Annotated in this window: 46 protein-coding genes and 4 tRNA genes; 40 read left to right on the top strand and 10 right to left on the bottom strand. The window is 71.6% G+C overall.

Going from position 1 to position 57,671, the window contains the following annotated elements; translation table 11 throughout:
- Positions 1-412: 412 nt before the first annotated feature.
- From AC6EXY_RS13740 to AC6EXY_RS13720, 5 genes are all read left to right on the top strand, one after another.
- Entirely contained in the window at positions 413-2,140 is a 1,728-nt protein-coding gene (locus AC6EXY_RS13740; RefSeq protein WP_499818616.1) for a serine/threonine-protein kinase, read from the top strand.
- Positions 2,141-2,196: 56 nt separating this feature from the next.
- Entirely contained in the window at positions 2,197-2,499 is a 303-nt protein-coding gene (locus tag AC6EXY_RS13735; RefSeq protein ID WP_101832400.1) for a hypothetical protein, read from the top strand.
- A gap of 88 nt (positions 2,500-2,587) precedes the next feature.
- Complete coding sequence (gene mqnC / locus AC6EXY_RS13730; RefSeq protein WP_101832399.1) at positions 2,588-3,781, top strand: cyclic dehypoxanthinyl futalosine synthase; 1,194 nt, start codon at positions 2,588-2,590, stop codon at positions 3,779-3,781.
- A complete protein-coding gene (add, locus tag AC6EXY_RS13725; RefSeq protein WP_101832398.1) occupies positions 3,782-4,819 on the top strand; it encodes an adenosine deaminase in 1,038 nt (345 codons plus the stop codon).
- Positions 4,816-5,544, top strand: coding sequence for a demethylmenaquinone methyltransferase (locus tag AC6EXY_RS13720; protein WP_499818617.1), 729 nt, complete (start codon positions 4,816-4,818; stop codon positions 5,542-5,544). Before add ends, AC6EXY_RS13720 begins: the two co-directional genes overlap by 4 nt.
- A 31-nt stretch (positions 5,545-5,575) precedes the next feature.
- On the opposite strand, the gene AC6EXY_RS13715 is transcribed toward AC6EXY_RS13720, so the two are convergent.
- Entirely contained in the window at positions 5,576-6,292 is a 717-nt protein-coding gene (locus AC6EXY_RS13715; protein ID WP_101834558.1) for a dienelactone hydrolase family protein, read from the bottom strand.
- Between the two features lie 514 nt (positions 6,293-6,806).
- On the opposite strand from AC6EXY_RS13715, the gene AC6EXY_RS13710 reads away from it, so the two are divergent.
- The 16 genes from AC6EXY_RS13710 (at position 6,807) to AC6EXY_RS13635 (ending at position 25,818) form a co-directional block, all read left to right on the top strand.
- Positions 6,807-8,111, top strand: coding sequence for a geranylgeranyl reductase family protein (locus AC6EXY_RS13710; RefSeq protein WP_207770533.1), 1,305 nt, complete (start codon positions 6,807-6,809; stop codon positions 8,109-8,111).
- A 194-nt stretch (positions 8,112-8,305) separates the two neighbouring features.
- On the top strand, positions 8,306-8,668 hold the full coding sequence (locus tag AC6EXY_RS13705) for an NADH-quinone oxidoreductase subunit A (protein WP_101834559.1): 363 nt from the start codon (positions 8,306-8,308) through the stop codon (positions 8,666-8,668).
- Complete coding sequence (locus tag AC6EXY_RS13700; RefSeq protein WP_101834561.1) at positions 8,659-9,543, top strand: NuoB/complex I 20 kDa subunit family protein; 885 nt, start codon at positions 8,659-8,661, stop codon at positions 9,541-9,543. The genes AC6EXY_RS13705 and AC6EXY_RS13700 overlap by 10 nt, the downstream gene beginning before the upstream one ends.
- Positions 9,540-10,259, top strand: a complete 720-nt coding sequence (locus tag AC6EXY_RS13695; RefSeq protein WP_101834563.1) for an NADH-quinone oxidoreductase subunit C — start codon at positions 9,540-9,542, stop codon at positions 10,257-10,259. Before AC6EXY_RS13700 ends, AC6EXY_RS13695 begins: the two co-directional genes overlap by 4 nt.
- Positions 10,259-11,605 (top strand): NADH-quinone oxidoreductase subunit D, encoded by a 1,347-nt coding sequence (locus tag AC6EXY_RS13690; protein WP_101834565.1) that lies wholly within the window; start codon positions 10,259-10,261, stop codon positions 11,603-11,605. The genes AC6EXY_RS13695 and AC6EXY_RS13690 overlap by 1 nt, the downstream gene beginning before the upstream one ends.
- Positions 11,605-12,318, top strand: a complete 714-nt coding sequence (gene nuoE / locus AC6EXY_RS13685) for an NADH-quinone oxidoreductase subunit NuoE (protein ID WP_101834567.1) — start codon at positions 11,605-11,607, stop codon at positions 12,316-12,318. The genes AC6EXY_RS13690 and nuoE overlap by 1 nt, the downstream gene beginning before the upstream one ends.
- Before the next feature lie 2 nt (positions 12,319-12,320).
- On the top strand, positions 12,321-13,640 hold the full coding sequence (gene nuoF, locus AC6EXY_RS13680; RefSeq protein WP_101834569.1) for an NADH-quinone oxidoreductase subunit NuoF: 1,320 nt from the start codon (positions 12,321-12,323) through the stop codon (positions 13,638-13,640).
- A gap of 5 nt (positions 13,641-13,645) precedes the next feature.
- Positions 13,646-16,144: an NADH-quinone oxidoreductase subunit G gene (locus AC6EXY_RS13675; RefSeq protein WP_101834571.1), complete on the top strand. Its 2,499-nt coding sequence runs from the start codon at positions 13,646-13,648 to the stop codon at positions 16,142-16,144.
- The gene (gene nuoH, locus AC6EXY_RS13670; protein WP_101834573.1) at positions 16,141-17,439 is read left to right on the top strand and encodes an NADH-quinone oxidoreductase subunit NuoH; all 1,299 of its coding nucleotides are present in this window, start codon (positions 16,141-16,143) and stop codon (positions 17,437-17,439) included. The genes AC6EXY_RS13675 and nuoH overlap by 4 nt, the downstream gene beginning before the upstream one ends.
- Positions 17,440-17,442: 3 nt before the next feature.
- Complete coding sequence (nuoI, locus tag AC6EXY_RS13665) at positions 17,443-18,069, top strand: NADH-quinone oxidoreductase subunit NuoI (protein ID WP_499818618.1); 627 nt, start codon at positions 17,443-17,445, stop codon at positions 18,067-18,069.
- Positions 18,066-19,094, top strand: coding sequence for an NADH-quinone oxidoreductase subunit J (locus AC6EXY_RS13660; protein WP_101834577.1), 1,029 nt, complete (start codon positions 18,066-18,068; stop codon positions 19,092-19,094). Before nuoI ends, AC6EXY_RS13660 begins: the two co-directional genes overlap by 4 nt.
- Positions 19,091-19,390 (top strand): NADH-quinone oxidoreductase subunit NuoK, encoded by a 300-nt coding sequence (gene nuoK, locus AC6EXY_RS13655; protein ID WP_101834579.1) that lies wholly within the window; start codon positions 19,091-19,093, stop codon positions 19,388-19,390. The genes AC6EXY_RS13660 and nuoK overlap by 4 nt, the downstream gene beginning before the upstream one ends.
- Positions 19,391-19,478: 88 nt before the next feature.
- Entirely contained in the window at positions 19,479-21,446 is a 1,968-nt protein-coding gene (gene nuoL / locus AC6EXY_RS13650) for an NADH-quinone oxidoreductase subunit L (protein WP_101834580.1), read from the top strand.
- A gap of 1 nt (position 21,447) precedes the next feature.
- The gene (locus tag AC6EXY_RS13645) at positions 21,448-23,223 is read left to right on the top strand and encodes an NADH-quinone oxidoreductase subunit M (RefSeq protein ID WP_499818619.1); all 1,776 of its coding nucleotides are present in this window, start codon (positions 21,448-21,450) and stop codon (positions 23,221-23,223) included.
- A gap of 2 nt (positions 23,224-23,225) precedes the next feature.
- Positions 23,226-24,794 carry an NADH-quinone oxidoreductase subunit NuoN gene (nuoN, locus tag AC6EXY_RS13640; RefSeq protein WP_423748158.1) on the top strand — a complete coding sequence of 523 codons (1,569 nt, stop codon included), beginning with the start codon at positions 23,226-23,228 and terminating at the stop codon, positions 24,792-24,794.
- A 7-nt stretch (positions 24,795-24,801) separates the two neighbouring features.
- The gene (locus AC6EXY_RS13635) at positions 24,802-25,818 is read left to right on the top strand and encodes a polyprenyl synthetase family protein (protein ID WP_101834586.1); all 1,017 of its coding nucleotides are present in this window, start codon (positions 24,802-24,804) and stop codon (positions 25,816-25,818) included.
- Between the two features lie 228 nt (positions 25,819-26,046).
- Here AC6EXY_RS13635 and AC6EXY_RS13630 read toward each other — a convergent pair whose 3' ends face one another.
- The 3 genes from AC6EXY_RS13630 to AC6EXY_RS13620 all read right to left on the bottom strand — a co-directional run bounded on the left by AC6EXY_RS13630 (position 26,047) and on the right by AC6EXY_RS13620 (position 31,701).
- Positions 26,047-28,239: a hypothetical protein gene (locus AC6EXY_RS13630; RefSeq protein WP_499818620.1), complete on the bottom strand. Its 2,193-nt coding sequence runs from the start codon at positions 28,237-28,239 to the stop codon at positions 26,047-26,049.
- A gap of 520 nt (positions 28,240-28,759) precedes the next feature.
- Complete coding sequence (locus AC6EXY_RS13625) at positions 28,760-29,821, bottom strand: 2-oxoacid:ferredoxin oxidoreductase subunit beta (RefSeq protein ID WP_101834590.1); 1,062 nt, start codon at positions 29,819-29,821, stop codon at positions 28,760-28,762.
- Positions 29,818-31,701, bottom strand: coding sequence for a 2-oxoacid:acceptor oxidoreductase subunit alpha (locus tag AC6EXY_RS13620; RefSeq protein WP_101834592.1), 1,884 nt, complete (start codon positions 31,699-31,701; stop codon positions 29,818-29,820). Before AC6EXY_RS13620 ends, AC6EXY_RS13625 begins: the two co-directional genes overlap by 4 nt.
- A 632-nt stretch (positions 31,702-32,333) precedes the next feature.
- Here AC6EXY_RS13620 and AC6EXY_RS13615 point away from each other — a divergent pair.
- Together AC6EXY_RS13615 and htpX are read left to right on the top strand one after the other, a co-directional pair.
- Positions 32,334-33,329 (top strand): Rossmann-like and DUF2520 domain-containing protein, encoded by a 996-nt coding sequence (locus AC6EXY_RS13615; protein WP_423748159.1) that lies wholly within the window; start codon positions 32,334-32,336, stop codon positions 33,327-33,329.
- A 148-nt stretch (positions 33,330-33,477) separates the two neighbouring features.
- On the top strand, positions 33,478-34,350 hold the full coding sequence (htpX, locus tag AC6EXY_RS13610) for a zinc metalloprotease HtpX (protein WP_101834596.1): 873 nt from the start codon (positions 33,478-33,480) through the stop codon (positions 34,348-34,350).
- A 291-nt stretch (positions 34,351-34,641) separates the two neighbouring features.
- On the opposite strand, the gene AC6EXY_RS13605 is transcribed toward htpX, so the two are convergent.
- A complete protein-coding gene (locus AC6EXY_RS13605; protein WP_101834598.1) occupies positions 34,642-35,130 on the bottom strand; it encodes a YajQ family cyclic di-GMP-binding protein in 489 nt (162 codons plus the stop codon).
- A 186-nt stretch (positions 35,131-35,316) separates the two neighbouring features.
- Between AC6EXY_RS13605 and AC6EXY_RS13600 the strand changes: the two genes are divergently transcribed.
- A tRNA-Tyr gene (locus tag AC6EXY_RS13600) sits at positions 35,317-35,401 on the top strand.
- A 105-nt stretch (positions 35,402-35,506) separates the two neighbouring features.
- On the opposite strand, the gene pyrE is transcribed toward AC6EXY_RS13600, so the two are convergent.
- A complete protein-coding gene (gene pyrE / locus AC6EXY_RS13595; protein WP_423748157.1) occupies positions 35,507-36,049 on the bottom strand; it encodes an orotate phosphoribosyltransferase in 543 nt (180 codons plus the stop codon).
- Positions 36,050-36,094: 45 nt separating this feature from the next.
- Between pyrE and AC6EXY_RS13590 the strand changes: the two genes are divergently transcribed.
- On the top strand, positions 36,095-36,634 hold the full coding sequence (locus tag AC6EXY_RS13590; RefSeq protein WP_499817609.1) for a gamma-glutamylcyclotransferase family protein: 540 nt from the start codon (positions 36,095-36,097) through the stop codon (positions 36,632-36,634).
- A 44-nt stretch (positions 36,635-36,678) separates the two neighbouring features.
- On the opposite strand, the gene AC6EXY_RS13585 is transcribed toward AC6EXY_RS13590, so the two are convergent.
- Positions 36,679-37,371, bottom strand: coding sequence for a DUF7144 family membrane protein (locus tag AC6EXY_RS13585; protein WP_243408002.1), 693 nt, complete (start codon positions 37,369-37,371; stop codon positions 36,679-36,681).
- Between the two features lie 223 nt (positions 37,372-37,594).
- Positions 37,595-38,980 (bottom strand): GH25 family lysozyme, encoded by a 1,386-nt coding sequence (locus AC6EXY_RS13580; protein ID WP_243408003.1) that lies wholly within the window; start codon positions 38,978-38,980, stop codon positions 37,595-37,597.
- 386 nt (positions 38,981-39,366) lie between these two features.
- Between AC6EXY_RS13580 and AC6EXY_RS13575 the strand changes: the two genes are divergently transcribed.
- The 5 genes from AC6EXY_RS13575 (at position 39,367) to AC6EXY_RS13555 (ending at position 41,060) form a co-directional block, all read left to right on the top strand.
- A tRNA-Thr gene (locus tag AC6EXY_RS13575) sits at positions 39,367-39,439 on the top strand.
- A gap of 100 nt (positions 39,440-39,539) precedes the next feature.
- Positions 39,540-39,613 (top strand) — tRNA-Met (locus AC6EXY_RS13570).
- Between the two features lie 98 nt (positions 39,614-39,711).
- On the top strand, positions 39,712-39,876 hold the full coding sequence (rpmG, locus tag AC6EXY_RS13565) for a 50S ribosomal protein L33 (protein WP_101830860.1): 165 nt from the start codon (positions 39,712-39,714) through the stop codon (positions 39,874-39,876).
- 286 nt (positions 39,877-40,162) lie between these two features.
- Positions 40,163-40,621 (top strand): MaoC family dehydratase N-terminal domain-containing protein, encoded by a 459-nt coding sequence (locus tag AC6EXY_RS13560; protein WP_101830861.1) that lies wholly within the window; start codon positions 40,163-40,165, stop codon positions 40,619-40,621.
- 10 nt (positions 40,622-40,631) lie between these two features.
- Positions 40,632-41,060: a MaoC family dehydratase gene (locus tag AC6EXY_RS13555; protein WP_101830859.1), complete on the top strand. Its 429-nt coding sequence runs from the start codon at positions 40,632-40,634 to the stop codon at positions 41,058-41,060.
- 79 nt (positions 41,061-41,139) lie between these two features.
- Here the strand turns inward: AC6EXY_RS13555 and AC6EXY_RS13550 are convergent, their stop codons facing one another.
- On the bottom strand, positions 41,140-42,339 hold the full coding sequence (locus tag AC6EXY_RS13550) for a pyridoxal phosphate-dependent aminotransferase (protein ID WP_499817610.1): 1,200 nt from the start codon (positions 42,337-42,339) through the stop codon (positions 41,140-41,142).
- A gap of 400 nt (positions 42,340-42,739) precedes the next feature.
- Here AC6EXY_RS13550 and AC6EXY_RS13545 point away from each other — a divergent pair.
- From AC6EXY_RS13545 to AC6EXY_RS13500, 10 genes are all read left to right on the top strand, one after another.
- Positions 42,740-42,812, top strand: a tRNA-Trp gene (locus AC6EXY_RS13545).
- A gap of 48 nt (positions 42,813-42,860) precedes the next feature.
- Entirely contained in the window at positions 42,861-43,109 is a 249-nt protein-coding gene (secE, locus tag AC6EXY_RS13540; RefSeq protein WP_101830857.1) for a preprotein translocase subunit SecE, read from the top strand.
- Positions 43,110-43,288: 179 nt separating this feature from the next.
- A complete protein-coding gene (nusG, locus tag AC6EXY_RS13535; protein ID WP_101830856.1) occupies positions 43,289-44,164 on the top strand; it encodes a transcription termination/antitermination protein NusG in 876 nt (291 codons plus the stop codon).
- Positions 44,165-44,199: 35 nt separating this feature from the next.
- The gene (gene rplK, locus AC6EXY_RS13530; RefSeq protein ID WP_101830855.1) at positions 44,200-44,634 is read left to right on the top strand and encodes a 50S ribosomal protein L11; all 435 of its coding nucleotides are present in this window, start codon (positions 44,200-44,202) and stop codon (positions 44,632-44,634) included.
- A gap of 185 nt (positions 44,635-44,819) precedes the next feature.
- Entirely contained in the window at positions 44,820-45,539 is a 720-nt protein-coding gene (gene rplA, locus AC6EXY_RS13525; protein WP_101830854.1) for a 50S ribosomal protein L1, read from the top strand.
- A gap of 408 nt (positions 45,540-45,947) precedes the next feature.
- Complete coding sequence (rplJ, locus tag AC6EXY_RS13520) at positions 45,948-46,547, top strand: 50S ribosomal protein L10 (RefSeq protein WP_101830853.1); 600 nt, start codon at positions 45,948-45,950, stop codon at positions 46,545-46,547.
- 112 nt (positions 46,548-46,659) lie between these two features.
- Entirely contained in the window at positions 46,660-47,052 is a 393-nt protein-coding gene (gene rplL, locus AC6EXY_RS13515; RefSeq protein WP_101830852.1) for a 50S ribosomal protein L7/L12, read from the top strand.
- Positions 47,053-47,929: 877 nt separating this feature from the next.
- Complete coding sequence (rpoB, locus tag AC6EXY_RS13510) at positions 47,930-51,355, top strand: DNA-directed RNA polymerase subunit beta (RefSeq protein WP_101830851.1); 3,426 nt, start codon at positions 47,930-47,932, stop codon at positions 51,353-51,355.
- Positions 51,356-51,448: 93 nt separating this feature from the next.
- Positions 51,449-55,339 carry a DNA-directed RNA polymerase subunit beta' gene (locus AC6EXY_RS13505; RefSeq protein WP_101830850.1) on the top strand — a complete coding sequence of 1,297 codons (3,891 nt, stop codon included), beginning with the start codon at positions 51,449-51,451 and terminating at the stop codon, positions 55,337-55,339.
- A gap of 302 nt (positions 55,340-55,641) precedes the next feature.
- Positions 55,642-56,556, top strand: coding sequence for an RluA family pseudouridine synthase (locus AC6EXY_RS13500; protein WP_499817611.1), 915 nt, complete (start codon positions 55,642-55,644; stop codon positions 56,554-56,556).
- Positions 56,557-56,933: 377 nt separating this feature from the next.
- Here the strand turns inward: AC6EXY_RS13500 and mug are convergent, their stop codons facing one another.
- Positions 56,934-57,542: a G/U mismatch-specific DNA glycosylase gene (gene mug / locus AC6EXY_RS13495; protein ID WP_101832666.1), complete on the bottom strand. Its 609-nt coding sequence runs from the start codon at positions 57,540-57,542 to the stop codon at positions 56,934-56,936.
- Positions 57,543-57,671: the final 129 nt, after the last annotated feature.

Raw genomic sequence — 57,671 nt, 5'->3', positions numbered from 1 at the left:
GGCGCTCCTGTTCGGGGCGCGACGGCCGTCCTGCCGGACGTCCATCCTGCCGGACGTCCATCCTGCCGGAGATGTCACGCGGGCATGTGGGTCACGCGGGCATCGTCACCCGGGCCATGTGGTCGCGGCGGCGGTCCGGCCACGCACCGCCACGGGATGGGGACGCCGCGCAACGCCGCTGTGGTCAGCCGGTTGTGGTCAGAAGGCGGACAGGGGACCGTGCGTCGGGTGCGGTGGGGGTTAGCGTGGTGGGCCGGGCGTCCCGGTGGTCCCGGCTGGTTGGTCCGGCCGGCCCGTGGCGTGATGATGGGTTCGTCCCCTCGCGTGGGGGAGGTGCGGTCGAGGCCGTCCGGCGGTGCCCCGAGCGGCTGCGTGCGGCTGTGGGGACTGGACGGACACAGGTAGGAGACCAGTGGCGGATCGATCGACGGGCCGGAGGCGGATCGGTGGCGGACCCCGGGGAGAGGCGCTGCACCCCGAGGATCCGACGGTCATCGGCGACTACCGGGTCGTGAGCCGGCTCGGATCCGGCGGCATGGGCACCGTGTACCTTGCCCGCGACGGCCGCGGCGCACCTGTCGCGATCAAGGTGATCCGTTCGGATCTGGCCGCGGATCCCGAGTTCCGCGACCGGTTCCGGGACGAGGTCGCCGCCGCCCGCCGCGTCGCCCCGTTCTGTACCGCCCAGGTTCTCGACGCCGACCCCGAGGCCCGCCGCCCGTACCTCGTCACCGAGTACATCGACGGCGTGCGGCTCGACGACGTCGTCGCCGAGTCCGGCCCGCTGCCGCTGTCGACGCTGCAGGGCGTGGCGATCGGGGTCGCGAGCGCGCTGACCGCCATCCACCGGGCCGGGATCGTGCACCGCGACCTCAAGCCCAGCAACGTCATTCTGTCCTTCTCCGGCCCCAGAGTGATCGACTTCGGGATCGCCCGCGCGCTCGACGCGGCGCAGGGTCGAACCCAGACCGGCCTCGTCCTCGGCTCGGTCGGCTGGATGGCGCCCGAGCAGATGGAGGGCGCCCCGCTCGGCCCCGCCGTCGACGTGTTCGCCTGGGGACTGCTCATCGCCTACGCCGCCCTCGGCGGCCATCCCTACGGGGAGGGCACCTACACGGAGATGTCGGAGAAGATCCTCAACGGTCGGCCCGACCTGCGCGGCATACCCGCGGATCTCGAAGGCATGGTGAGCGCCGCGCTCGCCCGTGACCCACGCGCCCGTCCGACGACCGAGCGGCTGCTGATGAGCCTGCTCGGCGAGCAGGCGCCGTCCGGTGGTGACACCCGGGTCGCGGCGACGGAACTGCTGCACGGCACCTGGCCGCGGGGCCGCAGCGCGGCGGCCGAGGCCGCCGAACTGGCCGGGGCTGCTGGGCTGGCCGGCGCTGCCGGGGCGATGGCACGGGGTGCGGGGCACCGCGGTGGATACGCGGCTGCCGGGCCGGACCCGACCCGGGTGGCCGGCTCCGGGCAGCAGCGCAACTGGTGGGACGAGCCGGACGACCTGCCGCCGCCTGCCGGACCCCCCGTACCGGCGCCCGACCTTGCCGGCCTGGGCGCGGGCGGGCGCGGGGTGCGTCCCGGGCCGGGCGGTGGTTTCGGCGGCGGAGCCGGTGACGCCGGCGTACCGGGACGGCGTCGACGGCGGGGCGGCTTCGTCCAGTACGGCGACGAACCGCCGCCCCCGCCGCGCCCAGGCGCTGGCGCCCGCCCACCCGCGGCGGACCGCCGCCAGGCACCGTCCCCGTATCCGGCTGATCGCCACCGGCCGGCCCAGCCCTACCAGCCGGCCCAGCCCTACCAGCCCGCTCGGCGGGAGCCGCCGGCGCCGCGTCTCGTCGCCGAGCGGCCGGCCCGCCGCGAGCGGGAGGCCGACCCGTACGACGAGCCGGCGCCGCGCCCGCGCCGTCGGCGGCGGATGCGGCTGCGGATCCCGTTCAAGAAGACGATCCTGTTCGTCCTGCTCGTCCTGTTGCTGCTCTCGGCCGCCGACCAGATCGCCTCGATGGTCGACCAGCAGCGGACCCGGCTCTGGGACAAGGTCGCGACCTCCGTCAGGCAGGGCTTTGACGACCGTCTGGACCATGCGTGGGACGAGGTGAAGAAGACCTTCTCCGGCGGCTCCGACAACGGCAACTAGTGCGCCCCGCGTGATGCGGAGGCGTAAACCCCGCTCCGGGTAGGTACACCGAACCCATGGCGAGCTTCAGCACCAGGATCAATGAGTTCCTGCACAGCCCGAAGACGCGGGAGATGGTCGACAAGGCCAAGGCCGCGGCCAACAAGCCGGAGAACCGGCAGAAGATCAAGCAGATGCAGGAGAAGATCACCAGCCGGGCCCGCGGTCACGGCCAGCACCCGGGCGGTGCCCCGCCCGCCGGGCGGGACCAGGCCGAGCGTCCTGGCGGCTTCGGGGCAGGCGGGTCGGTGAGCGGGTATGACGCGGACGTCGACCCGGGCGCCGGCGCGGCCGACCCCACGGCGCGTCCCGACCGCTGATCGGGGCGGTCGGCTGCGACGTGAGCCGGCGACGTGAGCGGCGTCCTGACCCGGCCCAGGGGTGGGGTGCAGGTCGTACGATCGCGGGGTGAGCGATGTGGATGCCGACGGCGAAATTCCGGTGGGTCGGGGCGACGAGATCCGGTCGGTCCTCGACCGGGCCGCCGCGGGCGGGCGCATCTCGGCGCAGGAGGCCCTGCTCCTCTACACCCGCGCGCCGCTGCACGCGCTCGGCGCCGCGGCGGACACGGTGCGGCGCAGCCGTTATCCCGACGGCATCGCCACCTACATCATCGACCGTAACATCAACTACACGAACGTCTGCGTGACCGCCTGCCGGTTCTGCGCGTTCTACCGGGCCCCGAAGCACGCGGAGGGCTGGGTCCGCGAGGTCGAGGACATCGTCGTCAAGTGCGGCGAGGCGGTCGACCTCGGCGCCACCCAGATCATGCTGCAGGGCGGTCATCACCCGGACTTCGGTATCGAGTGGTACGAGGGTGTGTTCACCGCGATCAAGGCGGCGTATCCGCAGCTCGCGTTGCACTCCCTCGGCGCGAGCGAGGTCGTGCACATCTCCCGTACCTCGGGGATCGAGATCGCCGAGGTCATCACCCGCCTGCGCGAGGCGGGGCTGGACAGTTTCGCCGGCGCCGGCGCCGAGATCCTCACCGAGCGCCCGCGGCATGCCATCGCCCCGCTGAAGGAGCCGGGCCACGTGTGGCTGTCGGTGATGGAGACCGCGCATACGCTGGGCCTGGAGTCCACCGCGACCTTCATGATGGGCACCGGCGAGACGAACGCCGAGCGCATCGAGCACCTGCGGATGATCCGCGACGTGCAGGACCGCACCGGTGGCTTCCGCTCGTTCATTCCGTGGACCTACCAGCCGGAGAACAACCACCTCGGCGGGCGCACCCAGGCGACCACCCTGGAGTACCTGCGTCTTGTCGCCGTCGCCCGGCTCTTCTTCGACAACATCGCCCACCTGCAGGGTTCCTGGCTGACGACCGGCAAGGAGGTCGGCCAGCTCACCCTGCACATGGGCGCGGACGATCTCGGTTCGGTGATGCTGGAGGAGAACGTCGTCTCCTCCGCCGGTGCCCGCCATCGCACCAACCGGTCCGAGCTGATCTCCCTGATCCGCACGGCCGGGCGGATCCCGGCCCAGCGCGACACGCTGTACCGCCATCTGGTCGTCCACCGCGACCCGGCGCTCGACCCGGTCGACGACCGCGTCGCCTCCCACTTCTCCTCCACGGCCCTGCCGCTGGTCGCGAGCTGAATGAGCGAGCCTGCCGCGTCGCACCCGACAGGGCCGAAGATCGAGCTGCACGTCCACCTGGAGGGCACCGTCCGCCCGGCCACCCTGCTGGCGATGGCGCGGCGCAACGGCGAGTCGCTGCCGTCGTCGACGGTGGAGGGGCTCGCCGAGCTGTACCGCTTCCGCGACTTCGACCATTTCATCCAGGTCTGGATCATGACCACGCACGTGATGCGGACCGAGGCGGACTTCCGCCAGGTCGTCGTCGAGTACGCCGCCGAGGCGGCCGCGCACGGCGCCGTGTACCTGGAGGGGATCTTCTCCCCGTGGTTCCGGGTGCAGCGCGGTGTGCGAGTGGAGGAGATCTTCCACGGCTACGCCGACGGGGCGATCGAGGCGCGGGAGCGCCACGGCGTCGAGGTTCGGCTGACGCCGGACATCGAGCGGGTGCTGCCGGTCGAGTCCGCGGTGGAGGTGGCGGGCTGGACCGCGCGCTTCGCCGAGCGGGGACTCGTTGGCATCGGGCTCGGCGGGCCGGAGGCCGGCCATCCGCCGGAGCCGTTCGCGCCCGCCTTCGCGCTGGCCGCGGACGCGGGTCTCGCCGCCGTCCCGCACGCGGGCGAGACGGCGGGGCCCGAGTCGGTGCGCGGCGCGCTCGACGCCCTCGGGGCCCGGCGGATCCGGCACGGGATCCGCGCGGTCGAGGATCCGGCGCTGGTCCGCCGGCTCGCCGACGAGCGGATCGTGCTGGACGTCTGCCCGGTGTCGAACCTGCGCACCCGGTCGGTGCCGAGCCTGGCCGAGCATCCGCTGGCCGCGTTGCGCGCCGCTGGCGTGGCGTGCTCGCTGGCCACCGACGACCCGGCCATGTTCGACACCGATCTGGGCGCGGAGCACGCCGTGGCCGCGAGGCTCGGCGCCCGCTCCCGGGACCTGTACGCGGCCGGCGTCGCCGGTGCGCTGTGCGACGAGACGACCCGCGAGCGGCTGCGTGTCCTCGGCGAGGCCACGGACTGGGACGCGGCCGAACAGGCAGTCCGGGCGGGGAGCGTGCGATGAGCCGGGCGGGGCTGGACAAGCGGCCGCGGGAGGTGGCCGCCATGTTCGACGGCGTCGCCGGCCGCTACGACCTGACCAACGCCGTGCTCAGCGGTGGTCTCGACCGGGGCTGGCGGCGTGCCACGGCGGCCGCCCTCGACCTGCGTCCCGGGCAGCGGGTGCTCGATCTCGCCGCCGGCACGGCGACTTCGTCGTGGGTGTTCGCGCAGGCTGGCGTCGACGTCGTGGCCTGCGACTTCTCCCTCGGCATGCTGCGGGTGGGCCGGCGCCGCCTCGCCGAGCGGGCCGGGGCCGGTGCGCCGGGGGCCGGGCGGGTCGCGCTGGCCGCGGGGGACGGGCTGCACCTGCCGTTTCCCGACGCGTCCTTCGACCGGACGACGATCTCCTTCGGGCTGCGCAACGTCGCCGACACCCACCGCTGCCTGACCGAGCTGCGCCGGGTCACCCGGCCGGGCGGTGCGCTGGTGGTGTGCGAGTTCTCCCGGCCGGTGTGGGGGCCGTGGCGGACCGTCTACCTCGAGTACCTGATGCGGGCGCTGCCGCGGGTGGCCCGGGCGGTGAGCAGCAGCCCGGACTCGTACGTCTACCTGGCGGAGTCGATCCGGGCCTGGCCGGCGCAGGCGGATCTCGCGGGCCTGCTGCGCGACGCCGGGTGGACCAGGGTCGGCTGGCGCAACCTCACCGGCGGCGTCGTCGCCCTGCACCACGGCCACGTCCCCGACTAGATCGCGACTAGATCGGGCGCCGGGCCGGGCGTCAGGCCGGGACGTGCGAGTCGAACCAGGTCAGGGTGCGCGACCACGCGTCGCGGGCGGCCGTCGGACAGTAGGTGTCCGGCCGGGTGTCGTCGTGGAAGGCATGGCCGGCGCCCGGGTAGCGGACGACCTCGACGGGGACGCTCGCGCGGGCGGCGGCGGCGTGTAGCGCGTCGATGTCCGCGCCGGGGATGCTCGGGTCGCGTTCGCCGTAGATGCCGAGCCAGGGCGTCTGGAGCTGGTCGGCGAGCTCGAGCTGCGGCGGCTCGCCGAATCGGCGGGTGCGGATCCCGGCGCCGTAGAAGGTCACCGCCGCGCCGAAGGGACGGTCGACCGCGGCGTGGAAGGCGGCGGCTCCGCCCAGGCAGAAGCCGACGACGGCGCAGCGATCCAGTGCGGTGCCGTCGTCGGCGAGCACCGCGAGCGCGGCGTCGATGTCGTCGAGCATCTCCGTGCCGGTCACGGTCTCGGCGGCCTTGCCGGCCGGTTCGATGTCGTCGGGGGTGAAGACCGGCGAGCCGACCCGGTGGTAGAGGCCGGGTGCGATGGCGCGCCAGCCGGCCTGGGCGAAGCGGGTGCACAGGCTGCGCATGTGCTCGGTGAGGCCAAGCGCCTCGTGCAGCACCACGACGCCGCCGCGGGCGGGGCCGGACGGCTCGACCAGGGTCGCGGGGGCGGGCCCGTCGGCGGTGGGCAGGACGACCGTCTCTTCGATCATCGTTCTCTCGATTCGCTGCCGGGCCCCGACGCGCGCGGGCGTGCGCCGATTTTCTGTTCCTGCGCGAGGCCTACCCAGCACGGGCGGTGATGTCACCTGGTGACGAGAAAAGGCCACCATTGGCGGGATCCGGGTGCGCGTTGTGGACGTCCAGGCGCGTACGGTGACGGCCAGATTGGTTCTGGAGCAGCAGGTTGGTTCTGGAGCAGGAGGCGCCGGGGTGCCGTACCGGTCTGTCGGGCGCGAGATTATACGCTGGTGTTGGTCGGGCGTCGGGGCTCCTCTGGAGCGTCGGGAGCACGGGGGGCCGCAATTGGTCGCTCACGGTGGCCATAGGGTGCACGAAGTCGACTCGTCCGCTCTTCGCCGCGTCTCGGTTGGTGCGATCGGCCTGCATAGGGCCTACACTCGCCGGGGGCGCTCGTGAAGAATTTCACGAGCGGCCCGAACGGACGGTCCCGAGTGGCGGGTAGTCCCGAGTGGATGTCGAGTGGATCCGGAGCGCTGGGTGGCGATGGGGACGACAGGGAATGGCGGCGGTGGCGGTGGGTCGGCGATCGACGCCGACGTCATCGTGGTCGGCGCCGGTCCCGGCGGCTCGTCGGCCGCCTACCACCTCGCCGGCACGGGGCTGGATGTCCTGCTCCTGGAGAAGACGACCTTCCCCCGGGAGAAGGTCTGCGGCGACGGGCTGACGCCCCGCGCCGTGCGCAGCCTGGTCGAGATGGGGGTGGACACCTCGCCCGCCGCCGGCTGGGCGCGAAACCGGGGGCTGCGCATCGTCGGTGGCGGGGTGCGGCTCGAACTGCCCTGGCCGGAGCTGGCCAGCTGGCCGGACTATGGTCTCGTCCGCCCCCGGCTGGACTTCGACGACCTGCTCGCCCGGCACGCGGTGAAGGCCGGCGCCCGGCTGCACGAGGGCACGGCCGTCACCGGCCCGCTGCTCGACGAGCACACCGGCCGGGTCGTCGGCGTGCGGGCGCGCACCGGCCCCGACCGGGAGCCGGTCACCTTCCGGGCGCCGCTGGTCGTCGCCGCGGACGGCAACAGCGCGCGGATCGCCCTGTCGCTGGGCATCCGCCGCCGCGATGACCGCCCGCTCGGCGTGGCGGTGCGCCGCTACTACCGCAGCACCCGCACCGACGACGACCACCTCGAGTCCCACCTGGAGCTCTGGGAGGGCCGGCCGGGCGAGAGCCGGCTGCTGCCCGGCTACGGCTGGATCTTCGGGGTCGGCGACGGCACCAGCAACGTCGGCCTCGGCCTGCTGAACACCACCGACGCCTTCCAGAACACCAACTACCAGGACCTGCTGCGCCGCTGGCTCGCCGCACTGCCGCCGGAGTGGGGCTTCACCGAGGAGAACGCGACTGGCGCGGTGCGCGGCAGCGCGCTGCCGATGGGCTTCAACCGCACGCCGCACTACCGCGACGGCGTGCTCCTCGTCGGCGATGCGGGCGGCATGGTCAACCCGTTCAACGGCGAGGGCATCGCGTACGCCCTGGAGTCGGGGCGGCACGCGGCGGAGGTCGCCGTGCAGGCGCTCGCCCGGGCCGAGGGACCGGCCCGGGAACGGGCGCTGGGCCACTACCCGGAGCTGATGCGCGCGCGGTACGGCGGCTACTACACTCTCGGCCGCTATTTCGTCCAGCTCATCGGAAATCCGACCGTCATGGCGCTCGGGACGCGGCACGGCCTGTCGCGGCCGACGCTCATGCGCTTCGTGCTGAAGATCATGGCTAATCTCACGGACCCCCGGGGAGGGGATGCGATGGACCGACTGATCAATGCGATGACCCGGCTCGCACCAGCGGCCTGACGTGTTATCCGAGTCGATCCGGCGGCGCGCCGCGCGGCCCGGGTCGACCATTCCTGATTTCCCGCCCTTCCGCTGCCGCCCTCCCCGTGGCGCGGGGCCGGGCCCGCCGTCGTGAACAGTGGCCGACGGCATTCGCCGGAAAGCCATTCCTCATACCGTCCGGGTAAGACTCTTTCGAAGGAGAGGAGTTCGGCATGCTCTCGAACTACGTGCCGATCCTCGTTCTAATGGTGATCGCGACGCTGTTCGCGGTCGGTTCCGTCGCGGTCGGTGCGCTCGTCGGCCCGCGGCGCTTCAATCGGGCGAAGATCGACGCCTACGAGTGCGGTATCGAACCCTCTCCGGCGCCGGCCGGTCCGCAGCGTTTCCCGGTGAAGTACTACAACACCGCGATGCTCTTCATCGTCTTCGACATCGAGATCATCTTCCTGTTCCCGTGGGCGATCGCGTTCGACAGCCTCGCGGTGTTCGGTCTCGGTGCGATGGCGCTGTTCATGGCGACCATCTTCGTCGCGTACGCCTACGAGTGGCGTCGTGGAGGTCTGGAATGGGACTAGAGGAGAAGCTGCCCGGCGGCGTGCTGCTCGCCAGTGTCGAGAAGCTCGCCAACTGGTCGCGCCGGTCCTCGCTGTGGCCGGCGACGTTCGGACTGGCGTGCTGCGCGATCGAGATGATGTCCACCGGTGCGGGTCGCTACGACCTGTCCCGGTTTGGTATGGAGGTCTTCCGCGCGAGCCCCCGCCAGGCCGACCTGATGATCGTCGCCGGTCGGGTGAGCCAGAAGATGGCGCCGGTGCTGCGGCAGATCTACGACCAGATGCCCGAGCCCAAGTGGGTGCTGTCGATGGGCGTGTGCGCCAGCAGCGGCGGGATGTTCAACAACTACGCGATCGTGCAGGGTGTCGACCACATCGTCCCGGTCGACATGTACCTGCCCGGCTGCCCGCCGCGGCCGGAGATGCTCATGGACGCGATCGTCAAGCTGCACGAGAAGATCCTCGCCGGCACGATCACCGGGAAGACGGCGTACACCGAGCCCGGCGACTCGCCCTACCCGAAGCCGATCGACGTGGCCACCGCCCGCGCCGGCCTGCCCGCCGGCGAGCTCGACACCCGCACGCTGTCGGTCAACGACCGCAAGCGGTTCCGGCTGCCCGCCGGCGCGCCGGCGACGACCGGCCGCGGCGCGGTGGAGCCCGACCTCGACACCCGCCGGCCCGCCGCCATCCCGCCGCCGTCGGTGTTCGGCCGGACCAAGCGGGTTCCGGACGGAGCCGGTGGCCGGCTCGCCCTCGCCGAGGCCGAGCCGGAGCCGGCCGAGATCGCGTCGGCGGGCACCATGCCCGCGGACGCCAAGCCGACGGACGAGTCCCGTGCTCACGGCACCGGCCCGACCACCGAGGCCCTCGGTGACCGGGAGGCCGACCGATGAGCGGGAACACCCACGGCCCAGGCGCCGTCGACGAGAACGGCGGGGGCGAGCTGGTCGCGGCCGGTGGGACCGCTGGGCGCCAGCACGACGCCTTCGGTGCCGCCGGCAGCGGTGACACGTCCGGCTTCGGTCGGCTGGTCGCGCCGGTTCCGGTGCTCGCCTCCAGCGAGCGGCCCTTCGGCGACGCGGACGCGGACGCGGTCTACGACGCGCTCGAACGGGTCTTCCCGCAGCTCGGCGACGCGGTCGAGCGGGCCGTCGTCGACCGGGGGGAGCTGACGCTGTACGTGCGGCGCGAGGCCCTGCCGGCGCTGGCGCGGACCCTGCGCGACGACCCGGGACTGCGGTTCGAGCTGCTGAGCTCGCTGTCCGGCGTCGACTATCCGGACGACCTCACCGGCCGCCGGCTGCACTCGGTGGTGCACCTGACCTCGATGACCCATCGGCGCCGGCTGCGTGTCGAGGTCTCGGTCGGCGACGACGACCCGACCGTGCCGAGCCTGACCGGCGTGTGGCCCACCGCTGACTGGCACGAGCGGGAGGCCTACGACCTGTTCGGCATCGTCTACACGGGCCACCCCGGACTGACCCGGATCATGATGCCGGACGACTGGACCGGGCACCCGCAGCGCAAGGACTACCCGCTCGGCGGCATCCCTGTCGACTACAAGGGCGCCACCGTACCCCCACCGGACGAGCGCCGGAGTTATTCGTGATGACACCCAACAGCACCCAGCAGACCCACCAGCCGTACGAGGCCGGCTACGCCGAGTCGGCGAGCGGGCGCGTCTACACCGTCACCGGCGGGGACTGGGAGGACGTCCTCGGCGCCGGCGAGCAGGACGCCGAGCGCATCGTCGTCAACATGGGCCCGCAGCACCCGTCGACCCACGGGGTGCTGCGCCTCGTCCTGGAGATCGAGGGCGAGACGGTCACCGAGACCCGCATCGTCATCGGCTACCTGCACACCGGCATCGAGAAGAGCTGCGAGTACCGCACCTGGACGCAGGCGGTCACCTTCCTCACCCGCGCCGACTACCTGGCGCCCCTGTACAACGAGGCGGCGTACTGCCTGTCGGTCGAGAAGCTGCTTGGCATCACCGATCAGATCCCCGAGCGGGCCACCGTCATCCGGGTCATGGTGATGGAGCTGCAGCGCATCGCCTCGCACCTGGTGTGGCTCGCCACCGGCGGGATGGAGCTCGGCGCCACCACCGCGATGATCTTCGGCTTCCGGGAGCGGGAGAAGGTCCTCGACCTGCTGGAGGCGATCACCGGCCTGCGGATGAACCACGCGTTCATCCGCCCCGGGGGCCTCGCCCAGGACCTGCCCGACGGCGTCGAGAGCGCGATCCGCGAGTTCCTCGCCGACATGCCGAAGCGCATCCAGGAGTACCACAGGCTGCTGACCGGCCAGCCGATCTGGAAGGCCCGGATGGTCGACGTCAACATCCTCGACGCGGCCGGCTGCATCGCGCTGGGCACCACCGGCCCGGTGTTGCGCGCCGCCGGGCTGCCCTGGGACCTGCGCAAGACCATGCCGTACTGCGGCTACGAGACCTACGAGTTCGACGTGCCGACCGCGCTGGAGGGCGACTCGTTCGCCCGCTACCTGGTGCGCCTGGAGGAGATGGGCGAGTCGCTGCGGATCGTCGAGCAGTGCCTGGCGCGGCTGCGGCCGGGGCCGGTGATGGTCGCCGACAAGAAGATCGCGTGGCCCGCGCAGCTGTCCATCGGCGCTGACGGAATGGGGAACTCGCTCGCCCACATCCGCAACATCATGGGTACCTCGATGGAGGCCCTCATCCACCACTTCAAGCTCGTCACCGAGGGCTTCCGGGTGCCGGCCGGCCAGGTCTACACCCAGATCGAGTCGCCCCGCGGCGAGCTCGGCTATCACGTGGTCAGCGACGGCGGCACGAGACCGTTCCGCGTCCACGTGCGCGACCCAAGCTTCGTCAACCTGCAGGCCGTCCCGGCGCTGACCGAGGGCGGCCAGGTGGCGGACGTGATCGTCGGGGTCGCCTCGGTCGACCCGGTGCTCGGGGGAGTGGACCGCTGATGGCCTTCTCACCGCAGACACATGCCGCCGCGGCGGAGATCATCGCCCGTTACCCGGCCGGCCGGTCCCGCTCGGCGCTGCTGCCGCTGCTGCACCTCGTCCAGGCCGAGCAGGGCTGCGTGACCACCGAGGGCGTCACGTTCTGCGCCGAGACGCTCGGCCTCACGGCGGCCGAGGTCGGCGCGGTCGCGACCTTCTACACCATGTACAAGCGCCGCCCGGTCGGCGACTACCTCGTGTCGGTCTGCACGAACCTGTCCTGCGCGCTGCTCGGCGGGGACGACGTCTACGCCCGGGTCGCCGAGCTCCTCGGCATCGGCCACGACGAGACGACGCCCGACGGCCGGATCACCCTCGAACACGCCGAGTGCCTCGCGGCCTGCGACTACGCGCCGGTGATGACGGTGAACTACGAGTTCTACGACCAGGTCGACCCGGACGGCGCCGAACGGATCGTCGAGGGGCTGCAGGCCGGCGAGCGCCCCGCGCCGAGCCGCGGCGGGCCGCTGTGCTCGTTCGCCGAGATCTCCCGCCAGCTCGCCGGGCTGCCGGATCCGCGCCCGGAGGGCGTCGCGGGGCCGGGTGTCGGGGAGCCGTCGGTGGCCGGGCTGCTGCTCGCCGAGGCGGACGGCTGGACGGCGGACGACCGGCCGGCTCCGCTTGTCCCGGCCGCCGCCGAACAGGCCGCCTCCGCTGAGCGGAAGGGGAGCTGACGATGCCCATCACCCCGGTCCTCACCCGGCGCTGGAACGTCCCGGAGTCGTGGACGATCGACACCTACCGCCGCCTCGACGGCTACCTGGCGCTGCGCACCGCGCTCGCCGGCGAGCCGGACGACCTGATCAAACTGATCAAGGACTCCGGCCTGCGCGGCCGCGGCGGCGCAGGCTTCCCCACCGGGATGAAGTGGGGCTTCATCCCGCAGGGCGACGGCAGGCCGCACTACCTCGTCATCAACGCCGACGAGGGCGAGCCCGGCACCTGCAAGGACGCCCCGCTGATGAAGGCGGACCCGCACTCGCTGGTCGAGGGGATCATCATCGCCTCCTACGCGGTGCGGGCGAACCGGGCGTTCGTCTACCTGCGCGGCGAGCTGGTGCACGCGGCGCGACGGCTGCACGCCGCCGTCGCCGAGGCCTACGACGCGGGCTACCTGGGCCGCGACATCCTCGGCAGCGGCTTCGACCTCGACCTCGTCGTCCACTCCGGCGCCGGCGCGTACATCTGCGGCGAGGAGACGGCACTGCTCGACTCGCTGGAGGGCCGCCGCGGCCAGCCGCGACTGCGCCCGCCGTTCCCCGCCACCCACGGGCTGTACGCGTCGCCGACGGTCGTGAACAACGTCGAGACGATCGCCAGCGTGCCGTACATCGTCAACTACGGCGTCGACTGGTTCCGCTCGATGGGCCGGGAACGCTCCCCGGGCCCGAAGATCTACAGCCTGTCCGGGCACGTGACCCGCCCCGGGCAGTACGAGGCACCGATGGGCACCACGTTGCGCGAGCTGCTGGAGCTCGCCGGCGGGGTGCGTGGGGGGCGGGCGCTGAAGGCGTGGACGCCGGGCGGGTCCTCGACACCGATGCTGACGGCCGACCACCTTGACGCGCCGCTCGACTTCGAGGGCATGCAGGAGGCCGGCTCGCTGCTCGGCACGGCCGCCCTCATGATCATGGACGAGACGACCGACATGCTTCGGGTCGTGCGTCGCCTCACCCAGTTCTACGCGCACGAGTCCTGCGGCAAGTGCACGCCGTGCCGCGAGGGCACCAGCTGGATGGTGCAGATCCTGTCTCGCATCGAGCGCGGCGGCGGTGACGAGGCGGACGTGGACACCCTCGTCGACGCCTGCGACAACATCTTCGGCCGGGCGTTCTGCGCGCTGGCCGACGGGGCCACCTCCCCGATCGTGTCGGGGATCAAGTACTTCCGGGACGAGTTCATCCCGGTGAGCGCGGTGACCACGAGACCGGACACCACCCCGGACGGCGACCCGGACCCGGCCGCCACCCCCGGTGCCTACGCGGGAGCGCACTGACCATCATGACCGCACCAGCGCGCACTGCCGCGCCCACCTCCCAGCCGGCCGCGCCGCCCGCCCCGGACCTCGTCACGCTCACCGTCGACGGGCTGTCGGTCAGCGTCCCCAGGGGCACGCTGATCATCCGGGCGGCCGAGCTGCTCGGCATCGAGATCCCGCGGTTCTGCGACCATCCGCTGCTCGACCCCGTCGGGGCCTGCCGGCAGTGCATCGTCGAGGTCGAGGGCCAGCGCAAGCCGGTCGCCGCCTGCACGACGGCGGTCGCCGCCGACATGGTCGTGAAGACCCAGCTCACCTCGCCGGTCTCCCGCAAGGCGCAGGCGGGGAACCTGGAGTTCCTGCTCCTCAACCATCCGCTCGACTGCCCGATCTGTGACAAGGGCGGCGAGTGCCCGCTGCAGAACCAGTCGATGGCCAACGGCGGCGCGACCTCGCGGTTCCGCGAGACGAAGCGCGCCTACCCGAAGCCGCTCGCGATCTCGTCGGAGATCCTGCTCGACCGGGAACGCTGCGTGCTGTGCGCCCGCTGCACCCGGTTCTCCGCGCAGATCGCCGGCGACCCGTTCATCGAGCTGTTCGAGCGCGGCGCCGCCGAGCAGGTCGCGGTCAGCGACGGGCAGCCGTTCAGCTCCTACTTCTCCGGCAACACCGTTCAGATCTGCCCGGTCGGCGCGCTGACCAGCGCCGCCTACCGGTTCCGGGCCCGCCCGTTCGACCTGGTGTCCACCCCGACCGCCTGCGAGCACTGCGCGTCCGGCTGCTCGCTGCGCACCGACCACCGCCGCGGCAAGGTGACCCGGCGCCTCGCCGGCGACGACCCGGCGGTCAACGAGGAGTGGAACTGCGACAAGGGCCGCTTCGCGTTCACCTACGCCCGCGCCGCTGACCGCCTCACCACCCCGCTCATCCGCGACGACAACACCGGCCAGCTCGTCGAGGCGACCTGGTCCGAGGCGCTGGAGTACGCCGCCCGGGGCCTGGCCGAGTGCCGGGACCGCCACGGCGTCGGCGTGCTCACCGGCGGGCGGCTCACCCGTGAGGACGCCTACGCCTACGCCAAGTTCGCCCGGGTCGCCCTGCGCACCAACGACGTCGACTTCCGCGCCCGGCCGCACTCCGCCGAGGAGGAGGAGTTCCTCGGCCACGCGGTCGCCGGGACCGGCATCGGCGTCACCTACGCCGACCTCGAGGCGGCACCGGCGGTGCTGCTCGTCGCGTTCGAGCCGGAGGAGGAGTCGCCGATCGTCTTCCTGCGGCTGCGCAAGGCCGTCGACAAGCACGGCACCGCCGTGCACGCGCTGGCGCCGCTGGCCAGCCGTGGCCTCGCGAAGCTGCACGGGACGCTGGTGAGCGCCGAGCCCGGCGCGGAGCCCGCCATCCTCGACGCGCTCACCGCCGACGGGGCGGGCGCCGCCGCGGCCGCCGCGGCCGTGCGCGAGCCCGGTGCGGTGATCCTGGTCGGGGAACGGGCGGCCGAGGTGCCCGGTGCGCTGTCCGCGGTGCTGCGCCTCGCCGAGGCCAGCGGCGCCGCGCTCGCCTGGGTTCCGCGACGCGCCGGTGATCGCGGCGCCGTGTCCGCCGGGCTGCTGCCCTCGCTGCTGCCCGGCGGGCGGCCGGTGGCCGACGCCGCGGGCCGCGCCGAGGTCGAGGCGGTCTGGGGCGGCGGGCCGCTGCTCGGCGCGCCCGGCCGCGACACCGCGGGCATCCTCGCCGCTGCCGCCGCCGGCCGTCTCGACGCCGTCGTCGTCGCCGGGGTGGACGCCGAGGACCTGCCCGATCCGGCCGCGGCGCTCGCGGCGCTCGCCCGGGTGCCGTTCTGCGTGTCGCTCGAGGTGCGCCGCTCGTCGATCGCCGAGGTCGCCGACGTGGTGCTGCCGGTCGCGCCGGTGGCGGAGAAGGCCGGCTCGTTCGTCGACTGGGAGGGGCGGCTGCGGCCGTTCCAGCGGGCGCTGGACACCCCGGCGCTGCCCGACGTGCGGGTGCTGCACCTGCTCGCCGCCGAGATGGGCGTTGACCTGCGCCTGCCCGACACCGGTGCCGCCGCCCGCGAGCTGCGCGACGTCGGGCGGGCCGGCGAGGGGGTCACCCGGGCGCCGGCGCCCGCGGCGCATGCCGCCCCGGCGGCCGTCCCCGCGGCCGGCGAGGCGGTGCTCACCAGCTGGCACCAGCTCATCGACGACGGCGCGCTGCAGGCCGACGAGCCGTACCTGGCCGGCACGGCCAGGGTGCCGGTGGCCCGGATCTCCGCGGCGACGGCGGCCGAGGTCGGCGCGCGTGCCGGGGAGTCGCTCACCGTGACCAGCGGGCGCGGGTCGATCACGCTGCCGTGCGAGATCGCCGTCATGCCGGACCGGGTCGTCTGGGTGCCCACCCACTCGCCCGGCTCGCACGTGCGGCGCTTGCTCGCCGAGCGTTCCGGCGTCGTCGTGCGGCTCTCGGCGGCACGACCACCCGGCCGTGAGGAGACGGCCGGGGACGAGACCCTCGGGAGCCGGGCATGAGCGCGGCATCGACGCTCCTCGCGGCGCCAGCGGACCCGGACCTCACCGGCTTCGGCAGCGACCCGTTCTGGCTGACCCTGGTCAAGGGCGTCGCGGTGTTCGCGTTCCTGCTGCTGATGACGCTGTTCTCGATCGTGTTCGAGCGCAAGGTCGTCGCCCGGATGCAGCAGCGCGTCGGGCCGAACCGGCACGGGCCCAGGGGCTGGCTGCAGAGCATGGCTGACGGCGTCAAGCTGATGCTCAAGGAAGACCTGATCCCGGTCCTCGCCGACAAGCCGATCTTCATCCTGGCGCCGATCGTCTCCGCGGTGCCGGCGTTCCTCGCCTTCGCGGTGATCCCGTTCGGGCCCGAGGTGTCGATCGCCGGGCACCACACCATGCTGCAGCTCGCCGACCTGCCCGTCAGCGTGCTGTACTTGCTGGCCGCGGCCTCGCTCGGGGTGTACGGACTGATTTTGTCCGGCTGGTCGAGCGGTTCGACCTACCCGCTGCTCGGCTCGCTGCGCTCGGCGGCCCAGATCATCTCCTACGAGGTGGCGATGGGCCTGTCGTTCGTCGCGGTGTTCATGTACGCGGGGACGCTGTCGACGTCGGGGATCGTCGAGAGCCAGTCGGGGCGCTGGTACATCGCGCTGCTGCCGTCGTTCGTGCTGTACGTGATCTCGATGGTGGGGGAGACGAACCGGACCCCCTTCGACCTGCCCGAGGCCGAGGGCGAGCTGGTCGGCGGTTTCCACACCGAGTACAGCTCGATCAAGTTCGCGTTCTTCTTCCTCGCCGAGTACATCAACATGGTCACCGTCTCGGCGATCGCGACCACCCTGTTCCTCGGCGGCTGGCAGCCCCCGCCGATCCCCGGCCTGTCCGGTCTGGATCATGGCTGGGTGCCGTTGATCTGGTTCGTGCTCAAACTGCTGCTGTTCATCTTCTTCTTCATCTGGCTGCGCGGGACGCTGCCCCGGCTGCGCTACGACCAGTTCATGGCCTTCGGCTGGAAGGTCCTGATCCCGGTCGGGCTGCTGTGGGTGCTGGTCATCGCGACCTTCCGCGTCTACCAGAAGGACGTCGACGACCGCACGCCGTGGCTGATCGGCATCGGCGTGGTCATCGGCGTGCTGCTGATCGTCGCGCTCATCGATCCTGGGGGCGCGAAGCACCAGCGGGAGTCCGAGGAGGCCGAAGCCCGCAAGCTCGCCGAGGCGCCGAGCCTCGAACGCATCCCGTGGCCACCCCCGCAGCCGAACGGGTCGGCCACCGTCATCCCGGCGGGCTCCGGTCCGCGCCAGGAGGGCTGAGACATGGGCCTTTTCGACCCCTACAAGGGCTTCGGCGTCACCTTCTCGACGATGTTCAAGAAGCCGACGACCGAGCAGTATCCCGAGCAGAAGAAGGAGACGGCGCCGCGCTTCCACGGCCGGCACCAGCTCAACCGGCATCCCGACGGGCTGGAGAAGTGCGTCGGCTGCGAGCTGTGCGCCTGGGCTTGCCCCGCCGACGCCATCTACGTCGAGGGCGCCGACAACACCGAGGCCGAGCGCTACTCGCCCGGCGAGCGGTACGGCAGCGTCTACCAGATCAACTACCTGCGCTGCATTCTGTGCGGGCTGTGCATCGAGGCGTGCCCGACCCGGGCGCTGACGATGTCGAACGACTACGAGCTCGCCGACGACAGCCGCCGTGACCTCATCTTCACCAAGGAGCAGCTGCTCGCGCCGCTGTCCGAGGGCATGGAGGCGCCGCCGCACCCGATGCGGCTCGGCGGGAGCGAGACCGACTACTACACCCGGGACCCCGACGCCCCGCTGCCCTGGCAGATGGCCAGTGCGGGCGAGGACGGCGAGGACGGCGAGGACGGCGAGGACGGCGAGCACTCCCGGGCCGACGAGGTGCCCGCCCACGGCGCCGGTTCGGAGCTGCCGCGATGACCACCGGTACGGTTCTGCTGAGCGCGGCGGGCCCGATCACCAGCACGTCCACCGGCGAGGCGGTGACGTTCTGGATCCTCGCGCCGGTGGCCGTGCTCGCGGCGCTCGGCATGATCCTCGTCCGCAGCGCCGTGCACTCGGCGCTGCTGCTGGTGGCGAACCTGTTCTGCGTCGCGGTGTTCTACCTGCTCCAGCAGGCGCCGTTCCTCGGCTTCGTGCAGATCATCGTGTACGCCGGCGCGATCATGGTGTTGTTCCTGTTCGTGCTCATGCTCGTCGGTGTCGACTCGTCCGACTCGCTGGTGGAGACCATCCGCGGGCAGCGGCTCGGGGCGATCATCTTCGGGCTCGGCTTCGCCGGGCTGCTCGTCTTCCCGATCGGCTCGGCCATCGACGGCGGGCGCGCCGTCGGCCTCGACAAGGCCAACGCCGGCGGCAACGTGCAGGCGATCGGCCGGCTGCTGTTCAGCGACTACGTGTTCGTCTTCGAGGCGATCTCGGCGCTGCTCGTCGTCGCCGCGATCGGCACGATGGTGCTCGGCCACCGCGAGCGCGAGGGCGGCCGGATCAGCCAGCGCGAGTGGATGCGCCGCCGCTTCACCGAGGGCGGTCAGGTCACCCCGTTGCCCGGCCCCGGCGTCTTCGCCCGGCACGACTCGGCCGACACGCTCGGCCTGCTGCCCGGCGGCGGCCATGCCTCGGGCATCGGCGGAGTGCCGGCGACCGGCCCCGACGGCCCCACCGGCGACGGCCCGGCGGCCGGTGGCGGTTCCGAACCCGACGATCCGCGTCCCGCGGCCGGACCGGAGGACACGGCGGCCAGCTCCGGACCCGACGGGCCGCAGGGACCCGCCGGCCAGGACCGCCCGGACGGCGGCAGCGGTGGGGGAGACGGCGGGACGCCGGTCTCGCCCGCGCCGCGCTCCGGCGGCGACATCGGTGGAGACGACGCGCACGGCGGTGACCGGGCTGGCGCGGATGACGGCTCGGCGCTCGCGGGTGCCGGGAAGGGGGAGGAGCGGTGAATCCCGCGAACTACCTGATCCTCGCGGCACTGCTGTTCACCATCGGCACCGTCGGGGTGCTGGTGCGGCGCAACGCGATCGTCGTGTTCATGTCCATCGAGCTGATGCTCAACGCCGTGAACCTGACCCTGGTCACCTTCTCCCGCATCCAGGGCACCCTGGACGGCCAGATCATGGCGTTCTTCGTGATGGTCGTCGCCGCTGCCGAGGTCGTGATCGGCCTGGCCATCATCCTCAGCATCTTCCGCACCCGCCGGTCCGCCTCCGTGGACGACGTGAACCTGCTGAAGTACTGACCTTTCGAGGAACGGACGAGACTGCAGTGACGCTATGTCTTGGTGAAGGGACGCTGCATCGCGGGCGGCGCCGCACGGCGGGGTCGCGATGACGGACCATCCGTTGCACTACGCCGCCGCCTCCGGCGTGTTCTCCCTGTCCTGGCTGCTCATCGTGCTGCCGCTGGCCGGTGCCGCGGTGCTGCTGCTCGGCGGTCGGCGCACCGACCGGGTCGGCCACATCGTCGGCACGATCGCCGCGGCCTCGAGCTTCGTGCTCGGCGTGGTGCTGTTCGCCGCCCTGCTGGGCCGCGACGGCGACGACCGGGCGCTGTCCCAGCACCTGTTCTCCTGGATCCCGGTCAACGGCTTCCAGGTCGACGCGGGCCTACTGGTCGACCAGCTGTCGATCGTGTTCGTGCTGCTCATCACCGGCGTCGGCACGCTGATCCACATCTACTCGATCGGCTACATGGCGCACGACCCGGCCAGGCGGAAGTTCTTCGCCCACATGAACCTGTTCCTGGCCTCGATGCTGCTGCTGGTACTGGGCAACAACTTCCTGTCGCTCTACGCCGGCTGGGAACTCGTCGGCCTGTCGTCGTACCTGCTCATCAAGTTCTGGGAGGACCGCCCGGCCGCCGCCACCGCGGCGAACAAGGCGTTCTACATGAACCGGGTCGGTGACGTCGGCCTGGCGCTCGCGATCATGTTCATGTTCGCCACGGTCGGTTCCACCGGCTTCGCGGACGTGTTCGGCGCCGCGGCCGGCGGCGTCATCGGCTACGGCACCGTCACCGCGATCGCGCTGTTGCTGCTGCTCGGCGCGTGCGGCAAGTCCGGCCAGTTCCCGCTGCAGGCGTGGCTGCCGGACGCGATGGAGGGCCCGACCCCGATCTCCGCGCTCATCCACGCGGCGACGATGGTCACCGCCGGCGTCTATCTGATCGTCCGGGCGGCGCCGATCTTCAACGAGACCCAGGCGGCCCGCACCGTCGTCGTCATCATCGGGGCGATCACGATCCTGCTCGGCTGCGTGATCGGCTGCGCCTACGACGACATCAAGAAGGTGCTGGCCTACTCGACCGTCAGCCAGATCGGCTACATGTTCCTCGCCGTCGGTCTCGGCCCCGCGGGCTACGCGCTCGGCATCATGCACCTGCTCGCCCACGGCTTCTTCAAGGCCGGCCTGTTCCTCGGCGCCGGCTCCGTCATCCACGCCATGGACGACGACCAGGACATGCGCCGCTACGGCGGCCTGTGGCGGTACATGCCGATCACCTGGGTGACCTTCGGCCTCGGCTACCTGGCCATCATCGGGTTCCCCGGGCTGTCCGGGTTCTTCACCAAGGACCGGATCATCGAGACCGCCTTCGACAAGGGCGGCACGTCCGGCTACCTGCTCGGCGCGATCGCGCTGCTGGGCGCGGGCATCACCGCCTTCTACATGACCCGGCTGTTCCTGATGACCTTCCACGGCAAGGCCCGCTGGTCGTCGGAGGATCCGGAGGGTTCGCAAGGCCAGCCCGTCCGCCATCCGCACGAGTCGTCGGCGTCGATGACCGGGCCGATGATCGTGCTGGCGATCGGCTCGACGTTCGCCGGCGGGCTGTTCGTCCTCGGTCACTCGCTGCAGGACTGGCTGGAGCCGGTCGCGGGCGAGGGCGTCGAGGGCGTGCACACGTTCTCGCCGCTCGTCCTCACCCTGCTCACGCTGGTGGTGACCATCGGCGGTTTCGCCGCCGCCTACCTGCGCTACCAGTTGCGCCCGGTCGAGTCGGTGGCCCCGGCGGACTCCGAGGTCACCCTCGTCACCGTGGCCGCGCGCCACGACCTGTTCGCGAACACGTTCAACGAGACCGTCGCCATGCGGCCCGGCCAGTACCTCACCCGGTTCCTGGTCTGGCTCGACCTCGTCGGCGTCGACGGGCTCGTGCGGGGCGGCGCCGCCGGCATCGGCGGCCTGTCCGGGCGGATGCGCCGCCTACAGACCGGCTTCGTCCGGTCCTACGCTCTGTCGATGTTGGGAGGTGCCGTCCTCGTGGTCGGCGCACTGCTGCTGGTGAGGGCGGGCTGACGTGAACACAGTCCCCTGGTTGACGATCCTGCTTCTCGTCCCGGCCGTCGGCGCGCTCGTCGTCGCCTGCCTGCCGCGGCGGCTGGGCACCCTGGCCAAGCAGCTCACCCTGGGCATCACCCTCGCGGTGCTGGTGCTGGCGGTGCTCGCGACGGTGGCCTACGACCCGAAGCGCGCCGGGTTCCAGTTCCACCAGTCGTATGACTGGATCTCCACGTTCGGCATCCACTACTCGGTCGGCGCGGACGGCATCTCGCTGGTGCTGATGCTGCTCGCCGCCCTGCTGGTGCCCGTCGTCGTGCTGGCCTCCTGGGACGAGGCGGACGGCGGCGACACGGCTGACGGCACATCAGCCGGTCCGGGCGGTGCCGCCGCGGCGGGTGGTCCTGGTGGTCCTGGTGGTCCTGGTGGTTCGGCCGCACTGGCCGGGACCGGCGGGGAGGCTGTCGGCGGCGGTGGCACGGCGGTCCTGGTCGCCGCGCCGCCCGCCGTCCCACCGGCCGCCACCGTGTCCGCGCAGGGCGTCCAGGCGCGCAGCCGGCGCTCGGTGCCGGCGTTCTTCGCGCTGCTGCTGGCGCTGGAGACCGGGATGATCGGCGTGTTCGCCGCGACCGACGTGTTCCTGTTCTACGTCTTCTTCGAGGCGATGCTGATCCCGATGTACTTCCTCATCGGCAGCTACGGCCCGGTGAAGGAGCAGGCGCAGCGCTCCTACGCGGCGGTGAAGTTCCTGATCTACAGCCTGTTCGGCGGTCTGCTCATGCTCGCCGCGGTGATCGGCCTGTACGTCGTGTCCGCGCAGCACCTGGACCACGGCACGTTCGACTTCGCCACCCTGCGCCAGCTCGACATCACCCCGGGCGTGCAGAAGCTGCTGTTCCTCGGGTTCTTCGTCGCCTTCGCCATCAAGGCGCCGCTGTTCCCGTTCCACACCTGGCTGCCCGACGCCGGAGCACAGGCGCCCACCGGCGGCGCGGTGCTGCTCGTCGGCGTCCTGGACAAGGTGGGGACGTTCGGGCTGATCCGGTACTGCATCCCGCTGTTCCCGGACGCCGCGGACTACTTCGCGCCGATGGTGCTCGGGCTCGCGGTCGTCGGGATCTTCTACGGGGCGTTGCTGGCCATCGGCCAACGGGACATGAAACGCCTCGTCTCCTACACGTCGCTCGCCCACTTCGGCTTCATCGCGCTGGGCATCTTCGCCTTCACCAGCCAGGCCGGGACGGGCGCGGTCCTCTACATGGTCAACCACGGGCTCTCGACCGGTCTGCTGTTCCTGGTCGTCGGCTTCCTGGTCACCCGGCGCGGCACCCGGGACGTCGGCGCCTACGGAGGGCTGGCGAAGGTGACGCCGGTGCTGGCCGGGGTGTTCCTCATCGCCGGTCTGTCCTCACTGGCGCTGCCGGGGACGAACAGCTTCGTCAGCGAGTTCCTGGTGCTGGTCGGCACGTTCACCGTGAACAAGCCGCTGGCGATCGTGGCGACCTGCGGCATCGTGCTCGCGGCGATCTACGTGCTGTACCTGTACCAGCGGACGATGACCGGCCCGGTCACCCGGGCGGAGAACCGGGCGCTGCCCGACCTCGGCCTGCGCGAGAAGCTGGTCGTCGCCCCGCTGGTCGCGCTCATCATCGGGCTCGGGGTGTACCCCAAGCCGATCATCGACATCATCCGGCCGTCGGTCACCGCCACCTACGCCGACATCGGCAAGTCCGATCCGGCGCCGACCCACCCCGTCGCGGCCCATCCCGCTGCGCAGCCCGGAGGCCACTCGTGAGCGTGGACAACCACCTTCTGCTCGCGCAGACGCAGAAGATCACCCCGCCGTCGATCGAGTACTCCTCGCTCAGCCCGCTGCTCATCGTCTTCGCGGTGGCGCTGCTCGGCGTGCTCGTCGACGCGTTCGCGTCCCGTTCGGCGCGTCGGGTGATCCAGCCGGTGCTCGCCGGCGGTGGTTTCATCGCCGCGCTGGTTGCGGTGGCGGTGCTGCACGGGCGGCGCGCGGTGCTCGCCGCCGGGGCGGTGGCCATCGACGCGCCGACGCTGTTCATGCAGGGCACGATCCTGGTGTTCGCGCTGCTGTCGGTGCTGTTGGTCGCCGAGCGCCAGCTGGACTCGTCCGGCGGCGCGATCGTCGCCTCGGCCGCGATCACCCCGGGCTCGAAGGGCTCCACCGCGCAGCGGGTCTCCGCCGACATGCAGACCGAGGCGTACCCGCTGATGGTCTTCTCGGTGACCGGCATGATGCTGTTCGTCGCCTCGAACAACCTGCTGGTGATGTTCGTGGCGCTGGAGATCCTCTCGCTGCCGCTGTACCTGCTGGCCGGGCTCGCCCGCCGCCGGCGCCTGCTGTCGCAGGAAGCGGCGATGAAGTACTTCCTGCTCGGCGCGTTCTCCTCGGCGTTCTTCCTCTACGGCGTCGCGTTCGCCTACGGATTCGCGGGCAGCGTGGAGCTCGGCAAGATCGCCGACGCGGTCGGCACGGTCGGCAAGAACGACATCTACATCTACCTCTCCGTCGCCCTGATCGGGGTCGGCCTGTTCTTCAAGATCGGCGCCGCGCCGTTCCACTCCTGGACGCCGGACGTCTACCAGGGCTCGCCGACGCCGGTCACCGCGTTCATGGCCGCCGGCACGAAGGTCGCCGCCTTCGGCGCCCTGCTGCGGGTGTTCTACGTCGCCTTCGGCGGGCTGCGCTGGGACTGGCGGCCCGTGCTGTGGGCCGTCGCGATCCTCACGATGGTGGTCGGCGCGGTGCTGGCGCTGACCCAGCGCGACATCAAGCGGATGCTCGCCTACTCGGCCATCGCGCACGCCGGCTTCCTGCTCGTCGGCCTCGCCGGAACGAACACGGACGGCCTGCGCGGCTCGATGTTCTATCTGGTCACGTACGGCTTCACCACGATCGCCGCGTTCGCCGTGGTCTCGCTGGTCCGCACCAGCGACGGCGAGGCGAGCGACCTGTCCCAGTGGCGGGGGCTCGGGCGCACCTCGCCGCTGCTGGCCGGAACGTTCTCGTTCCTCCTGCTGGCCCTGGCCGGCATTCCGCTCACCAGCGGCTTCACCGGGAAGTTCGCGGTGTTCCAGGCGGCGATCGAGGGGCACGCCACCCCGCTGGTCGTCGTCGCCCTGGTCTGCAGCGCGATCGCCGCGTTCTTCTACGTGCGGGTCATCGTGCTGATGTTCTTCTCCGACCCGCTCGCCCAGGGACCCGTCGTGGTCACCCGGCCGACGCTGACCTTCGCCGCGGCGGGTGTCGGCACGGTCGCGACGCTCGTCCTGGGAGTAGCGCCACAGCCCCTTCTGGACCTCGCGAATACCGCCGCGTCGTCTGGCTTCGTACGCTGACGGTGGTATGAGCGCTATCGGGCTGGACGTCGTGGGGATCAGGACCGATCCTGATCTGGAAAAAGCCGTGCGAGAAGGTCTCGGCGAGGTGGAGGAGCTGCTGCGCGCGTCGGTGCGCAGCGAGTTCGCCTTCGTCACCGAGACCTCACGGCACCTTGTCGACGCGGGGGGCAAGCGGTTCCGCCCGATCGTCGTGCTGCTGGCGGCGCAGTTCGCCGATCCACGGGCCAGTGGGGTGGTGCCGGCGGCCGTCGCCATCGAGCTGACGCACCTGTCGACGCTGTACCACGACGACGTGATGGACGAGGCTCCCCGCCGTCGCGGGGCGGCGTCCGCCAACGCGCGCTGGACGAACACGGTCGCGATCCTCACCGGCGACTACCTGTTCGCCCGGGCCTCCGACATCACCGCCGACCTCGGCCCCGAGGCGACCCGGATCCTCGCCCGGACCATCGCGACGCTGTGCGAGGGGCAGATCCGGGAGACCATCGGCGCCGCGCCCGGCCAGGATCCGGTGGAGCACTACCTGCGGGTCGTCACCGAGAAGACGTCGTCCCTGATCGCCACATCCGGCCGGCTCGGCGCGATGCTCGCCGGCGCCGACCCGATCACCGTCGACACGCTGGCGACCTTCGGGGAGCTGTTCGGGGTCGCCTTCCAGCTCTCCGACGACATCATCGACGTCGCCTCCGACCCGGCCGACTCGGGCAAGACGCCCGGCACCGACCTGCGGGAGGGTATCCCGACCCTGCCGGTGCTCTACGCGCTGCAGTCCGAGGACCGCGCGGCGGGTCGGCTGCGGGAGCTCATCACCTCGGACTTCGCCGCGGGCGGCGGGAACCCGGACGAGGGGGTCGCGGAGGCGATCGATCTGCTGCGCGGCCATGAGGGGATGGCCCGGGCCCGCCGTGAGCTCGCCGCCTGGTCGAACCGGGCCCGGGAGTGCCTGGCCCCGCTGCCGGACAACGCGGCGAAGACGGCGCTGCGCTCCCTCACCGACTTCGTCATCGACCGCACGGGCTAGATCGCGACTCGAGCGACAGGAGGACCCGTTCCCATGTAGGGCCAGGAGATCTGCCGGGTGCCGGGTCGGCCAGAGACGTCCAGGCGCGGCCCACGGGCGGCGCAGGCGACCTGCGGGAGCGCGTCAGTGGATATCGGGGGCCACGTCCTCACACAGCCCAGAGGGCCGGCCCGCGGGCCGGCGGGGGTCCTCCGTTGTCGGAGCACCCCCGCCCTTGGCCGGCGGGTCTCAGTGACCGGTGGTGCTGCTGGCGCTCGGCGACGCGGTCGAGTGGCTCGTGGAGCTGTGGAACCACGAGCTGCTCAGCGGGGTGACCTCGACCGGTGACGGGTGGAACGGCAGCGTCCCGCTGCTGGAGCTGGCGGACGGGCTCGGCGTCGCCGGCTGGCTCGTCGCCGGGCTCGCCGGGTCGAACGGCAGGCTGCCGTCGCCGGACGTCTGGCTCCTCGACGCGGTCGGGCTGGCTGAGGAGGTCGGGCTGGCCGAGGCGGTGGTGCCGGCGCCGGTGCTCGGGATGAGGCCGCGCAGATCGGTCGGTCCGGTCGCCGCCTGCTCGTCGCGGGGCACCAGTGTGATCACCGGGATGGGCCCGGTCGTCGGGCTCACCGTCGTCGTGTCGAGCTCGGGCTGGTCCGCGCTCGGCGCGAGTTGGGCCCGCGGCGGAGTGGTGCGCGTGTGGCCGCGGGAGGCCTGCGAACCCGACGCGCCGAACGTCAGCACACTGGTGCTGCCGCGGTACTGGATCGTGGGGGTCTCCCCGGCGGCGGTGGCCAGCGGCTGGGTGGTGCTGCCCGGGTCACCGCCGAGGGCCACGCCGGCCACGATGGCCGACAGCCCGGCGAGCGAGACCGTACCGGCCGCGGCCAGCCGCGCCCGTCCGTTTCCCCGCCTCATCGGCGCGCGGTGCGCCCCGGAAATCCGACCGGCGTCATCGGGCGCCTGGTGAGCCTCCGACGCCCGACGGGCCGCCGACGTGCGGCTGGCAGCGGCCGTGCGGCTGGCCGCCGGTGAGTGGCTCGCAGTGAAGGACGCGTCGGCGAACCGGTCGGTGCGGCTACCGGGGGAGGCGAGCCGGGCGGTCGAGGTGAGGGCGCTGTCGCCGTCGGCGGCGTTGCGCGGCCGGGTGGCTGGGCCTGGGCCACCGACCTTACGCCGGGTTCGGTCGCCCGCGCCACGAGCCCGCCGACGATCGCCGGACGAACTGCCGTCCCAGCCGTCATCCCCCCAGCCGTCATCCCCCCAGCCGTCATCCCCCCAGCCGGCTTCGCCCCAGCCGGCTTCGCCCCGACGGCTGCCAGGGCCGGTACCGGCCGCGAGCGGGCTCGAGGACAGCGGGCTCGAGGACAGCGGGCTCGAGGACAGCGGGCTGGTCGAGGCCGGGGCGATGGGCGCGCGCGCGGTGGTGGGCCGCGGGGCCGCGGCGGACGGGGCGCCGCCCGCCGACCGCGCCCGGCGGGCCGTCGTGCTGGCGGACATCGGCCCGGTCAGGGTGTCGCGCTCGCCGGGCGGCAGGGAGTTCGGGATGCCAGGGGTGACGACGGCTGCCTGCCCGAAGGAGGCGATCCGCGCCGCGTCGCGCGCGCTGGTGGTCCCCCGCCCGACCGCGGCCATGGGCTGAGTACCCGTTCCGCGAGGGGCCCCCGCGCCTCGGGCGGTAACTGTATCGAGAGGGGACGTGCTCCGGACCGGGCCGGCCATGCCAAGCGGACCCGCGAGCGGGCTGGAGGTGCCGAGCGGGTCGGTCGCGAGCGGGCTGGAGGTGCCGAGGGCGGAGAGCGCGCCGAGCGGGGTCGTGGTGTCGCGAGGGACCGGCGCGCCGAGCGGGGCGGCGGCGTCGAGAGCGGCGGCGAAGCCATCGGGAGCGGTGAACCCGCGAGGAGCGGTGGTGCCGATGGGAGCGGACGAGCTGACAGGAACGGTGGAACCGGGGGGAGTCACGAGGCCGAGGGGGTCAGCCCCGCGGACGGGGTGTGCGGCGCCCTGATAGGGCGGCGTTGCACGCCGCGTCGGTGCGTCCGGCGCCGTGGTGGACTGCCATCCGGTCGGCGTGCTCCAGCCGGCGGGTGCCTCCCAACCGCTGACGCCTCGCTCGGCCGGGCGGGTGACGTACGCGGTCCGGCTCGGGGAGAAGTCCGCACCGGTGTCGTCGGCGGCGTGGCCGACCCGGGCGCTGGAGGCCCAGGCGTCGCTCGCGGCCCGGCGCGGCGCGGCAGCGGGCGGGCGGGCGATGCCGACGGCATCGCCGACGACGGCGCTCCACGGGACTGATCCCGGGTCGCCGCGCGACGCCGCCGGGGCGGGGCCGCGCGGCGTGGACGGGGGAGCGGAGACGTCCGCCGTGATCCGCTCCACGACGATGGCGGAGGTGCTCTGGGCGGCGGCGCTGTGCCGCGCGTGCCGGCCCGCGGAGTGACTACCCATGGTGACCTCCGGCAGCAGGGAGTCCGTCGCGGCCGGTCGAACCGTGCTTGTCCCGCGCGGTGATCGGGCGGAGACGGGCCACGTCGGAAACGACGGCAGGGGCGATGCCCGTGCCAATGACGATGTCCGAGCCAAGGACAATGCCCACCGACGAACGCGGACTGACCGCGGACCGCGGGCTGAGGGCTCGATGACCCCGCACTACGCCTCCGGCTGCACTGGTGTTGTGAGCCCCCCCGGGCCGCACGGCACCCCCACGCGCGATCACAGCGTACCCGACGCCCCGCGAGCCGCGAATACCCGACATATCCTCGGTAAACATGCTGTGAGGCCGTGATGGCGCCGATGTCGCCGGAGGCCCGCGCGGGCCCCCGCGCGATCGTCCGCCACCGGGCCGACCGGCGCGCGCTTCGGCGACGGTCAGCCCCAGCCGCGTGCGGCGAAACGCACGAGGCCGGGGCGGCGCGATCCTGCGCGCCTGCCCCGGCCTCGCCGGTGTTTCCGCCGGTGGCGGCCCGGATCAGTCGATGGTCCAGGTCTCCCCGCCGGAGATCATCGACATCAGGTCGCCCTCTCCCTGCCGTTCCCGAGCGTCGGTGATCTGCCGGTTGAGCGCCTCGTCGTAGGTCGGCGCGTCGACGTTGCGGAAGATGCCGACGGGGGTGACCCCGTGGGTGTCCCCGGTGATCCGCGAGAGCGCGAAGGCGAGGCTCGGGTCCGCCGCGGCGGCGTCGTGGGTGAGGATGCCGGGGCTGTCCGCCGACACGATCTCAAGGCTGCCGTCGGCGGCGCGCCGCACGCCCTTGTCGCCCTCGGCCCCGAACAGGAGGGGCTCGCCGTGAACCAGCCGCAGCGTCACGTCGTCGCGGCTGGTCCGGTCCTTGAGCGGGTCGAAAGCGCCGTCGTTGAAGATGTTGCAGTTCTGGAAGATCTCGACGAACGCCGTGCCGGGGTGCTCGGCCGCGGCGCGCAGCACCGAGGTGAGGTGCGCGCGGTCGGAGTCGATCGAGCGGCCGACGAACGTCGCCTCGGCGCCGAGGGCGAGCGAGACCGGGTTGTACGGTCGGTCCAGCGAGCCGAACGGCGTCGACTTGGTGATCTTGCCGACCTCGGAGGTGGGCGAGTACTGCCCCTTGGTCAGGCCGTAGATCCGGTTGTTGAACATCAGGATCTTGAGGTTCACGTTGCGGCGCAGCGCGTGCAGCAGGTGGTTCCCGCCGATCGACAGCGCGTCGCCGTCGCCGGTGACGACCCAGACCGACAGGTCCGGCCGCGAGGTGGCGAGCCCCGTGGCGATCGCCGGCGCACGGCCGTGGATGGAGTGCATGCCGTAGGTCTGCAGGTAGTACGGGAAGCGCGAGGAGCAGCCGATCCCGGAGATGAAGACGATGTTCTCCCGGGCGACCCCGAGGTCGGGCAGGAAGCCCTGCACCGTCGCGAGGATCGCGTAGTCACCGCAACCCGGGCACCAGCGCACCTCCTGGTCGGAGGTGAAGTCCTTGCGGCTCTGCTGGGCCGGCGCGGCCGGAACCAGGTCGAGCAGCCGGTTGCTGATGCCGGAACGGTTCGTCGTGACGGTCACTGGTTGATCACGTCCTCCAAGACACCGGCCAGTTCTGCCGCCTTGAACGGCAGTCCGCGGACCTGGTTGTAGCCGATCGCGTCGACGAGGTACTCGGCCCGGATCAGGGTCCGCAGCTGGCCGAGGTTCATCTCGGGGATGAGCACCTTGTCGTACGACCGCAGGACCTCCCCGGTGTTGGCCGGGAAGGGGTTGAGGTGGCGCAGGTGCGCCTGGGCGACGTGCAGGCCCTTGGCCCGCACCCGCCGGCAGCCGGCCGCGATCGGGCCGAAGGTGGATCCCCAGCCGAGCACCAGCACGCGGGCCCGGCCGGAGGGGTCGTCCACCTCCAGCGGGGGGATGTCGTTCGCGATGCCGGCGACCTTGGCCGCGCGCAGCCGGACCATCCGGTCGTGGTTGGCCGGGTCGTAGGAGATCGTGCCCTGGCCGTCGGACTTCTCGATGCCGCCGATGCGGTGCTCGAGGCCGGCGGTGCCGGGGATCGCCCACGGGCGGGCGAGGGTCTCCGGGTCGCGCAGGTACGGCCAGAACTCCGGCCCCTTGGCCCCCGTGTGGTTGGGCTCGGTGGCGAACTCGACGCGCAGGTCGGGCAGCTCGTCGCGGGTCGGCAGCAGCCACGGCTCCGAGCCGTTGGCCAGATAGCCGTCGGAGAGCAGGAACACCGGCGTGCGGTACTTCGTGGCGAGCCGCGCGGCCTCGACCGCGGCGTCGAAGCAGTCGCCGGGGGAGCGCGGCGCCACGATCGGCACCGGGGCCTCGCCGTTGCGGCCGAACATCGCCTGCAGGAGGTCGGCCTGCTCGGTCTTGGTCGGCAGCCCGGTGGACGGGCCACCGCGCTGGATGTCGACGATGACCAGCGGCAGCTCCAGGCTCACCGCGAGGCCGATGGTCTCGCTCTTGAGCGCGACGCCGGGGCCGGAGGTCGTGGTGATGCCCAGCGAGCCGCCGAAGGACGCGCCGAGCGCGGCGCCGATGCCGGCGATCTCGTCCTCGGCCTGGAACGTCCGCACGCCGAACCGCTTGTGCTTGCTCAGCTCGTGCAGGATGTCCGACGCCGGGGTGATCGGGTAGGACCCGAGGAAGACGGGCAGCCCGGTCAGTTCGCCGGCGGCGACCAGCCCGTAGGACAGCGCCAGGTTGCCGCTGATACGCCGGTACGTGCCCGACTTCATTCTGGCCGGGGCCACCTCGTAGGTGACCGTGAACGACTCGGTCGTCTCGCCGTAGTTGAACCCGGCGCGGAAGGCCGCGACGTTGGCGGCCGCGATCTCCGGCCGCTTCGCGAACTTCTTCTCCAGGAAGGCGACCGTGCCCTCGGTGGGCCGGTGGTAGAGCCAGCTCATGAGGCCCAGGGCGAACATGTTCTTCGCCCGCTCGGCCTCCTTCTTGTTGACCCCGCCGCCACCGTCCGTGGCGTGCACGGCGTTGACGGTCATCGAGGTCAGCGGGACCCGGTGGACGACGTACGGGTCGACCGTGCCGTCGGTCAGGGGGTCCGTCGCGTACCCGGCCTTCTTCAGGTTGCCGCTCGTGAACGCGTCCGTGTTCACGATGAGATTGGCGCCCGGCGGCAGATCCTTGAGATTCGCCTTCAATGCGGCGGGATTCATCGCGACCAGGACGTCCGGTGCGTCACCCGGGGTGAGGATGTCGTGGTCGGAAAAATGTAGCTGGAATCCGGATACGCCGGCCGGGGTGCCGGCTGGGGCGCGGATTTCCGCCGGGAAGTCCGGGAGCGTCGACAGGTCGTTGCCGAACGTGGCGGTCTCGCTCGTGAACTGTTCTCCGGTAAGTTGCATACCGTCGCCGGAGTCGCCCGCAAAGCGCACGACGACCCGGTCGAGTCGACGGGTCTCCCTCTCCCTGACCTGCTCAGACACCTTCAGTAACCTCCTCGGGTACCGCACCAGCCTACCGGCTGTAGCAATGAGACGCGTGCGGCGTGCCGGGTCGGCCGATCGTTCGATGCAGCTCGCCGATCGGGCCCGAAATTGTGATCTAGGAAAGCTCTGTCATAGGGTGATTGGTTGTCGACTCTGCGTATGTGCACCTGCCCTGGCGTCGCCCCGGAGTGCTTCGCCCTGGAGTGACCGTTCGTGTCCGGACGGCTGGGGATGCGTCGGGCCGCCCGAACGCGGAACGGATCCGCCGGAATCGAAAAGGCCTCCGGTAGTGCTTTCGGTACGGCGGTGTCCGGTGCTTTTGTCGGGGAATTGACACTCCCGGGACGCCATGTGATTACTGTGCGCGTGCGACTCACCATCTTCTGTTGCCGCCGGGCGGGAGGGGTCGCACCACCGAGCGTATCGGCCGCGCGGCGCGTCGAGCGCACTGTCGCCATCCCGACGCCGCGCGGGCGGGCGGCGCCGCGCGGGACCATCACGCCATGACCAGACCTCCGTCGCGGCCCGCGCGGCCCGGACCGGCCCCGGCTCCGGCCGGCGGGCGACCGCCGGGGACCGAGCCGCCCGCGCCCGCACCCGGACCGTCCCGTGAGCCATCCGGGCCGGTCATAGGGGGTGCTGATGGTGGCGGGACTGCTTACCCGGGGCCTGGCGAACCCGCCGCGCCGGCGCCGCCCGCCGGGCCCGCCGCCCGCCGCAGCCCTGCCGCGCGTCCGTCGCTGGGCCTGGTGGGCGCCGGCCGGGCCGGTACCGCCGTCGCGGCCGCGCTCGCGGCGGTGGGGCACCCGGTGGTGGCGGTGGTCACCCGCTCGGAGGAGGGTCGTGCGCGCGCCGCCGCCCGCTTCCCCGCCGCGCGCACCGGCCCCGTGGCTTCGGTCGCGGCCCGGCTGCGCGCCGCCGACGTTCTGCTCGTGGCCGTGCCGGACGACGCGATCGCCACGGTGACCGCCGAGCTCGTCGCCGTCGGCGCGGTACGCGCGGGGCAGCTGCTCGCGCATCTCAGCGGCCGGCACGGGCTCGGTGTTCTGCGTACCGGCGGCGGCTCCCGGGCCGCGCTCGCCGCCATCCATCCGATCATGACCCTGCCAGGGGGCGAGCCGGGACCGCGGGTGTTCGAGGGCGTTCCCTTCGGCATCACCGCGGACCCGGCCGCCGCCGACCGCGCCCGAAGCCTCGCGACCGCGGTCGGTGGAGTCCCCCTCACCGTCGCGGACGACAGTCGTGATCTCTATCACGCCGCTCTCGTGCTCGGGGGTAACTTCCTGACCAGCCTGGCCGTGGCGGCCCGGGACGCGCTCACCGCGGCCGGCGTGACGGATCCGGCCGTCGCGCTCGGCCCGCTGCTGCGCGCCTCCCTGGACAACGCGCTCGCCGCCGGCTGGCCGGCCGCCACCGGCCCGGTCCGGCGCGGTGACGTAGGCACGGTGCGCGCCCATCTCGAGGCGCTGACGGCGGTGGACCCCGCCGTGGCCGAGGTCTATCGGGCGCTGGCGCGCTTCACCGCGCGGGAGCTGGCGGGCGCGGGCCTGCTCCCGCCGGCGGGGCGGTCCGGCCTGGACGCCGCGCTCGCGGGGCCGACCGGATCCACCCGTGATCCAGCCTGAGCACAGCGGACCTGAACGGGGGGTGTGAGCACGGGGGGAGAGGCGTCGGCCACACGCGCCCCGGGAACGACCCGCCCCGGGAACGCCGCCCCGGCCTCCCCGCGTTGACCCTGGTGCAACGGCTCTAGAGGACGGACACCCGATAGTCATGCCACACCGTCATCTCAACGGTCTCAAGACCGCGCTGCTGCTGGGCGTGCTGTCCGCCGCCATCCTGTTCGTCGGTTCGCTGTTCGGCCGGGCTGGTCTGGTCATCGCGCTGGTGGTGGCGATCGGCATGAACGGCGTTTCCTACTTCTTCTCGGACCGGATCGCCCTGCGCGCGATGCGGGCCTATCCGGTCACCCAGGTCGAACAACCCCGCCTGTATGCCATCGTGGGCGAACTCGCCCGTGGTGCCCGGATGCCGATGCCGCGGCTCTACCTGAGTCCGACGGGTTCTCCGAACGCGTTCGCCACCGGGCGTAACCCGAAGAACGCCGCGGTGTGCTGCACCGAGGGCATCATGGAGCTGATGGACGACCGTGAGCTGCGCGGTGTCCTGGGGCACGAACTCAGCCATGTGTACAACCGTGACATTCTGATCGCCTCGGTCGCGGGTGCTCTTGCCAGCGTCATTGTCTACCTGGCGAACATGGCGCAGTTCCTGGCCATCTTCGGCGGTCGCGACGAGGAGAACGGGCCGGGCATCTTCGAGCTGCTGCTGCTCATGATCCTCGGCCCGATCGCCGCGTCCGTCATTCAGCTCGCCATCAGCCGTGCACGGGAGTACCAGGCCGACGCGTCCGGGGCGACCCTCACCGGCGACCCGCTGGGCCTCGCGAGTGCGCTGCGCAAGCTGGAGCAGGGCGCCACGGCACGCCCGCTGCCGCAGACGTCGAAGCTGGGCCCCGCGGCCGCGCTGATGATTGCCAACCCGTTCCGTGGTGGGGGAGTCGGCCGGCTGTTCTCGACACATCCACCCATGAACGAACGGATCGCGCGTCTGGAGCAGATGGCGCGCATGAATCCGTATCGCTGACGCGTGAGCCTGGCCACGGTGTTGTCCGTCGCGGTGTCGCGGGATAAATGCCGATGGTTCGGAGTAGCATTTCGGTAACGGCCACGGGCCCGGGCAGTGACCTCGACGTCGTAGGCACCGCGTAGCGGCAGTCGCCCCGACGCGGTGACGGACTCGACGGTTGCCGCCCGCGGCCAGGACCGCGGCGGAGCGAACCCCCCAGGCTCCGCCGCAGGCACCCCGCCCGAAACCCCCCATCGGGCGGGGTGCGCCGTTTCCGCGTCTATCGTGCCCGGCGTTCGGGGTTGGGCCCTAGCGGTAGTTGACGAACTGCAGCGGGACCTCGAAGTCCTCGGCTTTCAGCATGGCGATGACCCGCTGCAGGTCGTCGCGCTTCTTTCCGGTGACCCGGAGCTGGTCGCCCTGGATCTGCGCCTGCACCCCCTTCGGGCCGTCTGTCCGGATCTTCTTGGCGATCGAGCGGGCCTTGTCCTCCGCGATGCCCTGCTGCACCGTGACGGGCAGGCGGAACTCCTTGCCCGATGCCTTCGGCTCGTCGAAGGAGAGGGCTTTGAGGGAGATGCCGCGCTTGACGAACTTCTCCTGAAGGACGTCGAGGATCGCTCTGACCCGTTCGTCCGTGTTCGCTACCAGCAGAATGGACTCGCCGGACAGGGTCGCCGAGGCGCCGGTGTCGCGGAAGTCGAAGCGGGTCCGGATCTCCTTGGCCGTCTGGTTGACGGCGTTGTCAATCTCCTGGGTGTCGACTTTGCTGACGATGTCAAAGGACGGGTCTGCCACGGATGCGGACCTCCTGTTCGCTGTGCTGCGGGGGATGGATGTGGCGAGGCGGGCACTCTACGTGGCTGTCGCGAGCGCCCCGAATCTCGGCATACGACTACTCTCCGTGCTGGTTGATCAGAGAAGGGCGAGTGGGGCGAGCCCGCGCCCCGATGCTCCGCCGCGACCGGTATGCTCGTCCACGACGGCAGGTTGCCCGAGCGGCCAAAGGGAGCGGTCTGTAAAACCGTCGGCTCAGCCTACGATGGTTCGAATCCATCACCTGCCACCACCCCCGGGCACAACCCGGGTACAGCGCGGCCCGCGCTGCGACACAGGCCCTGGAGACTGCTCCAGGGCCTGTCGCGTTTCCGGCCGTCCTCGGCGGAGGTGGGCGTCACCCGGCGGCGGCGTCCAGATCGGCCCGGGTGAGCAGGGGATGCAAGGTGAGGCCGAGTTCGGCGAGCCGCTCCCGGCCGCCCTCGCTCCGGTCGATCACACACACCACGTCCTCGACAACCGCGCCCTGCTCGCGCAGCACCCGGGTCGCGTCCAGCACGGCCCCACCCGAGGTCACCACGTCCTCGACGAGCACGACCCGGCGGCCGGTGACCTCACCGCCCTCGGCGATCCGGCGGGTGCCGTATTCCTTGGCCTTCTTGCGGACGAACCTCGTCGGCAGCCCGGTGCGCTGCGAGAGCAGGGTGGCGAGCGGGACGCCGCCGAGCTCGAGCCCGGCGAGCACGTCGGCGCCCGGCGGTACGAGCCCGGTCAACCCGTCCACCACCGCCGCGAGCAGCGCGGGATCGGCCTCGAACAGGTACTTGTCGAAGTACTCCGAGCTCGTCCGGCCCGAGCGGAGCAGGAAGGTGCCGGTCAGATGGGAGGCGGCACGCACCCGGGCGGCCAGGCCCGCGATGTTGCCCACGTCGTCGCTCACGTCCGTGGACTCTAGCCGCGCGCGCCGCGCCGCTACCGTGATCGGATGCCCCCGCCCGCCGACTCGCCCGCGCCGCGGTTGACGGCGCCGGGCGGCCGGACCGCCACGCCGCTGTTCGTCTACGGCACGCTGATGTTCTCCGAGGTCCTCGCCGTCATGCTCGGCCGGGTGCCGGCGATGGAGCCGGCTGCCGCGCCCGGCTGGCGGGCCGCCGAGCTGCGCGATCGGATCTACCCGGGCCTGGTGCCTACGCCGGTCGACGGGCCGCCGGTCGACGGGCCGCCGGTCGACGGGCCGCCGGTCGACGGGCCAGCGGGATCGGTGCCGCCAGCGGCCGCGGGCTGCCTGCTGCTCGGCCTGCGTGCGGCCGAACGCGACGTGCTCGACGCCTTCGAGGGGTCCGCATACGAGATCGGCCCGCTCGTCCTCGCGGACGGGCGGGCCGCGCTGGCCTACCACTGGCTCGACCGGGCCGCCGTGACGGACCGGACCTGGGACGCCGGCGGATTCGCCGAGCGGCACCTCGCCACCTATGTCCGGCGGTGCGCGGCCTGGCGCTCCCGAATGACCGATCCGGAGCCCTGAGCCGCGCACCGCCGGCCACTCAGGCGCCGGCGTCCCGCACCCGGTCAGCCGGAGGGGGGCGGGGATCCGCCCTCGCGCCCGTACCCGGCACCGCCGGTCCCCGGATCGGCCATGCCGCCATGGCGACCGGTCGGCTCACCGTAGCCCGGCGCCGTGCCGCCGCGGCCCGGCTGACCACCGCCCTCGTAGCCGCCCTCGTAGCCGGCGGTCGCGTCCCCGGAGCCGGTTCGCGCCGCCGCGTGCTCGGCGTGTCGCCCGACCCCGGCGCCGCGGCCCGCGGGCGCGCCGACGCCCGCTCGGTCGCTCGGGTACGGCTCCTCGTAGCCGGCCGAGGTGCGGGCCGGCTCATGGGTGAGCAGCGCGTAGATCACCAGAATGTCGATCGCGATGATGACGATCGACCAGAACGGGAACGCCGCCATGAAGGCCAGCTGGCCGATCGCGTTGATCGTCGCGATGGCGACGCCGGCCCAACGGGCCGCCTGGTTGCGGATGTAGATCCCGTAGGCGACGAGCATCTCGACGATGCCGATCGCGATGAACAGCCAGCCCCAGAAGGTCGTGTCGGCGTACAGGACGTTCGCGCCGCCGGTTCCGCCCAGGTTGGTCACCACCACGGTGTAGTCACGCAGGGCCGCGATGCCGTAGATCAGGTTGTGGAATCCGACGATGAACATGATCACGGCGGCGAAGGTGAGCCATCCGCTCATCGGGCGTACCGCCCGGTTTTCTGCCATCTCATCCTCCCCGTTCGACGCCGGAGCCTCGCTCGGCCGGCGAACCGCCGCGCCCCGGCCATGGCGGACGTCCGGGGCGAGCGGGCGCGACCTCGTGGTCGCGGCGGGTCGATACCCGCACCGTGCGGTCCGGCGCCCAGCTGGTAGTCAGACGACTACCGTCCGCCGCATAGCTCCGATACCCACCGCGCGCCGACGTCACCCCTGCCCTCTCACCCGCGGCTCAGGGGCCGGGCGGGAGCTGGGTGACCTGGTTCTTCGCCGCGTCCCAGCGCAGCCGGCCGTGCTGGAAGGTGCTCTGGCGCCCGCCCGGCACGGAGTACTCGTCGGTCGTGGGCAGGCCCAGGGCCGAACCCGACCCACCGAGCTTCAGATACGTCTGCAGGATCTGGCCGTGCACCTCGTGGGCTCCGGTGTCGGCATGCCAGTAGATCCAGCCACCCTGGAAGCGAGCCTGCTGGCCGCCGGGGACCGTGGTGTTCTCGATGTCGCTCACGGGGCGGCGCAGGAAGCTGTTCGAGCCGCCGAGGGCCAGGTACTTCGAGGGGATCGGCCCCCACAGCGCCTGCACACCGGTGCTGACCGACCAGAAGGCCAGGCCGTTCGCGTACTGCTGCCAGCGCCCGCCGCCGCCGGCGGGGTTCTCGACGCCGATCGGCGCGCCGAGCGCCAGCGCGACCAGGCCGGCGGCCGCGTGCCACTTCTGGATCTCGCTCAGGGTGCCGTCCGCCTGGGTCCGGAGCGTGGCCGCGGTGCAGCACAGCACGTTCTCGTCCACGGCGCCGGCGATGCCGGGCACGATGCCGCTCGAGGTGTACTGCCACAGCGCCCAGTTCGGCCAGCCGCCCGGCGGCGGGCCCGGGGTGGCCTGGTTGTTGTAGATCGCGAACCAGATCGGGTACTTCGCGAAGTCGTGCGAGTCGGCCATCCGGTCGGTCCAGAACGATCGGTAGGTGTAGAGGATGGGGGTCCGCCCGGTCTCCGACTCCACCTCCTCCAGGAAGGCGCGGGTCCAGGCCGCCAGCGTGGCGGGGTCCAGACCGCCGTTGTCCTCCAGGTCCAGCGCGGGGGCGAGGTGCCCGGCGGTGCGGGTCAGCCCGGTGACGGCGATGAAGTGCCGGGCCTGGTCCACGGCCGTCGAGATCGGCCGCGCGGGCCGCGCGTAGTGGTAGGCGCCGACCACCATGCCGGCCCTGGTCGCCGCGGTCCGGTCGGCGGTGAAGTAGGGGTTGGCGTAGTTCGTGCCCTCGGTCGCCTTGATCACCACGAAGCTCACGCCGCTGGCGTGGGCCGCGTTCCAGTCGATCGGCCCGCCGCCGGGGTGCTGCCAGGACGCCACGTCCACCCCGCGTGGCCACAGCGGGGATGGCGTGGCGCCCAGCGCCACCCCGGTCGTGCCCGCCGCGGTCAGCGCGGCGACGGTCAGTGCCGCGATGCTCAGCATCCGGCGGGGAAGCGGCACGGTCAGCAGCGGTCCGATCGAACGGTGCGGGCGATGCGTGCCGCCGCCGGTGCCGGTCGCGCCCGCCGCGATGACGTCCCAACTGGGGCGGTCGGGCGGGACGGCCCGGATGCTCGGGTACCGGCCAGGACGCTGCGGGAGACGCATGGGCAACCCTCGATGCTCGGAGGCGACGCTCGGGAGGCTCGGGAACGGTCGGCCGCGTCCGTTCGTGGACGCTCCACCAGGTGCGCCACACGTTAAGCATTGAAGGAATTACTTACAGCTATCGAAGCTCCTGGAGTCCGAGTTATTCACTACGGACAGTTGCTCCCGCCGGCAATTTCCGCATCCTCCGGGCGGGCGCGTGGCAACCTGCGCGTGCCCGCGCGCCCCTGGGTGAAGCCGCGCGAAGCGGGGCGGACGAGGTGGGGCGGGGCGGCGCCCGGGGGGAGGGTGGTCGGCGAGGCTCGCGCATGATCGGGGTGAAACGGGTGGGGGCCACCCCCCCCAACTCCGCTCCGCGTCGTGTAATCTGAGCAGCGCGACCTCGCGCCCCTTTAGCTCAGTCGGCAGAGCGTCTCCATGGTAAGGAGAAGGTCTACGGTTCGATTCCGTAAAGGGGCTCCGCGTTCCAGTCCTTGGGCGGGTTCGTGTCCGGGATGAGCGGTTCCGCCGGTTCCCCGGGTAAGCTAGTCGGGTCCCCGGCCATCCGGGTGATCATCGTGGCGGTGTAGCTCAGTCTGGCAGAGCAAGCGGCTCATAATCGCTGTGTCGCCGGTTCAAGTCCGGCCACCGCTACTATCGGGACGCGGCTCGCCGCGCCCCGCGTAGGGCTCTGCGGCTCGCCGCGTCGCCCGACAGGTTTCAGTACTCGACTCAGGAAGAGGCATCACACCGTGGCCGCCACTGACGTTCGCCCGAAGATCACGATGGCGTGCCAGGTGTGCAAGCACCGGAACTACATCACTCGCAAGAACCGGCGTAACGACCCGGATCGTCTCGAGCTGAAGAAGTTCTGCCCCAACTGCAGCAAGCACACGGAGCACCGCGAGACCCGCTGAAGGCACGCGGAGTCGCGCGTCCGCCGTAGGGCTCGCCACTCTCTGCACCACCCAGCCGGCCAGGCTAGTTCCTGGTCGGCTGGCTCGCGTTCCATCGCTCCTCCGTGACCTGGCGTCAGGTGTCGCGCGTGACACATCCGTCCCGCCGGCATGGGCACCCGGCTACCGCGTTCGTGGTGGGATGGTCGACGCCGCATCCCGCGCCCGTGCGCGCCGGGCGTGCGCCAACGCCGGCGGGGTGCCGGCAGCCCGGGCCGAGCGCCGGGAGTCGAGAACGGGAGCCATGATGCCGCTCAACCAGGACTTCGTGGGACGAAGCTTCGTCTCGCCCGTTCCCTACCAGGTCGGACGGGAACATATCCGGCAGTTCGCCCGCGCGATCGGCGACGACAACCCGCTGTACCACGATGTGGAGGCGGCCAAGGCAGCCGGCTATCCCGACCTCGTGGCGCCGCCGACATTCCTCATCGTCGCCAACCCGGGCACACTCGGCCTGCCCACCGACGATCCGGCGCTGGGGCTCGACTACAGCCTCGTCGTCCACGGCGAGCAGCGCTTCAGCCTGCTCCGCCCGCTGGTGGCCGGCGACGAGCTGGTGACGACGTCCACGCTTACCAACATCCGAACGGTCGGCACCAACGAGGTGCTCGTCACCACCTACCGCTACGACACCACCAGCGGAGAGGAGATCGCGGTCGGCACCTGCACCCTGGTGTCCCGGGGCTCCGCCGGCCCGCGGGAATGAGGGCGCGACGATGACGGCGACGATCGCGTACGACGATGTCGAGGTCGGCACCGAGCTGCCTGAGCGGCTGTTTCCGCTACGCCGGGTCGATCTGGTCCGCTATGCCGGGGCGTCCACCGACTTCAACCCGATCCACTGGAACGAGCGGGCCGCCGTCGAGGCCGGCCTGCCCGGGGTGATCGCTCACGGGATGCTCACGATGGCCACCGCGGTCCGGCTGGTCACCGACTGGCTGGGTGATCCGGGCGCCCTGGTCGAGTACGGGGTCAAGTTCTCGGCCCCCGTGGTTGTGCCAGACGGTGACGAGCCCGCCGTCGTCTCCGTCCGGGGCACCGTGCAGAAGAAGCTCGAGGACAACCAGGTGGTCGTCAACCTCACCGCCCGCTGCCAGGGCGCGAAGGTGCTGATGGCGGCGCGGGCCACGGTCCGGCTGCCCTGACGATCCCGGGCTGTCCCGGGCGACCCCGGCGCACGGGGCCGCCCGGTGAGCGCGCGCCTGGACCTCGGCTGGACGTGGCTCAGCTGGCCTCGGCGAGCAGCGCGGACATCCGGCCCACGCCCTTGACCAGGTCCTCGTCGCTCAGCGCGTAGGACAGGCGGGCGAAGCCGGGGGTGCCGAACGCCTCGCCGGGCACGATCGCGACCCCGACCTCCTCGAGGATGAGCTGGCACAGCTCGGCGCTGGTGGCCGGGGTGCGCCCGCGCAGGCTCCGGCCGAGCACGCCCTCGAGGGACGGGTAGCAGTAGAACGCGCCCTCGGGCATCGGGCAGCGCACCCCGGGGGTCTCGGTGAGCATCCGGTGCATCGTCTGGCGGCGGCGATCGAAGGCGGCGCGCATCTTGGTGACGGCGTCGAGCGGCCCGGACACGGCGGCGAGCGCGGCGGCCTGGGAGACGTTGGCGACGTTCGAGGTGGCGTGCGACTGGAGGTTCGCGGCCGCACCGACGACGTCCTTCGGCCCGATCAGCCAGCCGACCCGCCAGCCGGTCATCGCGTACGTCTTCGCGACGCCGTTGACGATGACGCAGCGCTCGGCCAGCTCCGGCACCTCGGCGAGGATCGAGGAGTGCCGGGCGTCGCCGTAGACCAGGTGCTCGTAGATCTCGTCGGCGAGCACCCAGATGCCGGACCGCTCGGCCCACTGGCCGATCTCGCGGACTTCCTCGGGGGAGTGCACGGCGCCGGTCGGGTTCGACGGCGAGTTGAACAGCAGCACCTTCGTGCGCTCGGTGCGCGCCGCCTCGAGCTGCTCGACGGTCACCCGGTAGCCGGCGTCCGGCCCGGTCACGACGTCGACCGGCACTCCGCCGGCGAGCCGGATCGACTCGGGGTAGGTCGTCCAGTACGGCGCGGGCAGGAGAACCTCGTCGCCGGGGTCGAGCAGCGTCGCGAAGGCCTCGTAGACGGCCTGCTTGCCGCCGTTGGTGACCAGCACCTGGCTCGCGGGCACGGTCACGCCGGAGTCCCGGGCGGTCTTCTCGGCGATCGCCTCCCGCAGCTCCGGCAGTCCGCCGGCCGGGGTGTACCGGTGCATGCGCGGCTCGTGGCACGCCTTCTCCGCGGCGGCGACGATGTGGTCCGGCGTCGGGAAGTCCGGCTCGCCGGCGCCGAAGCCGACGACGTCCTGCCCCGCGGCGCGCATCGCCTTCGCGGTGGCGTCGACGGCCAGCGTGGCGGACGGGGCGATGCCGCTGATGCGGCGTGAGATCCTGCTCATGGGCCCATGCTGCCACGGCGTTCACAGGGGCGTGACATGCGCGCGGCCGGGATCGGCGGGCCGTGTGGACCGTCTGGCGCCCGCCGCCGGGCCCGTGCGCGGCAGGCCGGCGGGCCGGGTTCGGAGGTGGCCCGGTGGGGGGTCGGCACAGGGCTGATGGCGCCGGACGGGCAGGCCCGGCGGCCGGGCGCCGCGTCCGATCGGGTGGTTCGGCGCGGTCCGTCCGGAGACCGGGGAGTCCCGACGCGATTGGCGAGCGCGGAGTCCGGCCGATGAAGGGGTATGCTCGATCCGCCCGGGTACCCGTTCCGGTGACCGGCTCTCAGCTGCTGAGCCATGCGCCACAGTGCAGGCGCGCAGCGTAGGGTTGGTGGCGGTCGCGGGGGCCGGGGTGAGTTCTAGGGGCGTGGCTCAATTGGTAGAGCACCGGTCTCCAAAACCGGCGGTTGCAGGTTCGAGTCCTGTCGCCCCTGCGCTGTTCGACAGTTGGCTGGTTCGGCGACGGAGTTGGGTGGAGTTCAGTGGCGACCGATACCCGTGACGCGGCACCGCGTCCCAGGGGGGCCACGCGTACCGCGGCTCGACGTCGGTATCGGCCTCTGCAGTTCATCCGCGAGGTCATGGCGGAGCTCCGGAAGGTCGTCTATCCGGGGCGAAACGAGCTGGTCACGTACGTGATGGTCGTGCTTGTCTTCGTCACCGTGATGACGGCCTTCGTGGCTAGTCTCGACTTCGGGCTGACGAAGGCGGTCCTCGCGATCTTCGGCTGACGGGGTTCCGCCGGCCGGTGGGGGTTGGTCCGGGCAGACGAGAGGCGCATGGCCGACGCCGGTCCGCCGGTCGATCGGCGGCCAGCCCGTCCGCACCACACCCGCCGCACCACGCCCGCGCAGCTCCCGCTTCGCGGAGTCACAGCAGCAGAAGCGTTCACGAGAAAAGGATCGTCCGCGTGTCCCAGTCGCCCGAGCACGCCTCCTCCGAGCAGGGGGAAGCCCTCGCCCGTCTCGATCCCCTCGCGGAGTTCGAGCACGACGAGGTGGCGAGCACGGACGCCGGTGCCGAGCTCGCCGACGCCGACCCGGACCTGGGCGTGGACGAGTCCAGCGAGGCAGGCGAGACCGCCGAGGGGGGCGACGAGCCGCCCGGCACCGACGGCGCCGCTGAGACGGCCGGTACCGAGTCCGGCGTGTCGGCGGGGTCCGGCCCGGCCGAGCGTACGCCCGCCGCCGCGAGCGCGCCCGACGAGGACGAGGACGACGAGGACGACCTGCGCCGGGCGATCGAGGAAGCGCCGGGCGATTGGTACGTCGTGCACTCGTACGCGGGCTACGAGAACAAGGTCAAGACCAATCTCGAGACCCGGATCTCCAGCCTCAACATGGAGGACTACATCTTCCAGATCGAGGTGCCGACGGAGGAGGTCCCGGTCGTCAAGAACGGCAAGCGGCAGATGGTTCTGCAGAAGAAGTACCCGGGATACATCTACGTCCGGATGGATCTGACCGACCAGTCCTGGTCGGCGGTCCGCAACACGCCGGGCGTCACCGGGTTCGTGGGGCTCACCAACCGGCCCTCACCGCTGCGCCGCGAGGAGGTGCTGTCCATCCTCGCCCCGGCGGCACCGAAGGAGAAGAAGGTCGAGACCGTCCGGGTCCAGGAGTTCGAGGTGGGCGAGTCGGTCACCGTCATGGACGGCCCCTTCGCCACCCTCCCGGCCACCATCAGCGAGATCAACCTCGACGCCCAGCGGCTCAAGGTGCTGGTCTCGATCTTCGGTCGGGAGACGCCCGTCGAGCTGCAGTTCAATCAGGTCGCGAAGATCTGATCCGGTCCGTAGAACCCCGGTAGGAAGACGAGCACATGCCGCCCAAGAAGAAGAAGATCACCGCGATCATCAAGCTCCAGATCAACGCCGGCAAGGCCACGCCGGCGCCGCCGGTCGGCCCCGCGCTGGGTCAGCACGGCGTGAACATCATGGACTTCTGCAAGCAGTACAACGCGGCCACCGAGTCGCAGGCCGGCAACGTGGTCCCGGTCGAGATCACCGTGTACGAGGACCGCTCGTTCACGTTCGTCACGAAGACCCCGCCGGCCGCGCGGCTCATCCTCAAGGCCGCCGGCATCGAGAAGGGCAGTGGCGTCCCGCACCGTGACAAGGTCGCCAAGCTGACCCCGGCGCAGGTCCGCGAGATCGCCCAGACCAAGCTGCCCGACCTCAACGCCACCACGATCGAGGCGGCCGAGAAGATCATCGCCGGCACCGCCCGGTCGATGGGCATCACGGTCGGCGACTAGCACCCGTCGGGACCGCTGGCCCGGTCCCGGCCCGCCACCGCTGATCGGTGGCACCGCACCTCCCGCGTATCAGTACCCGACGCCGTGGGAGGGCGGTCGTGAGCGCGCCCGGCGCGCGGAGCCGTAACGGTCCGCGCCGCGCCGGCCAGGCGCCCGACCGTCCGCCGGCACCACGAGGAGACATCATGAAGCGCAGCAAGGCGTACCGCGCCGCCGCCGAGAAGATCAACCCGGACAACTTCTACAGCCCGCTCGAGGCGGTCCGGCTGGCCCAGGGCACCTCGACGACGAAGTACGACGCGACCGTCGAGGTCGCGATCCGGCTCGGCGTCGACCCGCGCAAGGCCGACCAGATGGTCCGCGGCACGGTCAACCTGCCGCACGGCACCGGCAAGTCGCCCCGCGTCGCCGTGTTCGCCGCCGGCGAGAAGGCCGCTGAGGCGAGCGCCGCCGGCGCCGACATCGTCGGCAGCGACGACCTGGTCGCCCGCATCCAGGAGGGCTTCCTGGACTTCGACGCGACGGTCGCGACGCCCGACCAGATGGCCAAGGTCGGGCGCATCGCCCGGATCCTCGGCCCGCGCGGCCTGATGCCGAACCCGAAGACCGGCACGGTCACCCTGGACATCGGCAAGGCCGTCTCCGACATCAAGGGCGGTAAGATCAACTTCCGCGTCGACAAGCAGGGTAACCTGCACATCGTCATCGGGAAGACGAACTTCACCGACGCCCAGCTGATCGAGAACTACACGGCCGCGCTCGACGAGATCGTCCGCGTGAAGCCGTCGGCGGCCAAGGGCCGGTACCTCAAGAAGATCACCTTCGCGACCACGATGGGCCCGGGCATCCCCGTCGACCCGAACCGGACGCGCAACCTCCTCGAGGACGCCGTCCCCGCGACCTGATCCACGTCGCATCCAGGTCCTGGCGGCCGTCGGAGTCCATCTCCGGCGGCCGCTTCTGGCGTCCGGGCCGGGTGGGAACGTGCTCCCTGGAATCACGTGTCGTGAAACATGTGTCCTGGAAACATGTACACTGGCAGACGATCACGCTTTACGCCGAAGACCGCTGGTCGCCGTCGCCGCCCGCAGGGGTGGGCGATGGCCGAAGGCCCCGATCATCCCGGGCGGCCCGCGCAGGTGACGCGAAAGTGTAGGACCGCGCGTGGCTCCGCGTGCTGGTCGAGGAGGCGCCTCCAGCGCCGCTCGGCCCGGCCGGGGCGCGCCACCCTCACGCCCCGTGCGCCTGCGCCGGGGCGTTCGTCGTCTCCCGGGGTTGATCGGATGACCGGCCGAACACCCTGAAGGAGCCCCATGGCGAGACCTGAGAAGACCGCCGCGGTGGCGGAGATCGCCGAGGACTTCCGCTCCTCGACGGCCGCGGTGCTCACCGAGTACCGCGGCCTGTCGGTGAGCCAGCTCACCGAGCTGCGGCGCACCCTCGGCGAGGGCGCCCGCTACGCGGTCGTCAAGAACACGCTGACCAAGATCGCGGCTGGGCAGGCCGGCGTCACCGGGCTGGACGAGCTGTTCGTCGGGCCGACCGCCGTCGCCTTCGTCAGCGGCGACCCGGTCGAGGCGGCCAAGGGCCTGCGTGACTTCGCCAAGGCCAACCCGGCGCTCATCGTCAAGGGCGGCTTCGTCGAGGGCAAGGCGATGACCGCCGAGGAGATCCGCAAGCTCGCGGATCTCGAGTCCCGCGAGGTGCTGCTGGCGAAGCTCGCCGGCGCGATGAAGGGTTCCCTGTCCGGCGCGGTCGGCCTGTTCGCGGCCCCGTTGTCGCAGGTTGCCCGGCTCGCCGAGGCGCTGCGCGAGCAGCGCGCGAGCGAGGCCGGCGCGGCGGGTGCCGAGGCGCCGGCCGCCGAGGCGCCGGCCGCCGAGGCGCCGGCGGCCGAGGCCGTCGCCGCGGAGTAGCGGACCGCCAGCCCCACCAGCACCAGCCCCCGAACCAGCCCCACCCCGTACGGCCCGGAACCGCGCGGATCCCGCGCCCGGGCATCGGAAGACGAGGAAGGAAGACGCCACCATGGCGAAGCTGTCCACCGAGGAACTGCTGGACGCGTTCAAGGAGCTCACCCTCCTGGAGCTCTCCGAGTTCGTGAAGCAGTTCGAGGAGACCTTCGGCGTCACCGCCGCGGCGCCGGTCGCCGTGGCCGCTGTCCCGGCCGCGGGCGGCGCGGGCGGCGACGCCCCGGCCGCCGAGGAGCAGGACGAGTTCGACGTCATCCTCGAGTCCGTCGGCGACAAGAAGATCCAGGTCATCAAGGAGGTCCGGGCGCTGACCAGCCTCGGGCTGAAGGAGGCCAAGGACCTCGTCGACGGCGCGCCCAAGCCCGTCCTGGAGAAGGTCGCCAAGGAGGCCGCGGACAAGGCGAAGGCGGCCCTCGAGGGCGCCGGCGCGACGGTCACCGTCAAGTAGCACCGCGGCCGGCAGGTGCCGGCTGACGCCCGCGTGCCGGGGCACCTCCGAGGTGTCCCGGCACGCGGCGTCTGGTGCCGCAAACGCCCGGATACGCTGCTACGTAGGCGGTTGGGCAGGTCGGGCCGTTCGTGATGTTTTCCGAAGGGGGTTGACGGCCCCTGTGGATCGGAGTTCCATCATGTCGCGAACACTCGTCGGGAAGCAGATGCGGTGAGCCACGTACCCCCCGCGCGGTTGTACCACGCACGTTCTTGCCAGCGGTGTGCCTGTCGGCTACACTGCTAGTTTGCGCTGCCCTTTTCGTCGCATCGGCTCCGCCGACACCGGTTCTGCGGTGAGGTCGGGCCCTCTGCGGGGGTCCGGTCCGCGCCGCGCGTGGCACCGACCAGGTCGTCGGAGCCGCGTCCGCGCGGTGGGTCCGGTACGACGGCGGGGCGTGCTGGCCGTGCTGGTGTGTGGCACGGCTGTATGGCAGCCACACCGAGGACCCTGAGCAGACCTTTGCCCGTGCACCGACCCGTTGTTCTCAGCGGACACCGGCGTCGCCGCGCGCTCGCGCCGCGACGGTCCTTCGGCGTGCCCGCAGTCAGCCGAACGCCTGCCGCGCCCGAAACCTGCGGCTGTGCGGACCGACGGACCAGGAACCGACGGCATCCGCTGCGGGACGAGGGCCGACTCCGACCGCGTGCCGGCCACCGGACCTCCCGGCTCGGCCGTCGCGTGTACGCGCCCCGCGGTCATCCTCTCACCGGCGGGGCACCCCCCGTCGCCGTTCCCGACAACCGTAGCGAGACACTGATCACCTGACCACCCCCCGACGGATCCTTGACGTCCGCGACGCCAGCCCGACGATCAGGCCACCGGAAGGACCACCTTGGCCGCCTCGCGCTCTTCCTCCCGCATCTCGTTCGCTAAGATCATCGAGCCTCTCGAGGTCCCGGATCTCCTTGCTCTTCAGACGCAGTCCTTCGATTGGCTGATCGGCAGTGATGCCTGGGCGGAGCGGGTTCAGGAGGCCATCGACTCGGGTCGGGACGACGTCCCGATCACCTCCGGTCTGGAGGAGGTCTTCGAGGAGATCTCCCCGATCGAGGACTTCTCCGGGTCCATGTCCCTCTCCTTCCGGGACCACCGGTTCGAGCCACCCAAGTACTCCGTCGAGGAGTGCAAGGACAAGGACATGACGTTCTCGGCCCCGCTGTTCGTCACGGCCGAGTTCACCAACAACACCACCGGTGAGATCAAGAGCCAGACGGTGTTCATGGGCGACTTCCCGCTCATGACCCCGAAGGGCACGTTCGTGATCAACGGGACCGAGCGCGTGGTGGTCAGCCAGCTCGTCCGGTCGCCCGGGGTGTACTTCGAGCGCAGCCTCGACAAGGCGTCGGACAAGGATCTGTACTCCTGCAAGGTGATCCCCTCGCGCGGGGCCTGGCTCGAGTTCGAGATCGACAAGCGGGACACCGTCGGCGTGCGCATCGACCGCAAGCGCCGCCAGTCCGTCACCGTGCTGCTCAAGGCGCTCGGCTGGGACGAGGCGCGCATCCTCGAGCGCTTCGGCGACTTCCCGTCGATGCGGGTGACCCTGGAGAAGGACCACACCGCCAGCCAGGACGACGCGCTGCTGGACATCTACCGCAAGCTGCGCCCGGGCGAGCCGCCGACGCGGGAGTCGGCGCAGACCCTGCTGGAGAACCTCTTCTTCAACCCGAAGCGCTACGACCTGGCCAAGGTCGGTCGCTACAAGGTCAACAAGAAGCTCTCCCTGGATGTCGCGCACAACGTCGGTGTGCTCACCGAGGATGACATCGTCCGCACGATCGAGTACGTCGTCAAGCTGCACGCGGGAGCCGACCCGTCCGAGTACGAGGTCGACGACATCGACCACTTCGGCAACCGGCGCCTGCGCACGGTCGGCGAGCTGATCCAGAACCAGGTCCGCCTGGGCCTCGCCCGGATGGAGCGGGTCGTCCGTGAGCGGATGACCACCCAGGACGTCGAGGCGATCACGCCGCAGACCCTGATCAACATCCGGCCGGTCGTCGCCTCCATCAAGGAGTTCTTCGGCACCAGCCAGCTGTCGCAGTTCATGGACCAGACCAACCCGCTGGCCGGGCTCACCCACAAGCGCCGCCTGTCGGCGTTGGGCCCGGGTGGTCTGTCCCGGGAGCGGGCCGGCTTCGAGGTTCGCGACGTGCACCCCAGCCACTACGGCCGGATGTGCCCGATCGAGACGCCGGAAGGCCCGAACATCGGCCTGATCGGTTCGCTGTCGACGTTCGCGCGGGTCAACCCGTTCGGCTTCGTCGAGACCCCGTACCGCAAGGTGGCCAACGGCCGGGTGACCGACCAGATCGACTACCTGACCGCGGACGAGGAGGACCGGCACGTCAAGGCGCAGGCCAACACGCCGCTGCAGCCGGACGGCACGTTCGCCGAGGATCGTGTCCTGGTCCGCCGCAAGGGCGGTGAGGTCGAGTTCATTCCGCCGGACGAGGTCGACTACATGGACGTCTCGCCGCGGCAGATGGTGTCCGTGGCGACCGCCATGATCCCCTTCCTCGAGCACGACGACGCCAACCGCGCGCTCATGGGCTCCAACATGCAGCGCCAGTCGGTGCCGCTGCTGCGCTCCGAGGCGCCGCTGGTCGGCACCGGCATGGAGGCCCGCGCGGCCAAGGACGCCGGCGACGTGGTCGTGGCCGGCCAGGCCGGCGTCGTCGAGGACCTCTCGGCGGACTACATCACCGTCATGCACGACGACGGCACCCGGCGCACCTACCGGCTGGCGAAGTTCCGCCGGTCGAACCAGGGCACCTGCATCAACCAGAAGCCGATCGTCTTCGAGGGCGATCGGATCGAGGCCGGCCAGGTCATCGCGGACGGCCCGTGCACCGACAACGGCGAGATGGCGCTTGGCAAGAACCTGCTGGTCGCCTTCATGCCGTGGGAGGGGCACAACTACGAGGACGCGATCATCCTGTCCCAGCGCCTCGTGCAGGACGACGTGCTCTCCTCGATCCACATCGAGGAGCACGAGGTCGACGCCCGCGACACCAAGCTGGGCCCGGAGGAGATCACCCGGGACATCCCGAACGTCGCCGAGGAGGTGCTCGCCGACCTCGACGAGCGCGGCATCATCCGCATCGGCGCCGACGTGCAGACCGGCGACGTGCTGGTCGGCAAGGTCACCCCGAAGGGCGAGACCGAGCTGACTCCCGAGGAGCGGCTGCTGCGCGCGATCTTCGGCGAGAAGGCCCGCGAGGTCCGCGACACCTCGCTGAAGGTGCCGCACGGCGAGTCCGGCAAGGTCATCGGCGTGCGGGTGTTCTCCCGCGAGGACGGCGACGAGCTGCCGCCCGGCGTCAACGAGCTGGTCCGGGTGTACGTCGCCCAGAAGCGGAAGATCACCGACGGCGACAAGCTCGCCGGTCGGCACGGCAACAAGGGCGTCATCGCCAAGATCCTGCCCGTCGAGGACATGCCCTTCCTCGAGGACGGCACCGCGGTCGACGTCGTGCTCAACCCGCACGGCGTGCCCCGCCGGATGAACATCGGCCAGATCCTGGAGACCCACCTCGGGTGGGTGGCCAAGACGGGCTGGCAGGTCGACTCCGGCAGCGAGGGCTGGAAGGAGCGGCTGCGCGGCATCGGCGCGGACGCCGCCCCGAGTGGCACCAACGTGTCCACCCCGGTCTTCGACGGCGCCCGCGAGGAGGAGATCACCGGCCTGCTGGACTCCACGCTGCCCAACCGGGACGGCGTCCAGCTCATCGGCTCCTCCGGTAAGGCCACCCTGTTCGACGGCCGCACCGGCGAGCCGTACCCGTACCCGGTGGCGGTCGGCTACATCTACATCCTCAAGCTCCTCCACCTGGTCGACGACAAGATCCACGCTCGCTCGACCGGCCCCTACTCGATGATCACCCAGCAGCCCCTGGGTGGCAAGGCGCAGTTCGGTGGCCAGCGCTTCGGTGAGATGGAGGTGTGGGCGCTGGAGGCGTACGGCGCCGCCTACGCCCTGCAGGAGCTGCTGACCATCAAGTCCGACGACGTGGTGGGCCGGGTCAAGGTCTACGAGGCGATCGTCAAGGGCGAGAACATTCCGGAGCCCGGCATCCCGGAGTCGTTCAAGGTGCTCATCAAGGAGATGCAGTCGCTGTGCCTCAACGTCGAGGTGCTCTCCAGCGACGGTGTGCAGATCGAGATGCGTGACACCGACGAGGACGTCTTCCGTGCGGCGGAGGAACTCGGGATCGACCTGTCCCGGCGCGAGCCGAGCAGCGTCGAGGAGGTCTGACCGGTCGCCGGGGGCCGCGCGTGAAGCGCCCGCCCCCGGCGCCCCGGCCCGACTCCAGCGTCCCGACCGAGAAAGAGAGAGCAGGCGACAGTCTTGCTGGACGTCAACTTCTTCGACGAACTGCGCATCGGTCTCGCCACCGCGGACGACATCCGCCAGTGGTCGCACGGTGAGGTCAAGAAGCCCGAGACGATCAACTACCGCACCCTGAAGCCGGAGAAGGACGGGCTCTTCTGCGAGAAGATCTTCGGTCCGACCCGGGACTGGGAGTGCTACTGCGGCAAGTACAAGCGGGTCCGCTTCAAGGGCATCATCTGTGAGCGGTGTGGCGTCGAGGTCACCCGCGCCAAGGTGCGCCGTGAGCGGATGGGCCACATCGAGCTGGCCGCGCCGGTCACCCACATCTGGTACTTCAAGGGTGTCCCGAGCCGTCTCGGCTACCTGCTGGACCTGGCGCCGAAGGACCTCGAGAAGGTCATCTACTTCGCCGCCTACATGATCACCAAGGTCGACATCGACGCCCGCCACCGCGACCTGCCGACTCTCGAGGCCCGCATCGGCGTCGAGAAGCAGCAGCTCGAGGACCGCAAGAACGCGGACGTCGAGACCCGGCAGAAGCGGCTCGAGGCCGACCTCGCCCAGCTCGAGGCCGAGGGCGCCAAGGGCGACGCGCGCCGCAAGGTCCGCGAGGGCGCGGAGCGCGAGATGCGTCAGATCCGCGACCGCTCGCAGCGCAAGATCGACGACCTGGACCGCGTCTTCGACCGGTTCAAGAACATGAAGGTCCAGGACCTGGAGCCGGACGAGCTGCTCTACCGCGAGCTGCGCGACCGGTTCGGCCAGTACTTCGACGGCGGCATGGGCGCCGAGGCGCTGCAGCGCCGGATCTCCGAGTTCGACCTGGCCGCGGAGGCGGAGTCGCTGCGCGAGACCATCCGCAGCGGCAAGGGGCAGAAGAAGGCCCGCGCGCTCAAGCGGCTCAAGGTCGTCTCCGCGTTCCTGAACACCCGCAACTCCCCGATGGGGATGGTGCTCGACTGCGTTCCGGTGATCCCGCCGGACCTGCGGCCGATGGTGCAGCTCGACGGTGGCCGCTTCGCGACCTCCGACCTCAACGACCTGTACCGCCGGGTGATCAACCGGAACAACCGGCTCAAGCGGCTGCTCGACCTCGGCGCGCCCGAGATCATCGTCAACAACGAGAAGCGGATGCTGCAGGAGGCCGTCGACGCGCTGTTCGACAACGGCCGCCGCGGCCGGCCGGTCACGGGTCCCGGTAACCGTCCGCTCAAGTCGCTGTCCGACATGCTCAAGGGCAAGCAGGGTCGGTTCCGCCAGAACCTGCTCGGCAAGCGCGTCGACTACTCCGGCCGGTCGGTCATCGTCGTCGGCCCGCAGCTCAAGCTGCACCAGTGCGGCCTGCCCAAGCAGATGGCCCTGGAGCTGTTCAAGCCGTTCGTGATGAAGCGCCTGGTGGACCTCAACCACGCGCAGAACATCAAGTCGGCCAAGCGGATGGTCGAGCGGGCCCGCCCGGTCGTGTGGGACGTGCTCGAGGAGGTCATCACCGAGCACCCGGTGCTGCTCAACCGGGCGCCGACCCTGCACCGCCTGGGCATCCAGGCCTTCGAGCCGCAGCTCGTCGAGGGCAAGGCCATCCAGATCCACCCGCTGGTCTGCACCGCGTTCAACGCGGACTTCGACGGCGACCAGATGGCGGTGCACCTGCCGCTGTCCGCCGAGGCGCAGGCCGAGGCCCGGATCCTGATGCTGTCGAGCAACAACATCCTCTCGCCCGCGTCCGGCCGGCCGCTGGCGATGCCCTCGCTCGACATGGTCACCGGCGTGTTCCACCTGTCGACGCTCGCCGACGGCGCCGTCGGCGAGGGCCGGGCGTTCTCGTCCGTCGCCGAGGCGCAGATGGCCTTCGACGCGCACGAGATCGCCCTCCAGGCGAAGATCAACGTTCGGCTGCGCGACACCACGCCGCCGTCGGACTGGACGCCGCCGGCCGACTGGGTCACCGGGGACCACTTCACCCTGGAGACGACGTTCGGGCGCTGCCTGCTCAACGAGGCGCTGCCGGAGGGCTACCCCTTCATCAACGCCCAGCTGAACAAGAAGGCCCAGGCCGCGATCGTCAACGACCTGGCCGAGCGGTACCCGAAGATCCAGGTCGCGGCGACCCTGGACGCGCTGAAGAGCGCCGGTTTCTACTGGGCCACCCGGTCCGGGGTCACCGTCGCCATCGAGGACGTCGTCGCGCCGCCGAACAAGGCGGAGATCCTCGACGACTACGAGCAGCGGGCCGACCGGGTGCAGAAGCAGTTCGACCGCGGCTTCCTGTCCGACGAGGAGCGCCGCAGCGAGCTGGTCCAGATCTGGACCGAGGCGACCAACAAGATCGCCGAGGCCATGGAGGCGAACTTCCCGAAGACCAACCCGGTCCACGTGCTGGTCAGCTCGGGTGCCGCCGGAAACATGATGCAGATCCGGCAGCTCGCCGGCATGCGCGGACTGGTCTCCAACCCGAAGGGTGAGATCATCCCGCGGCCGATCAAGGCGAACTTCCGCGAGGGTCTCACCGTGGTCGAGTACTTCATCTCGACCCACGGCGCCCGCAAGGGTCTGGCCGACACCGCCCTGCGTACCGCCGACTCCGGCTACCTGACCCGCCGGCTCGTCGACGTCAGCCAGGACGTCATCGTCCGCGACGACGACTGCGGCACCGAGCGCGGCATCCTCACCCGGATCGCCACCCGCGACGCGGACGGCAGGCTCGTGCGCGACCGGTACGCCGAGACCTCGGCGTACGCGCGGACGCTGGCCTCCGACGCGGTCGACGAGAACGGCGAGATCATCGTTCCCGCCGGCACGGATGCCGGGGACGTCGCCATCGGCCAGATCATCGAGGCCGGCATCGAGCAGGTGCGGGTCCGCTCCGCGCTGACCTGCGAGTCCCGGATGGGTGTGTGCGCGCAGTGCTACGGGCGCTCGCTGGCCACCGGCAAGCTGGTCGACGTCGGCGAGGCCGTCGGCATCGTCGCCGCGCAGTCCATCGGTGAGCCCGGCACCCAGCTGACGATGCGTACCTTCCACTCGGGTGGTGTCGCCGGTGACGACATCACCCAGGGTCTGCCGCGTGTCGTCGAGCTCTTCGAGGCACGCAGCCCGAAGGGCAAGGCGCCCATCACCGAGGTCTCCGGTCGCATCAAGATCGAGGAGACCGAGAAGACCTTCAAGGTCGTGGTGGTGCCGGACGACGGCAGCGAGGAGATCGCCTACCCGGTCTCGCGGCGTGCCCGCCTGCGGGTACGCGAGGGCGACCGCATCGAGGTCGGCAACCAGGTCGTCGACGGTGCCGTCGACCCGCACGAGGTGCTGCGCATCCTCGGCCCGCGCCAGGTCCAGCTCCACCTGGTCGAGCAGGTCCAGGAGGTGTACCGGTCGCAGGGTGTGTCGATCCACGACAAGCACATCGAGATCATCATCCGTCAGATGCTCAAGCGGGTGAACGTGCTCGAGTCGGGGGAGACCAACCTGCTGCCTGGGGAGCTGTGCGAGCGGGCCCGCTTCGAGGGAGAGAACCGCCGGGTGGTGGAGTCCGGTGGCCAGCCGGCGTCCGCCCGCCCGGTGCTGATGGGCATCACCAAGGCGTCGCTGGCCACCGAGTCGTGGCTGTCGGCGGCCTCCTTCCAGGAGACGACCCGGGTGCTCACCGACGCGGCGATCAACGCGCGCTCGGACTCGCTCGTCGGCCTCAAGGAGAACGTCATCATCGGAAAGCTGATCCCGGCTGGTACCGGCATCTCGCGGTACCGCAACATCCGGGTGGAGCCGACCGAGGAGGCGCGCGCGGCGATGTACTCCGTCGGTGCCTACGAGGACAGCGGCAGCGTCGAGTACGGCGCCTTCGGCACCGGATCCGGCCAGGCCGTCCCGCTGGACGAGTTCGACTTCCGCAGCACGGGCGACTTCCGCTGAGCCGCGGTCGGTAGCCAGGATCCGGCCCGCTGACAATCCGTCGGCGGGCCGGCGTTCTCGGCACCGCCAGGACGGACGCCGACGGCGGTCCGGTCTCCCTCCTCGCCCAGGGAGCCGGGCCGCCGTTTCGCTGTCCGGCCCTCCGCCCGCCTGCCTCAGCCCGCCCCGCCTGCCCTCAGCCCGCCCCGCCCTGTCCCGCCCTGTCCCGCCCTGTCCCGCCCCGCCCTGTCCGCGTCGTCTCGCGGCCGGGCGGCGCAGCCAGCTCGTTGACCGTGGTCGCCGTTCAAGGGGGATCAACCGCCGTGCCGAACTCCGGATCGTCGACGCCTGCGTGGGCGGAGATCCGCTCCCGGCACCTGGTGTACGAGGACGAGGCGATCCTCGCCCTCGACAAGCCGCCCGGTATCTCGGTGATGGGGGAGCGGCACGACCTCGACCTCGTCCGCATCGCCGAGGCGGCCGGCGAGCGACTGTTCCCCGTGCATCGCATCGACAAGGCGACCTCGGGCCTGATCCTGTTCGCCCGCGAGCTGCGCTTCCACGGCGACCTCACCCGCCAGTTCGCCCGGCGCACCGCCGGCAAGCGCTACCTGGTCCTCACCCGCACCCGCGGCCTGCCCGTCGCCGGCACCATCGACCTGCCGCTCAGCGTCGGCCGCAAGAACCGCGTCCGCGTCGCCGCGAACCGCGCCGACATCGCCGCCGACCGTTCTTCCGATTCCGGGGAGGGATGCTGGTCGGTGCCGGCGGGCGCGGTGTTCGACCATGTGCCGGTGTACCCGTCGGTGACGACGTTCGTCCGGCTCTGGGAAGGCGGCGAGTTCACCCTGCTCGCCGCGACGCCGGTGACCGGCCGGCGCCACCAGATCCGGGTGCACCTGGCCTGGATCGGCCACCCGGTCGACGGCGACCCGCTGTTCGACCGCGCCGCAACGTCGCGCACCCTCCTGCACTCCTGGCGTCTGGCGATCTACGACATCGCCGGCGAGCGCCTGCGCCTCGAGGCCCCGCCAGGCCCCGGCTTCTGGACACCCGCCGCCGCCCTGATCCCCGCAGGCATCCCCGCCACTCTGCCGGACCTCGTCCCCTGGGATCCGCCCGCGTCGGACTGTGCCCCGGGAACGCCAGAAGACGGGCGCACGTCGTCGCTGCCGTCGTCGCCGCGCCCCGCTGCCGCGAGGCGGCGTCGATCGGGTGGACGAGGGCTGGGGCGCTGACGGCGTCGCGATCCCCGGGCGCCCGTTCGCCCGGATCGCCGGCGTCCCCGCGGCCACGGAGAGCCACCATCACCGCGGCCCTCCCCGCAGTCCCGCCGGCGGTCTCACGCACCGCGACCCGACACCGTACAAGCATGATCATCGACGGTGTGGGCGTCGACCAGAAGGGACGGTGTGGGCGTCGACCAGAAGGCCGAGGGCGGCGCGGAGGGGAAGAGCCTGCGGGGGACGGCGGTGCCGTGTCGCGAACTCGGGGCGTCGTGTCCGGTTTGCCCCCTACTTCGCGACACGGGCCGCTGTGACGTTGTCGGAACGCTGTCACGACACGCCGCGGCAGCGCGGCAACGCGGCATGAAGATCAGAACTCGAGGCGCCGCCTAGCCAGTGGGGCCGTAGGCGGCGGCGTTGAGGTCGCCGTAGACGCGGGCCAGGTCGGGGAGCTGGTAGTGGGCGTTGAGGCCGCTCGGGTTGGGCAGCAGCCAGATGCCGGCGGAGCCCAGGGTCTCGGGCTGGCGGCCGACCTTCGCGGCGCGGCGCCGGAAGCTGACGCGGTAGGCGGCCAGGCCCAGGAACGCGACCCAGCGCGGCGAGATCCGCTCGACCAGCTCGGTCAGCCGGGGGACACCGGCGCGCACCTCGTCGTCGTCGATTTCGTCGGCGCGGGCGGTGGAGCGCTGGACCAGGTTCGTGATGCTGATGCCGCGGCTGGTCAGCTCGCCGGTCTCGCTGGGGTGCAGGCGGCGGGGGGTGAAGCCGGCGAGGTGCAGGACGGGCCACAGCCGGTTGCTCGGCGTGCCGAAGTGGAAGCCGGTCGCCCCGGACTCCAGGGACGGGTTGATCCCGCAGAGCAGCACGACGGTGCGCGGCGCGAGGAGGTCGGGGACGGTGGTGCCGTAGGCGGCCTGCAGCTGTGCCCGGGAGGGCCTCGGCGGGAGGGCGGTGCCGGGACGTTTGGGCGGTGCCTGTTCGCCGACTGCGTCAAACATGTCCTCGAGGGCCTCCGTTGCCGGTATCGTGCTGTCTGGTACAGCGTGCCAGCGTCAGGGCGGCGGTGGTTCCCGGGGTCACCTGGGTTCCAGGGGGTCTGTGGCTCCCCGGCCTCCACTCTGCGGGCC

This window comes from Frankia sp. RB5, from assembly GCF_059816245.1.
Note: the sequence above shows the minus strand (reverse complement) of the source record. Positions and strands in the feature narration are given on the sequence as shown.

Excerpts from the sequence above, each read along its gene's own strand:
- AC6EXY_RS13735 (WP_101832400.1), top strand. The coding sequence starts at position 2,197 with ATGGCGAGCTTCAGCACCAGGATCAATGAGTTCCTGCACAGCCCGAAG.
- add (WP_101832398.1), top strand. The coding sequence starts at position 3,782 with ATGAGCGAGCCTGCCGCGTCGCACCCGACAGGGCCGAAGATCGAGCTG.
- AC6EXY_RS13720 (WP_499818617.1), top strand. The coding sequence starts at position 4,816 with ATGAGCCGGGCGGGGCTGGACAAGCGGCCGCGGGAGGTGGCCGCCATG.
- AC6EXY_RS13715 (WP_101834558.1), bottom strand. The coding sequence starts at position 6,292 with ATGATCGAAGAGACGGTCGTCCTGCCCACCGCCGACGGGCCCGCCCCC.
- AC6EXY_RS13710 (WP_207770533.1), top strand. The coding sequence starts at position 6,807 with ATGGGGACGACAGGGAATGGCGGCGGTGGCGGTGGGTCGGCGATCGAC.
- AC6EXY_RS13705 (WP_101834559.1), top strand. The coding sequence starts at position 8,306 with ATGCTCTCGAACTACGTGCCGATCCTCGTTCTAATGGTGATCGCGACG.
- AC6EXY_RS13700 (WP_101834561.1), top strand. The coding sequence starts at position 8,659 with ATGGGACTAGAGGAGAAGCTGCCCGGCGGCGTGCTGCTCGCCAGTGTC.
- AC6EXY_RS13695 (WP_101834563.1), top strand. The coding sequence starts at position 9,540 with ATGAGCGGGAACACCCACGGCCCAGGCGCCGTCGACGAGAACGGCGGG.
- AC6EXY_RS13690 (WP_101834565.1), top strand. The coding sequence starts at position 10,259 with ATGACACCCAACAGCACCCAGCAGACCCACCAGCCGTACGAGGCCGGC.
- nuoE (WP_101834567.1), top strand. The coding sequence starts at position 11,605 with ATGGCCTTCTCACCGCAGACACATGCCGCCGCGGCGGAGATCATCGCC.
- nuoF (WP_101834569.1), top strand. The coding sequence starts at position 12,321 with ATGCCCATCACCCCGGTCCTCACCCGGCGCTGGAACGTCCCGGAGTCG.
- AC6EXY_RS13675 (WP_101834571.1), top strand. The coding sequence starts at position 13,646 with ATGACCGCACCAGCGCGCACTGCCGCGCCCACCTCCCAGCCGGCCGCG.
- nuoH (WP_101834573.1), top strand. The coding sequence starts at position 16,141 with ATGAGCGCGGCATCGACGCTCCTCGCGGCGCCAGCGGACCCGGACCTC.
- nuoI (WP_499818618.1), top strand. The coding sequence starts at position 17,443 with ATGGGCCTTTTCGACCCCTACAAGGGCTTCGGCGTCACCTTCTCGACG.
- AC6EXY_RS13660 (WP_101834577.1), top strand. The coding sequence starts at position 18,066 with ATGACCACCGGTACGGTTCTGCTGAGCGCGGCGGGCCCGATCACCAGC.
- nuoL (WP_101834580.1), top strand. The coding sequence starts at position 19,479 with ATGACGGACCATCCGTTGCACTACGCCGCCGCCTCCGGCGTGTTCTCC.
- AC6EXY_RS13635 (WP_101834586.1), top strand. The coding sequence starts at position 24,802 with ATGAGCGCTATCGGGCTGGACGTCGTGGGGATCAGGACCGATCCTGAT.
- AC6EXY_RS13630 (WP_499818620.1), bottom strand. The coding sequence starts at position 28,239 with ATGGGTAGTCACTCCGCGGGCCGGCACGCGCGGCACAGCGCCGCCGCC.
- htpX (WP_101834596.1), top strand. The coding sequence starts at position 33,478 with ATGCCACACCGTCATCTCAACGGTCTCAAGACCGCGCTGCTGCTGGGC.
- AC6EXY_RS13590 (WP_499817609.1), top strand. The coding sequence starts at position 36,095 with ATGCCCCCGCCCGCCGACTCGCCCGCGCCGCGGTTGACGGCGCCGGGC.
- AC6EXY_RS13585 (WP_243408002.1), bottom strand. The coding sequence starts at position 37,371 with ATGGCAGAAAACCGGGCGGTACGCCCGATGAGCGGATGGCTCACCTTC.
- AC6EXY_RS13580 (WP_243408003.1), bottom strand. The coding sequence starts at position 38,980 with ATGCGTCTCCCGCAGCGTCCTGGCCGGTACCCGAGCATCCGGGCCGTC.
- AC6EXY_RS13560 (WP_101830861.1), top strand. The coding sequence starts at position 40,163 with ATGCCGCTCAACCAGGACTTCGTGGGACGAAGCTTCGTCTCGCCCGTT.
- AC6EXY_RS13555 (WP_101830859.1), top strand. The coding sequence starts at position 40,632 with ATGACGGCGACGATCGCGTACGACGATGTCGAGGTCGGCACCGAGCTG.
- AC6EXY_RS13550 (WP_499817610.1), bottom strand. The coding sequence starts at position 42,339 with ATGAGCAGGATCTCACGCCGCATCAGCGGCATCGCCCCGTCCGCCACG.
- rplK (WP_101830855.1), top strand. The coding sequence starts at position 44,200 with ATGCCGCCCAAGAAGAAGAAGATCACCGCGATCATCAAGCTCCAGATC.
- rplA (WP_101830854.1), top strand. The coding sequence starts at position 44,820 with ATGAAGCGCAGCAAGGCGTACCGCGCCGCCGCCGAGAAGATCAACCCG.
- rplJ (WP_101830853.1), top strand. The coding sequence starts at position 45,948 with ATGGCGAGACCTGAGAAGACCGCCGCGGTGGCGGAGATCGCCGAGGAC.
- rplL (WP_101830852.1), top strand. The coding sequence starts at position 46,660 with ATGGCGAAGCTGTCCACCGAGGAACTGCTGGACGCGTTCAAGGAGCTC.
- mug (WP_101832666.1), bottom strand. The coding sequence starts at position 57,542 with ATGTTTGACGCAGTCGGCGAACAGGCACCGCCCAAACGTCCCGGCACC.